Annotated in this window: 50 protein-coding genes, 3 tRNA genes and 1 riboswitch (1 of these 54 cut by a window edge); of the genes, 25 read left to right on the forward strand and 28 right to left on the reverse strand. The window is 35.7% G+C overall.

What is annotated here, in order from left to right:
• Positions 1-375: 375 nt before the first annotated feature.
• The 3 genes from Q0543_RS07735 to mutS all read right to left on the reverse strand — a co-directional run bounded on the left by Q0543_RS07735 (position 376) and on the right by mutS (position 3333).
• Positions 376-461 (reverse strand) — tRNA-Leu (locus Q0543_RS07735).
• A 56-nt stretch (positions 462-517) separates the two neighbouring features.
• Positions 518-590: transfer RNA gene (locus Q0543_RS07740), tRNA-Gly, on the reverse strand.
• A 172-nt stretch (positions 591-762) separates the two neighbouring features.
• Entirely contained in the window at positions 763-3333 is a 2571-nt protein-coding gene (mutS, locus tag Q0543_RS07745) for a DNA mismatch repair protein MutS (RefSeq protein ID WP_299251117.1), read from the reverse strand.
• A 277-nt stretch (positions 3334-3610) separates the two neighbouring features.
• Between mutS and Q0543_RS07750 the strand changes: the two genes are divergently transcribed.
• Complete coding sequence (locus Q0543_RS07750; RefSeq protein WP_299251012.1) at positions 3611-4141, forward strand: RNA methyltransferase; 531 nt, start codon at positions 3611-3613, stop codon at positions 4139-4141.
• A 48-nt stretch (positions 4142-4189) separates the two neighbouring features.
• Here Q0543_RS07750 and Q0543_RS07755 read toward each other — a convergent pair whose 3' ends face one another.
• From Q0543_RS07755 to Q0543_RS07780, 6 genes are all read right to left on the reverse strand, one after another.
• Entirely contained in the window at positions 4190-4774 is a 585-nt protein-coding gene (locus Q0543_RS07755) for a DUF4230 domain-containing protein (protein WP_299251013.1), read from the reverse strand.
• A gap of 122 nt (positions 4775-4896) precedes the next feature.
• Positions 4897-5328: a tetratricopeptide repeat protein gene (locus Q0543_RS07760; protein WP_299251015.1), complete on the reverse strand. Its 432-nt coding sequence runs from the start codon at positions 5326-5328 to the stop codon at positions 4897-4899.
• Between the two features lie 23 nt (positions 5329-5351).
• Positions 5352-7100: a pseudouridine synthase gene (locus tag Q0543_RS07765; RefSeq protein ID WP_299251017.1), complete on the reverse strand. Its 1749-nt coding sequence runs from the start codon at positions 7098-7100 to the stop codon at positions 5352-5354.
• The gene (gene scpB, locus Q0543_RS07770; protein ID WP_366800057.1) at positions 7078-7881 is read right to left on the reverse strand and encodes an SMC-Scp complex subunit ScpB; all 804 of its coding nucleotides are present in this window, start codon (positions 7879-7881) and stop codon (positions 7078-7080) included. Before scpB ends, Q0543_RS07765 begins: the two co-directional genes overlap by 23 nt.
• A gap of 9 nt (positions 7882-7890) precedes the next feature.
• Positions 7891-8280 (reverse strand): TraR/DksA C4-type zinc finger protein, encoded by a 390-nt coding sequence (locus Q0543_RS07775; RefSeq protein WP_299251118.1) that lies wholly within the window; start codon positions 8278-8280, stop codon positions 7891-7893.
• A gap of 594 nt (positions 8281-8874) precedes the next feature.
• Complete coding sequence (locus Q0543_RS07780) at positions 8875-11388, reverse strand: lamin tail domain-containing protein (protein ID WP_299251019.1); 2514 nt, start codon at positions 11386-11388, stop codon at positions 8875-8877.
• Between the two features lie 128 nt (positions 11389-11516).
• Between Q0543_RS07780 and Q0543_RS07785 the strand changes: the two genes are divergently transcribed.
• Positions 11517-12509 (forward strand): aspartate-semialdehyde dehydrogenase, encoded by a 993-nt coding sequence (locus Q0543_RS07785; protein WP_299251021.1) that lies wholly within the window; start codon positions 11517-11519, stop codon positions 12507-12509.
• A 135-nt stretch (positions 12510-12644) separates the two neighbouring features.
• The gene (locus Q0543_RS07790; protein WP_299251023.1) at positions 12645-13523 is read left to right on the forward strand and encodes a YicC/YloC family endoribonuclease; all 879 of its coding nucleotides are present in this window, start codon (positions 12645-12647) and stop codon (positions 13521-13523) included.
• On the opposite strand, the gene Q0543_RS07795 is transcribed toward Q0543_RS07790, so the two are convergent.
• On the reverse strand, positions 13518-13910 hold the full coding sequence (locus Q0543_RS07795) for a hypothetical protein (RefSeq protein ID WP_299251025.1): 393 nt from the start codon (positions 13908-13910) through the stop codon (positions 13518-13520). The two genes, Q0543_RS07790 and Q0543_RS07795, sit on opposite strands and share 6 nt — an antisense overlap.
• 339 nt (positions 13911-14249) lie before the next feature.
• Positions 14250-14359: riboswitch (SAM riboswitch) on the forward strand.
• A gap of 128 nt (positions 14360-14487) precedes the next feature.
• Between Q0543_RS07795 and metX the strand changes: the two genes are divergently transcribed.
• The 5 genes from metX (at position 14488) to Q0543_RS07820 (ending at position 21018) form a co-directional block, all read left to right on the forward strand.
• On the forward strand, positions 14488-15519 hold the full coding sequence (metX, locus tag Q0543_RS07800) for a homoserine O-acetyltransferase (RefSeq protein ID WP_299251027.1): 1032 nt from the start codon (positions 14488-14490) through the stop codon (positions 15517-15519).
• Positions 15520-15637: 118 nt separating this feature from the next.
• Entirely contained in the window at positions 15638-18694 is a 3057-nt protein-coding gene (locus Q0543_RS07805; RefSeq protein ID WP_299251029.1) for an AsmA-like C-terminal region-containing protein, read from the forward strand.
• 148 nt (positions 18695-18842) lie between these two features.
• Entirely contained in the window at positions 18843-20267 is a 1425-nt protein-coding gene (locus Q0543_RS07810; RefSeq protein ID WP_299251030.1) for a thioredoxin-like domain-containing protein, read from the forward strand.
• Positions 20267-20782, forward strand: a complete 516-nt coding sequence (locus Q0543_RS07815) for a DUF1802 family protein (protein WP_299251031.1) — start codon at positions 20267-20269, stop codon at positions 20780-20782. The genes Q0543_RS07810 and Q0543_RS07815 overlap by 1 nt, the downstream gene beginning before the upstream one ends.
• 20 nt (positions 20783-20802) lie before the next feature.
• On the forward strand, positions 20803-21018 hold the full coding sequence (locus Q0543_RS07820; RefSeq protein WP_299251033.1) for a VF530 family protein: 216 nt from the start codon (positions 20803-20805) through the stop codon (positions 21016-21018).
• A 102-nt stretch (positions 21019-21120) separates the two neighbouring features.
• Here the strand turns inward: Q0543_RS07820 and Q0543_RS07825 are convergent, their stop codons facing one another.
• The 9 genes from Q0543_RS07825 to Q0543_RS07865 form a co-directional block, all read right to left on the reverse strand.
• A complete protein-coding gene (locus Q0543_RS07825; protein ID WP_299251035.1) occupies positions 21121-22314 on the reverse strand; it encodes a M20 family metallopeptidase in 1194 nt (397 codons plus the stop codon).
• Between the two features lies 1 nt (position 22315).
• Positions 22316-22798 carry an SPOR domain-containing protein gene (locus tag Q0543_RS07830; RefSeq protein WP_299251037.1) on the reverse strand — a complete coding sequence of 161 codons (483 nt, stop codon included), beginning with the start codon at positions 22796-22798 and terminating at the stop codon, positions 22316-22318.
• Between the two features lie 63 nt (positions 22799-22861).
• On the reverse strand, positions 22862-26218 hold the full coding sequence (secA, locus tag Q0543_RS07835) for a preprotein translocase subunit SecA (RefSeq protein WP_299251039.1): 3357 nt from the start codon (positions 26216-26218) through the stop codon (positions 22862-22864).
• 97 nt (positions 26219-26315) lie between these two features.
• Entirely contained in the window at positions 26316-27104 is a 789-nt protein-coding gene (gene dapF, locus Q0543_RS07840; RefSeq protein ID WP_299251041.1) for a diaminopimelate epimerase, read from the reverse strand.
• Between the two features lie 98 nt (positions 27105-27202).
• Positions 27203-28387, reverse strand: a complete 1185-nt coding sequence (locus tag Q0543_RS07845) for an AIR synthase related protein (RefSeq protein WP_299251043.1) — start codon at positions 28385-28387, stop codon at positions 27203-27205.
• An 83-nt stretch (positions 28388-28470) separates the two neighbouring features.
• Entirely contained in the window at positions 28471-30444 is a 1974-nt protein-coding gene (locus Q0543_RS07850) for an OmpA family protein (protein ID WP_299251045.1), read from the reverse strand.
• A gap of 142 nt (positions 30445-30586) precedes the next feature.
• Positions 30587-31081: a hypothetical protein gene (locus tag Q0543_RS07855; protein WP_299251047.1), complete on the reverse strand. Its 495-nt coding sequence runs from the start codon at positions 31079-31081 to the stop codon at positions 30587-30589.
• A 4-nt stretch (positions 31082-31085) separates the two neighbouring features.
• Positions 31086-31874 (reverse strand): (Fe-S)-binding protein, encoded by a 789-nt coding sequence (locus Q0543_RS07860; RefSeq protein WP_299251049.1) that lies wholly within the window; start codon positions 31872-31874, stop codon positions 31086-31088.
• 81 nt (positions 31875-31955) lie between these two features.
• Positions 31956-33278 (reverse strand): (Fe-S)-binding protein, encoded by a 1323-nt coding sequence (locus tag Q0543_RS07865; protein WP_299251051.1) that lies wholly within the window; start codon positions 33276-33278, stop codon positions 31956-31958.
• Positions 33279-33357: 79 nt separating this feature from the next.
• Between Q0543_RS07865 and Q0543_RS07870 the strand changes: the two genes are divergently transcribed.
• Together Q0543_RS07870 and Q0543_RS07875 are read left to right on the forward strand one after the other, a co-directional pair.
• Positions 33358-33430 (forward strand) — tRNA-Phe (locus tag Q0543_RS07870).
• 62 nt (positions 33431-33492) lie between these two features.
• The gene (locus tag Q0543_RS07875) at positions 33493-34245 is read left to right on the forward strand and encodes a glycosyltransferase family 2 protein (protein ID WP_299251052.1); all 753 of its coding nucleotides are present in this window, start codon (positions 33493-33495) and stop codon (positions 34243-34245) included.
• A gap of 90 nt (positions 34246-34335) precedes the next feature.
• Here the strand turns inward: Q0543_RS07875 and rplS are convergent, their stop codons facing one another.
• The 4 genes from rplS to Q0543_RS07895 all read right to left on the reverse strand — a co-directional run bounded on the left by rplS (position 34336) and on the right by Q0543_RS07895 (position 36611).
• A complete protein-coding gene (rplS, locus tag Q0543_RS07880) occupies positions 34336-34710 on the reverse strand; it encodes a 50S ribosomal protein L19 (protein ID WP_299251054.1) in 375 nt (124 codons plus the stop codon).
• Positions 34711-34808: 98 nt separating this feature from the next.
• Positions 34809-35513, reverse strand: a complete 705-nt coding sequence (trmD, locus tag Q0543_RS07885) for a tRNA (guanosine(37)-N1)-methyltransferase TrmD (RefSeq protein ID WP_299251056.1) — start codon at positions 35511-35513, stop codon at positions 34809-34811.
• Positions 35503-36057 carry a ribosome maturation factor RimM gene (gene rimM / locus Q0543_RS07890; protein WP_299251058.1) on the reverse strand — a complete coding sequence of 185 codons (555 nt, stop codon included), beginning with the start codon at positions 36055-36057 and terminating at the stop codon, positions 35503-35505. The genes trmD and rimM overlap by 11 nt, the downstream gene beginning before the upstream one ends.
• A gap of 17 nt (positions 36058-36074) precedes the next feature.
• Positions 36075-36611: a 30S ribosomal protein S16 gene (locus tag Q0543_RS07895; protein WP_299251060.1), complete on the reverse strand. Its 537-nt coding sequence runs from the start codon at positions 36609-36611 to the stop codon at positions 36075-36077.
• Between the two features lie 218 nt (positions 36612-36829).
• Here Q0543_RS07895 and Q0543_RS07900 point away from each other — a divergent pair, with 218 nt between their 5' ends.
• From Q0543_RS07900 to Q0543_RS07935, 8 genes are all read left to right on the forward strand, one after another.
• Positions 36830-37408, forward strand: coding sequence for a non-canonical purine NTP diphosphatase (locus tag Q0543_RS07900; protein WP_299251062.1), 579 nt, complete (start codon positions 36830-36832; stop codon positions 37406-37408).
• Positions 37405-38016: a uridine-cytidine kinase gene (locus tag Q0543_RS07905; RefSeq protein ID WP_299251063.1), complete on the forward strand. Its 612-nt coding sequence runs from the start codon at positions 37405-37407 to the stop codon at positions 38014-38016. The genes Q0543_RS07900 and Q0543_RS07905 overlap by 4 nt, the downstream gene beginning before the upstream one ends.
• Before the next feature lie 49 nt (positions 38017-38065).
• The gene (locus tag Q0543_RS07910; protein WP_299251064.1) at positions 38066-38428 is read left to right on the forward strand and encodes a hypothetical protein; all 363 of its coding nucleotides are present in this window, start codon (positions 38066-38068) and stop codon (positions 38426-38428) included.
• A gap of 88 nt (positions 38429-38516) precedes the next feature.
• Positions 38517-41495: a protein translocase subunit SecDF gene (gene secDF / locus Q0543_RS07915; RefSeq protein ID WP_299251066.1), complete on the forward strand. Its 2979-nt coding sequence runs from the start codon at positions 38517-38519 to the stop codon at positions 41493-41495.
• Positions 41496-41621: 126 nt separating this feature from the next.
• Positions 41622-42095 (forward strand): RNA polymerase sigma factor, encoded by a 474-nt coding sequence (locus Q0543_RS07920; protein ID WP_299251068.1) that lies wholly within the window; start codon positions 41622-41624, stop codon positions 42093-42095.
• Positions 42096-42097: 2 nt separating this feature from the next.
• Positions 42098-42748, forward strand: coding sequence for a hypothetical protein (locus Q0543_RS07925; protein ID WP_299251070.1), 651 nt, complete (start codon positions 42098-42100; stop codon positions 42746-42748).
• Positions 42738-43790, forward strand: a complete 1053-nt coding sequence (locus tag Q0543_RS07930) for a hypothetical protein (protein ID WP_299251072.1) — start codon at positions 42738-42740, stop codon at positions 43788-43790. Before Q0543_RS07925 ends, Q0543_RS07930 begins: the two co-directional genes overlap by 11 nt.
• A 21-nt stretch (positions 43791-43811) precedes the next feature.
• Positions 43812-44897, forward strand: coding sequence for a hypothetical protein (locus Q0543_RS07935; protein ID WP_299251074.1), 1086 nt, complete (start codon positions 43812-43814; stop codon positions 44895-44897).
• 5 nt (positions 44898-44902) lie between these two features.
• On the opposite strand, the gene Q0543_RS07940 is transcribed toward Q0543_RS07935, so the two are convergent.
• The 3 genes from Q0543_RS07940 to aspS all read right to left on the reverse strand — a co-directional run bounded on the left by Q0543_RS07940 (position 44903) and on the right by aspS (position 49361).
• Entirely contained in the window at positions 44903-47083 is a 2181-nt protein-coding gene (locus tag Q0543_RS07940; RefSeq protein ID WP_299251076.1) for a radical SAM protein, read from the reverse strand.
• A 104-nt stretch (positions 47084-47187) separates the two neighbouring features.
• Positions 47188-47589, reverse strand: a complete 402-nt coding sequence (locus tag Q0543_RS07945; RefSeq protein WP_299251078.1) for a hypothetical protein — start codon at positions 47587-47589, stop codon at positions 47188-47190.
• 5 nt (positions 47590-47594) lie between these two features.
• A complete protein-coding gene (gene aspS, locus Q0543_RS07950; protein ID WP_299251080.1) occupies positions 47595-49361 on the reverse strand; it encodes an aspartate--tRNA ligase in 1767 nt (588 codons plus the stop codon).
• A gap of 258 nt (positions 49362-49619) precedes the next feature.
• Between aspS and Q0543_RS07955 the strand changes: the two genes are divergently transcribed.
• From Q0543_RS07955 to Q0543_RS07965, 3 genes are read left to right on the forward strand one after another with little or no spacing between them, the layout of a single operon-like run.
• Positions 49620-50300, forward strand: coding sequence for a hypothetical protein (locus Q0543_RS07955; RefSeq protein WP_299251081.1), 681 nt, complete (start codon positions 49620-49622; stop codon positions 50298-50300).
• Positions 50301-50302: 2 nt separating this feature from the next.
• Positions 50303-50749, forward strand: a complete 447-nt coding sequence (locus Q0543_RS07960; RefSeq protein ID WP_299251083.1) for a nucleoside deaminase — start codon at positions 50303-50305, stop codon at positions 50747-50749.
• A gap of 54 nt (positions 50750-50803) precedes the next feature.
• Positions 50804-51409 (forward strand): superoxide dismutase, encoded by a 606-nt coding sequence (locus tag Q0543_RS07965; protein ID WP_299251085.1) that lies wholly within the window; start codon positions 50804-50806, stop codon positions 51407-51409.
• 308 nt (positions 51410-51717) lie between these two features.
• On the opposite strand, the gene Q0543_RS07970 is transcribed toward Q0543_RS07965, so the two are convergent.
• A complete protein-coding gene (locus Q0543_RS07970; RefSeq protein WP_299251087.1) occupies positions 51718-52623 on the reverse strand; it encodes a polyphosphate kinase 2 family protein in 906 nt (301 codons plus the stop codon).
• Positions 52624-52890: 267 nt separating this feature from the next.
• On the opposite strand from Q0543_RS07970, the gene Q0543_RS07975 reads away from it, so the two are divergent.
• The 3 genes from Q0543_RS07975 to Q0543_RS07985 all read left to right on the forward strand — a co-directional run bounded on the left by Q0543_RS07975 (position 52891) and on the right by Q0543_RS07985 (position 55857).
• The gene (locus Q0543_RS07975; RefSeq protein ID WP_299251089.1) at positions 52891-54783 is read left to right on the forward strand and encodes a sensor histidine kinase; all 1893 of its coding nucleotides are present in this window, start codon (positions 52891-52893) and stop codon (positions 54781-54783) included.
• A 12-nt stretch (positions 54784-54795) separates the two neighbouring features.
• Positions 54796-55440 carry a response regulator transcription factor gene (locus tag Q0543_RS07980; protein ID WP_299251091.1) on the forward strand — a complete coding sequence of 215 codons (645 nt, stop codon included), beginning with the start codon at positions 54796-54798 and terminating at the stop codon, positions 55438-55440.
• Positions 55441-55557: 117 nt separating this feature from the next.
• A complete protein-coding gene (locus tag Q0543_RS07985) occupies positions 55558-55857 on the forward strand; it encodes a hypothetical protein (RefSeq protein WP_299251093.1) in 300 nt (99 codons plus the stop codon).
• A 125-nt stretch (positions 55858-55982) separates the two neighbouring features.
• On the opposite strand, the gene Q0543_RS07990 is transcribed toward Q0543_RS07985, so the two are convergent.
• Complete coding sequence (locus tag Q0543_RS07990; protein ID WP_299251095.1) at positions 55983-57116, reverse strand: HAMP domain-containing sensor histidine kinase; 1134 nt, start codon at positions 57114-57116, stop codon at positions 55983-55985.
• 406 nt (positions 57117-57522) lie between these two features.
• Here Q0543_RS07990 and Q0543_RS07995 point away from each other — a divergent pair, with 406 nt between their 5' ends.
• Positions 57523-57671, forward strand: the 5' portion of a protein-coding gene (locus Q0543_RS07995) for a hypothetical protein (RefSeq protein WP_299251097.1). The gene runs 556 nt beyond the window's last position; the window shows 149 of its 705 coding nt (coding positions 1-149); the start codon lies at positions 57523-57525; the stop codon falls past the right edge of the window.

Raw genomic sequence — 57671 nt, forward strand, 5'->3', positions numbered from 1 at the left:
GCATTCGTTCAATCTGTTTTTAGTTGGTCAGGAGAATTCGTTATTGCAAGAGGCTTGTAAAAGCAGACCTAGGTGCTTCGGTCTCTATATTCCTCATAACAAAACCGACATTGATCTGAAATCATTCATGAACAGCGAGACCGGTCTCATGTATTGTACAATATTTTGTTAGCGATATGTGTTTTAAAACAAGAGGGATCCAAAAAGGTGTTTTTGATAAAATTGTTCGCCTAAAATAAAACGTTGCTCCAATCTGGATGTGCTACATAAAACGTTTATGTCTCAGGCTTTGAAAAATGCATTTAAAATTATACTTGCCATCAATATTTCAAAAAAAAAAGTCCTTGATAATCAAGGACTTTTTTGCATTACACGTACTCAGAGTGGGACTTGAACCCACACGAACTTTAAGGTTCACAGGATTTTAAGTCCTGCGTGTCTACCGATTCCACCATCCGAGCAATTCTGGACACTTTCAAAAAAAGAACCTCTTCATTAAAGAGGTTCAAATAAGAAGAGCGAAAGACGAGATTCGAACTCGCGACCCCGACCTTGGCAAGGTCGTGCTCTACCAACTGAGCTACTTTCGCATTACAATAATTAATTGTGGATGCAAAGGTAACACTTTGCTTTAATTATGCAACACTTGGATTCCATTTTTTTTGCTTTTTTTAAGCCTAATTGGCAATAAACTTCTTTTACAAGATGTTACAAGCAAAGTTTTTTTTAATAAAAAGGGTTTTTTATTAAAAATCTACCTAGTTATTTAATTAACTGTTTCAATTCGTTCAATTTTAGAAGCGCTTCAACTGGAGAAATAATATTTACATCTGTTTGTGTCAATATTTTCTTTATAGAATCCCATGCCGGATCAGCCGCTTCAAACAAACTCATTTGCAAGGTAGACTTCGGAATCTCTTTAAGCCTATCTTCATGCTGGTTGTTCAGATGGTCTTTTTCTAAATGCTGCATAATTTCATTTGCACGCAACACCAAACTATTCGGCATACCTGCCATCTGTGCCACGTGAATACCAAAACTATGTTCGCTGCCGCCAGGCTTTAAAGTACGCATGAATATGACCTTATTGCCTGCTTCTTTAACGGATACATTATAGTTTTTTACCCGTTTCAAATCATCTGTCATTTGATTTAACTCGTGGTAATGCGTTGCAAATAATGTTTTCGGCCTAAAATCCAAGTGGTTGTGCAAGTGCTCAACAATTGCCCAGGCAATAGAAATTCCATCGTATGTACTCGTTCCACGACCAATTTCATCCATCAACACCAAACTTCTTCCACTCAAGTTATTTAAGATGCTTGCGGTTTCGTTCATCTCAACCATAAAGGTTGATTCGCCTTTAGAAAGATTGTCCGAAGCACCAACGCGCGTAAAAACTTTGTCTACCGTACCTATAATAGCAGAACTTGCGGGTACAAAACAACCCGCTTGCGCCATCAATACGATTAAAGCGGTCTGTCTTAATAAGGCAGACTTACCGGCCATGTTAGGGCCCGTAATGATCATTACTTGTTGCGTTTCATCATCTAAAAAAATATCGTTCGGCACATACGTTTCTCCTAAGGGCAATTGCTTTTCAATTACAGGGTGGCGGCCAGCTTTAATATCAATTAGAGCGCTATCTTCAATAATTGGTTTTACATAATGATTTTGAAGCGCAGCATGCGCAAAAGAACACAAACAATCTATGTGTGCAATTATTTTTGCATTCTGTAAAATGGGGTTTATATATTCTTCGGCTTCAAGCACCAAATCTTGAAACATTTTTTGTTCAATAATATTGATTTTATCTTCGGCCCCTAATATCTTTTCTTCATAGACTTTTAACTCCTCGGTGATGTATCGCTCGGCGCCAGTCAACGTTTGCTTACGTATCCAGTCTGCAGGCACTTTATCCTTATGAGTATTGGTAACTTCTAAATAATAGCCAAATACTTTATTGTAGGAAATCTTTAAAGAGCTAATACCTGTGCGTTCGATTTCACGTTGTTGGATCTGCATCAAAAAATCCTTCCCCTTATACGCTATTGCACGCAGTTCGTCAAGTTCAGCGTTACAGCCATCTTTAATAATTCTGCCCAAATTGGTTAAAACAGGGGCATCCTCTTTCAACATGTTTAATATTCTGCCAGCCAAATACTCACAAGGATTTATTTGCTCTTCCAACTTTAGCAACACATGCTGCCCTTGCTTTTTAAGTGCCTCTTTGATTGGATTCAAGCGCTCTAAGGCACGTTTGAGTTGTACCATTTCTCGTGGATTGACTCTTCTCGCTGCAACCTTAGAAATCAATCGCTCTAAATCTCCAATCGGTTTTAATTCATCATTCAGCGTTGCAGCAAAATCTGCATCTTTTACCAATAGTTCAACCGTATCTAAACGCTCTTGAATAGGGGTAATGTCTTTCAGGGGAAGAATCAGCCATTTCTTCAACATCCGAGCACCCATCGGTGTTTTGGTATGATCTAGAACATCGATCAATGGTACGCCTTCAATTTGTTGCGCATGAATCAACTCTAGATTTCGAATCGTGAACCGATCCAGCCAAACGTAACGCTCTTCTTCGATACGGTTTACACGTGTAATATGACCTACTTCTCTGTGTTCCGTTTCATTTAAATAATGAAGAATCGCACCTGCTGAAGTAACTCCTTCGGTTAACTCTTCAATACCAAACCCTTTAAGGGAAGTTGTTTTAAAATGACGAATTAATAAATCATAGGTAAAATCATAGGTAAACACCCAATCTTCCAGCGTATAAATATTGTACCTGTCACCAAAATATTCAAGAAAGGTTTCTTTTTTGTTTTTGCAAAACAACACTTCCGACGGAGAAAAGCTTTGCAGCAATTTATCGATGTATTGTCTATTGCCTTGTGCCGTTAAAAACTCGCCGGTAGAAATATCTAAAAAAGAAATCCCAATAACGTCTTTTTGAAAATGAACGGAAGCTAAATAATTATTCTTTGTAACATCTAATACGTGATCATTAAAGGAAACCCCAGGAGTGACTAATTCGGTCACTCCTCTTTTAACAATCCCTTTAACCGATTTAGGATCTTCCAATTGATCGCAAATAGCTACACGCAAACCGGAACGCACCAATCGAGGCAAATAGGTATCTAAGGAGTGGTGTGGAAAGCCCGCCAATGCGGTTTCAGAAGCAGTTCCATTACCTCTTTTGGTTAGTGTAATCCCTAGTATCTTCGCTGCTTTGACTGCATCGTCTGAAAATGTTTCATAAAAATCGCCTACTCGAAACAATAACATTGCGCCTGGATATTTGGCCTTGATCGCATTGTATTGCTTCATTAAAGGCGTTTCTGTTGATTCTTTAGTCTTGCTCAAAACAAAATTGGATTTGGATACAGATTATACAATTCGATGTTCGGGGTCAATCAAATAAAATAAACGCATCCGATTTAATTTCTAATTACGTACCTTTGATTCGTTTGTAACAGATGTTTATATGTCACAAATGAAGTTATTGGAACATATAAATTTAGGGATTGAGCCTCGGATTTGCCAATTGAGTTATTCACACCTTTGGTGCTTAACATATAGCGCTGTATTGATTAATTGAAATCGCATGAAAAAGCTATCTATGGATGAATTGAACCGCTTATCGGTTGAAGCATTCAAGGAAATTAAAAAAACGTCTATCATTGTTGTGTTGGATAATGTGCGCAGCCTGCACAATGTGGGCTCTTTTTTTAGAACTGCAGATGCATTTCAGATTGAAAAAATATATTTGTGCGGAATAACAGGCACACCGCCTAATAGAGAAATTCACAAAACAGCCTTAGGTGCTACGGAATCTATTGAATGGGAATATGCTGCATCCGCACTTGATTTTTTACCAGGTTTGAAAACGGAAGGATATGAAATCCTTGCTATTGAACAAACGGATCAAAGTATCTCTTTAGAAAAATTCGACATTGAAAAAGAAGGTAAATTTGTATTGATATTCGGAAACGAAGTATATGGGGTAAGTGAAGCTGTAATTCAGCAAAGCGATCATGCCATTGAGGTGCCTCAGTTTGGCACAAAGCATTCTTTTAACGTTTCTGTTACAGGTGGTATTTTATTGTGGGAGTTTTTCAGAAGAATACATTTATAATAAAAAAATAACATATCAAGGATATGTTATTTTTTTATTCCTTGCATACTATTTAAACACAACCTCTTTATCTGTTATCCCAGACAAAAAAGATTTTAAAATCAATTTTGCATTGTCTGCTGTTTGCTTTTCAATGCCCATTTTTGTCGCAGAGTTTAAAATTTCTTTTTCTGCAATTTTATATGCCTTATCAATGACGACTTTGTCGTCTTCAAAAAAACCTGTTTCTACATCGTAAATATTGGACGTTTGGTGATCAATTTTAAATACGCATATCTCTGCTTTGGGAAGTGTAACAAAAACTTGCGTCTCAGTTATTTTTATGGAAGTAGAATCTATCTTTCTCAAGTCCATGCAGCCAACGGCTTCGCCAGAAATAATCAACACTACTTTTGAATCTTTATCGTACCAAGGCTTAATCTCTTTATGTTCTACAATGTCTTTAATGTAGAATTTACACAACTCAAGCTTGCCTAGCATTTCGACTTTTTCTAAAATAACATTATTTGTAATTTCTGTTTTCCCTGCTTCACTTGAGCTATCAAAAAGTGAAAAGCGTGTAAAATAAATATACAATCCTAGTACACAAATTAAAATCCAAGGAATGGCTTTTAAGATAATTTTGAATCCCATGATGTTCTTTTTTTGTTTCAATTAGAATATACACAATATATGTAAATCAAAAAAACTCTGATTAAAAAAATAAAGCCTGCAGATGACTGACTGCAGGCTTTAAAACTATTTTTCAGAAGATATTATTCGGAAATTTCAATTTTACTTTTCAAGAACTCCAAATATTTCGGATCTTCTTCTTCAAAAATTTCTTCTCCTTCTATCGCATACGCTTCGTGCATGGCATCTTCAGCTTCATCCATTTCGCCTAATTCAAAATGACATTGCCCAATTCTCAATAATAAATATGGGTTTTCTTCGCTATCAACACATCCAATAGCATGCTCAAAATGGCCAAGTGCTTCTTCGTATTTTTCATCAAAGAAGTGTACATCGCCAATAGATGAAATCAACCATGCAGAAGGCTCATACTCTTCAATTGGTTCTGGCAACAACGTTAATGCTTCGTTGTATTTAGCAATTGCTTCTTCACTTTTTTCATCTTCAAAAAGCAAATCTGCTTCTTCGCAAATGGAGTCGATACGATCTAAAATTGCGTCTGATAATTCTTTCATACGAAAATTTTTTATTTATTAAATTAATCTAAATATTTCATTTTATTTACTTCTGTTGCAGTAAGATATCTCCAAGAGCCGCGCGTAACGTTTTTCTTTGTTAAACCTGCATACATTACACGATCCAATTTTTGAACATCATATCCAAGTGATTCGAAAATACGACGTACGATACGGTTTCTACCTTCGTGGATTTCAATCCCAATCATTTTTTTATTCGGAGAAATGATTGCAATTTCATCTACTTTCACTGGACCATCAAACAAATGGATTTTGCCTTCCGCAATTTTATCAAAATCTTCTGCAGTAAGTGGTTTATCCAATTCAACTTCGTAGATTTTTTTAATTTTATTGGAAGGGTGCGTTAACTTTTGAGCCAACTCCCCATCATTCGTAAACAACAAAAGACCTGTGGTATTTCTATCCAATCTCCCTACAGGGTAAATACGCTCCGTGGTAGCATTTGCAATTAGTTGCATTACCGTTTTACGTTCGTTTTCATCATCCATCGTGGTAATGAAATCTTTTGGTTTGTTTAATAATACATAAACCAATTTTTCCGGATTCAGAACCTTGTTGTTGTATTTAACTGAATCACCTACTTTAACTTTATAGCCTAATTCAGTAACTACAACACCGTTAATTTTAACGGTGCCTTCTAAAATTAATTGGTCTGCTTCTCTTCTGGAACAAACTCCAGAATTTGCAATATATTTATTTAAGCGAATTTCAGACGGATCTGAAACACTTATCTTTGCTGCATTCGGTTTATTCTTGCTTAAAATGTCTAATTTATTCGCATAAGATTTACGACCTCTTTTTACACTATCGCCATCAAATTTAGATTTTCCTTTAGATTCGGAATCTGAAAAATCATCTTCAAAATCTTCGTCTTTTTTAGGTTTGGGTCTCGCAGAACGCGAATCCGTACTTTCAAATCTAGTTGGACGCGCATCTGATCTATTTTCTTTGAAAGCATCGCCTCTTGAGCCTGTGCTTTTTTTAACGCCACGAGGTTTACTTTCGTCTGAATCGCTTCTTTTACTTGATTTAAAGTCATCGTCTGATTTCGTAAATGAGCGCTTAGCAGTTGTAGGCCTTTCTCTGTCAGATGATGATCTACTTCTATCTGATGTAGGTCGTTCTCTATCTAAAGAAGGACGCTTTCTATCTGGAGAAGGTCTTTCTCTATCCGAAGAAACTCTTTTTCTATCTGATGCTGGTCTTTCTCTATCAGAAGAAGGGCGTCTTCTATCAGATGAGCCTTCTTTATCTGGAAAAGTCCGATCTCTTGAAGGAGATTTACGCTCTCTACCTGGGCTCGTTCTGTCTCTTGAAGAAGCAGGTTTAGATTCACCTCTAGATCTCGGTTCTTCATTTGAACGATTTCCTCTAGGCGTGTACGGGCTTTTAGTATCATCCGAACGCAAATTGTACGGAATGAATTTTTCTTCTTTATCTGGGTAATTCGTCTTTGCAGGTTTACGTCCTGAAGGACCTCTACCTACTGTTCGTTTCGATGATTCGAATTTCTTAGGTGTTGATCTAGAGGATCGTTTTGCACCATATAAATCTTTTTCTTCTTTCTTATTTCCTTTAGAACTTCCTTCGGAAGAACTCTTTTTTGAATAAGGCCCGCTGCTGCGAGTAGATGATTTTGAATTCGCTGATTTGGACGAACGACCTTCGCTGGTCGAATTGGATCTGCCTTTAGACGAAGTAGGCCTGCTACTAGCCGGCCTCTTGTTGTTATTCGCTCTTTGTTTGGTCATTTTCTGTGCTTGTATCTTCTTCTGAAGAATCCGAATTGTCTGGAGACTCCTCTGGTTGTTCTTCTGATTGATCTTCTGAAATATATACAACTTGTTCTACTAGCTCTTCTTCTACCAACTCTTCATCTGTTGATGCTTCATGAGTTGCGTCGGTAATTTCCAGTTGGTTGTTTGTTTCAGTAATTTCTGAAATAGCCTGATTTGCTAATGCTTCATAATCAGGATCATTCACGTCACCAATCTCGTTCACTTCAGAAGTGAAATCTTTTGGCGAAGGTAAGTCTTTTATGTTGTTTATTCCGAAATATTCTAAAAACTTCTGACTTGTACCATACAGGATTGGTCTCCCTACCCCGTCAGATTTACCCTGAATTTCAACTAATTCCTTTTCCAGCAATTTCTGCATGGCGTAATCACAATTCACGCCTCTTATTTGCTCAATTTGCCCCTTCGTAATCGGCTGTTTATAGGCAACGATTGCCATTGTTTCCAAAGCAGAGGTAGATAATCGCTTCTTTGATTTTTGTTTTAAAAAAATCCCCAAACTAGACTGATATGCTGGCTTAGTCATGAATTGATACCCGCCGCCTATTTGTAATATTTGGAAGGGGTACATTTCATCTTCATATTTCGAAAGCAACTCATCAACGGCATTTAGAATGTCATCTAAGGGAATTTCTGCTTCAAACATCTCCGACATACATTGACGAATTTCGTCAGGCTTTACAGGATCTGTTGCACAGAAAATAATGCTTTCAATATGATTTTGTAAGAAATTCATTTGGTATTATTATTTTCTTTGTTCTTTTGCTTCAATTGTGTGTTGGGTATGTGGCACCAATTTCAATCGTTCTTTTGGTATTAATTTACCTGTAACAATACACACTCCATATGTGCCATTTTGAATGCGTGCATGCGCATTTTCCAACTGAAGTATAAATTTTTGTTGACGTGCTGCAAATGAACTGAAACTTTCTTTTTCAAGAACATCCGCCCCGTCTTCCATCATTTTAACATTCCCAGTAGTATTATCCGTGCCTTCATCGTTTTTGCGATTCAACACATCCTTAGCAAATTGAAATTGTTTACGCGCAAGTTCTAACTTTTCAGATATAATTGCGTCAAATTCCATTAATTCCTCTTTAGAATAATGTGTTCTATCATCCTTTGGCGCATTCATAGTACGTTGAAGATATGCTGGCTCTTGTTTAAGCAAAGGCATATTTTTTTGCGCATTTGGTGTTGCATCTTTAGATGCATTTTCTTTGTCTTCTTTTTTCATTTCTTTCGTTTTTGAGACAGACGTTGAAACGGCTTTTTTGTTAGTAGTTTTTAAAAGGGATTTTTTTTCTACTATTTTTTTCGTTGGCTGAACGATTTTTGTCTTTTTTATTGGTTCTTTTGAAAGCGCAACTTTTTTAGGCACTACTTTTTTTAACGTTTTTTTCGGCACTACTTTTTTAAGCGCTTTTTTCGCAACTACCTTAACTGCACTTTTTATAGTGGGCTTCTTAGTCGTCGCTTTTTTAGAAACGACTTTTTTAACAACCGCCTTTTTAGCAAGGCTTTTTTTAGAAACGACTTTCGTTATTGCTTTTTTTGCTACTACTTTCGTTGCCTTTTTGCTTACTTTTTTTGTAACGGCTTTCTTTTTGTTCGTACCCATAATAAAAGTATTTGAATAGATGCGTGTATTACGTAAAAGATCCTTTACAAAAATACTACAAAAAAGGTTAGATACATGCTTCGTTATCCACAAAATCCGTATATATTTTCAATACTGTGAAGTACTTATGGCAATTTTAGACGTATTCACTTTGCCATCTGAAGTCCACCATTCAGCTACTGCAATGTATATTCCATCCGTTAAGATTTCGCCATTCTGTTTTAAGCCATTCCATTTAAATGTATTTTCAAACCCAAGTAGTTGATTAACAAACAAATCGACTAAAATATGTCCATCTATTCCGTAGATCCGAAGTGTTCCAAATGCAGCTTGCGTATGTGGGTTTAAGTGTAATAAAACAAAATCATCTACACCATTTAAATTTGTTGAAGCATGGCATGGCGCACAGTAAAAATCCTTACTTTCAGGGGAATTGTATCTGACTTGCTGTGAATTTTCATAACCAGGTGTAGCTCTATCTGCAGAACTCGTCCAGTTATCGGGCAAAAAAACAGGATTGATTGTATTTATTTTTTCTAAGGAATACCCTTCAGAATTGCGAAGTAATTTATTGTGAAAGTCGTCACGGTATTCAATGTAATCTAAGGTATCTCTACCATTACTAGCAACTAAAGCTAGGCTCCCTCCTCCATCTGGCAATGAGATCAAATTTTTAACTTGTATGAATGTATGGTCCTTTGCATTTGAATATTGTTGTTTTAACATAAGTGTATCCGGTGTTAAAACAACAAAAGCATACGGAGGAATAACCATGTCACCTAGTAAAAAAGTATGCGAAATTTTATTTGAAGAAGTGTTGAATAAATGGCTTCCTCCCAATTGAACATAGGCATCCGAACTATTATATATCTCAACAAAATCAACTCCTCCAACACTCGGGTTATATAAGATTTCGTTCAAGTACAATTCGTTTTTTTGTGCTTGCTTCGGAAAAATAAGTGGGATTACAATGTCGACCGATTGTTGTTTATTTTTGCAATTAATGATAGAGTCAATAATGCATTCATAGGCTTTCCCTGCTTCAAAGCCATGTGTGCATGTAAATAAATAAGTCGTTTCAAATGCAGTACTTGTGTTTCTCATCGTCAGAATGTCCAGTGGATTGGAAATGAAATTTTGATTCAAAGTAACAGCGCCATTTAAATTCAATCGCACCTCTCTATCCGATATAATTTGAGCCTTAAACATGATTGGTGGCGTATTGGTAAACATGGGTGCGATACCCGGGCTGCCTCCAGTTGCATCATCAGTAAATTTTAATTGTTGTGCAAAGGAACAATTTTCAGATATCGCTTTTCTTTCAATAGAGTAGCCTCCATCTAACTTATATCCTTTCCCTAGCAACGCAATATTATACTGAACATAATCCAACAGCAAAGTATCATTCGCCCAAACAAAAATAGAATCTGAGCTATTATTTAAACTTGGCAATACAGGTACTTCAATACAATTTTCAATATGAAATAATGGGCACATATTTACGGAACATACTATCAATGCTGATTTAGGTTCTAGTATATATGCTGGCAATTTCACACTTGTAGAAGGATCTGAAATGCGAATATTTTTCACATCTATCGCTTTGTTCGAAGCATTTACAAGCTCAATCCACTCTACATCAGGCAAACCAGCACTGGGGCTGGGATCACTCATAAATTCAGAAATTCGTAGTTGACCAACATAATAATACATCTCCTTAACTAATTCTATTTTATCGCTAAATGGTTCGTTTGAGCCAGCTGAAAATACATTTTGAAGTTTCGCTTTATACGTCTTCGCAAGAAGAGGTTTTTCAAAAGTTAATGTCAAAATTTTTAGTCCAAAAGCAACCTTGTAATTGATGCCGAAATCTTCGTCTAGTTGAATTTTATTGCAGGAATCAATCTCTTGATTGAAATAAAAAATAAGTGTCGAATCGTTTTCAAACTCATATCGATCTAAAGAAAAGGGTATCTGTATATGAATGTCATCCCAAAAGAACTTGTCTCTCCTTGTAGATGAATACACACAGCGTAATCCAGAGAAATGATAGCTCTGTGCCTGCCAATGCTGAGCTGTAGATTGCTCAGCAAAATTATACCCTCCTGTATTATCCGTATTCAATGTCCATACACCTTGCGCATTTTTAATTACTTTTATTCTGCAGACGACCTTACTTGCCCCAACTACTCCCGTTAGACTTTCTAATATTTTATATTTAATATTTCCTTGTTGATAATACAACTCAATTTTATCACTATTACCTGCTACACCTCCAATTTTCAAGTAGTAGCTGCAGTTGTTTGCTGAATTAAAGTTTTCATGTGTTGAATAGAGATAGAATAATCCGTAATTAGTTGTAGATGCGGCAAAGTCATAGCGCACTAAAAACTCCCAACTACAATTTGTAGTGCTTAAACTAGGCCACACTACAGTTGATTGTGAAGCACCTACTGGAGCATTCAATTGCAATTGATTTTCAGTGGAGATTTTAAAGGCTACTACATCTCCGGACCAACTGGTTGGAATGCTAGCATTCTCAAAGTCAAACAATTGAGCACATAAAGGACTCGAAACAAGTAGTAATATACTTGTAAAAATTAGGGCGATACGGTTTTGCATTGCGAAAATAAAATTATTGTGCTGAAAACAGCCAAAAAACATAGCTTGAATAAATGAAATTAGGAGAAAAAAAATGGTAAATTGCAACTCTTTTAAAAAAGTGTGCATTAATTAACAAAAGTAAAGAAATGAAAGTAGCTGTAGTTGGCGCTACCGGTTTGGTAGGAACGCAAATGCTTACTGTTCTTAAAGAACGTAACTTCCCTATAACAGAGCTCATACCAGTAGCATCTGAAAAATCCGTTGGTAAAGAAGTTGAATATAATGGTAAGAAGTATAAAATAGTATCTGCAGCAACAGCAATTTCTATGAAGCCAGATATTGCTGTATTCTCAGCAGGTGGTAGTACTTCGTTAGAACTTGCACCCATATTTGCAGCAGCAGGTACAACTGTCATTGACAACTCTTCTGCATGGAGAATGGATCCTACGAAGAAATTGATCGTGCCTGAAGTAAACGCGCACGAATTGACTAAGGATGATAAAATTATTGCAAATCCAAATTGCTCTACTATACAGATGGTAGTAGTATTGGAACCGTTGCATAAAAAATATAAAATCAAGCGCGTAGTTGTTTCTACGTATCAATCAGTAACAGGTACGGGTAAGAAAGCAGTTGATCAATTGTTTGATGAACGTAAGGGAGAAATGAATGGAGAAAAAGCATATCCATATCAAATTGATTTGAATTTGCTTCCTCATATAGATGTATTCCAAGAAAATGGATATACAAAAGAGGAAATGAAAATGATTTTAGAAACAAATAAAATCATGTCTGACGATACTATTAAAGTTACTGCTACTACTGTACGCGTACCTGTAATTGGCGGACACTCTGAATCTGTAAACATCGAATTTGAAAATGATTTTGATGTGAATGAAGTGAAAGAATTGCTTTCAAAATCCCCTGGCATTATCGTTAAAGATAATCCAGCAAAATTAGAATATCCGACGCCGTTAGATGCGCATAATAAAGATGAAGTTTTTGTAGGTCGTATTCGTAGAGATGAATCTCAGCCAAAAACGCTAAACTTGTGGATTGTAGCTGATAACCTTCGGAAAGGAGCTGCGACCAATGCGGTGCAAATTGCAGAGTATTTAGTTTCTAAAAAATTAGTATAAATATCACCCATTAAATTAGGCGTCAGATTTGACGCCTAATTTAATTATTTTCTTACACGCGTTGTAGCGCAGCATTGCCAAGCATACACGTTTCGTTTTTCTTTTCTATATTGCACAAAATACATATCCGCTCCCATGATTAAATCAATGACAGGTTATGGTTCTCACACAGCCGAGAACGATAAAATTTCAGTTTCAGTAGAAATAAAATCATTAAATTCTAAATTTTTAGATTTGAATTTACGCTTGTCGAAAGAATATTCGGATCGTGAACTAGAGGTTCGAAATATTTTAAACAATACGATTGAACGTGGTAAAGTGGGTTTGAACATTGATGTTCAGTCTAAAGGTGGAGTAAAAGCCAAAGTTTTCATTAACAGAGAACTCGTAGCATTATATTACAAAGATTTAAAAGAAACAGCAGATGCAATTGGTGCATCAGACTCTGACCTTTTCAAACTTGCCCTTCAAATGCCTAAGGCTATGGAGTCTGAGGCTGAAACTGAAGATAGTTCAGAAGATTGGGCATTAATCCAAAAAGTACTTGTAGAGGCGATTGCGAAATGTAATGAATTTCGCAAAGATGAAGGAAAGACACTTTCGTTAAAATTTCAAGAGTATATTAAAAATATTGGAGATGCGCTTACTAAAGTTGAAGCGTTTGACCCACAACGCATAGAAGCGATTCGCACACGTATCCGTCAGCATTTTGATGATTACAGTAAGTCTGAGCAACTAGATAATAGTAGATTTGAGCAAGAGCTTATTTTTTATATTGAGAAGCTAGATATCAGCGAAGAAAAAGTTCGCTTACGTAGCCATTTAAGTTATTTTTTAGAAGCAATGGAAGGCGCAGAAGCGAATGGAAAAAAACTTGGCTTTATCGCACAGGAAATTGGAAGAGAAATCAATACAATTGGTTCAAAAGCAAATGATGCAAATATTCAACGTTCGGTTGTGCAAATGAAGGAAGAATTGGAAAAAATAAAAGAGCAGTCGCTGAATATTTTATAAAGATTCCTCTTTATGTTTTAATCCAGTTGATTTTCCATAAACAACACCTATAAAAATGGAAATTACTCCTATATTAGAATGGAGGAAATTGTCATGTTTCGTAAATTGAAAAATGTCTTGAAGTGGTAATTGCAGCCAAGTTGAAACCACAAAGAATACCATCATCCAGCCCGTTGCAATTAAATATCCGCGCATAATGGTAATATTGTTACTAAGCAGAGTCATAATTGCTAATGCAGCGTAGTTTATACGGTACAGTTTTATCCCAACCCCTTCCGTAGCAAAAGGGATTTTATTTGGAATAAAATAAGTCGCCACTACTATTGCCGACATTATAATTATACAAACCAATAAGAACCAATAATTTGGGTTTTTATATTGAATCATTTCCTAATTCTGTTCAACTTAAGAACACTGATTATAACTTGTTGAAGGTATTTCAATCTGCAATAAATGAATAATTTGCTAAAAATCAATCAATTTATTCGCTTTAATACAATTCTTTAGTCTATTACGGCAGATTACTTTTAAAGTTGTTATATATCATCCTTTAGCGCTAGAGGCGAAATTTTCCACCCAACCCCCTAGTTATTAATAATATGAAGGTTGATATAAATGTAAAAGTTTAGTTTTTTTATGACGCAGTATGATTTTTCCGAATAATACTTTGTTTTTCTAATTCGCATACTTATTTTTGTTTACTCAAAATCAGTTACAGTAGTAATTGATTTATAAAGAAGAGGGGAGAGAACGGGCTCTTTGAACCTCTAGCAACCTCTGGGAGCAAATCTAGAAAGGTGCTAATTCCTGACCTGAATAAACAGGGCATATAAATTAATTAGCCAATGATTCGATTAACGACTCTCGACCTTAACCGAGAACCTTTATTTTTATACCAAAATACCTCCTTTAAAGTTACTCCTTACAACTTTAAAATTGAAGTTATAAATGTTAAACCCTTAACGTGTTTGCACTTATAATGGAATATCATATCTACACGCACAAACAACCAATTACTCTTGAGTCAGGCGTAATTTTGCCAGAGGTTCGAATTCAATATTCAACTGCAGGCAACCTTAATAAAGCGGAAGATAACGTTATCTGGGTTTGTCATGCCTTAACTGCAAACTCCGACGTAGAATCTTGGTGGCCGGGTTTGGTAGGTACCGATTATATATACAACCCAGAAGAGCACTTTATTATTTGTGCCAATATATTGTCTTCCTGTTATGGCACAACTGGTCCGACGGAAACAAATCCAGAAACAAACAAACCATATTTTTTATCTTTTCCTATTGTTACCATTCGCGACATGGTGCAAATACATGACATCTTACGTAAGCACCTTGCCATACATACGATTCATACATTAATTGGTGGTTCCCTAGGTGGTCAGCAAGCGATGGAATGGGCGATTCAAGAACCTTCTATCTTTAAGCATTTAGTTTTATTGTCAACGAATGCATTCCATTCTCCATGGGGCATAGCCTTTAATGAATCGCAACGCATGGCTATAGACATGGATCCTACCTGGAAAAATGCGTCCTTAGATGCCGGCAGAGAAGGATTAAAGACAGCCCGCGCAATTGCAATGTTATCTTACAGAAGCTATGAAACCTATGTTCAAACACAAAGCGAAGAAGATAGCAGTAAAGTAGATGACTATAGAGCGACCACCTATCAGCATTACCAAGGTGACAAACTCGTAAAAAGATTTAATTGTCATTCCTATTGGTATCTTTCCAAGGCTATGGATAGTCATCATGTAGGCCGAAATAGAAAAAGCATCCAAGATGCGTTTAACTGTATTCAATCCAAAACGTTGGTTATAGGTATTTCAACAGATATTTTATTCCCAGTTTGCGAACAAGAATTTTTAGCGAATTCGATTCCGAATGCTAAATATGTTTGTATCGATTCCTTATATGGCCACGATGGTTTTTTGACAGAAACCGAAAAAATCACAGATACCTTAACCGAATTTTACAGCAAGTAAAATCTCAAAGAAAGACACATTTTTTTGTTATAAAGAGACGAAATTTATTTAAATTTCGTTAATTGTTATTATACACAAGCGAAATTCAATTCTTTATTACATTTCTTACTCTCAGGACATGAAAAAATTCTTCAAAATCTCTGGTATTACTATCGGGGTTTTATTGCTAGCCATGGTTTTATTGCCATTTTTATTTAAAGACAAAATTAAGGGCATAATAGACGAGCAAATTCAAAAAAATATTAATGGTTCGGTTTGGTATAATTCAGAATCTTTCAGTTTATCCTTATTTTCCCACTTTCCTAATTTAAGTGTGTCTATACAAGACATTGGCTTAATGTCGAACGTGCAAGAATTTAAAGGTGATACTTTATTTGCGGCTAAAGAATTCAGTTTGACGCTTGATATTATGAGTGTAATCTCTGGAGACAAAATAAAAATCAAAGGTGTATTTTTAGACCAACCTAAAATTGTAACCATATTCGACAAGAGTGGAAAAATGAGTTGGGACATTACCTACCCTGATACCACAACACAAACTACTCCTTCTGAAGAATCAAGTCCGTTGAATATTAGTATAGAAAAATGGGAAATTAAAGACGGTTTCATTATTTATGACGACCAGACCATGCCGATGTATGCAGAATTGAAACATTTTGACCATACAGGTAGTGGAGATATTGCCTCCGATATTTATGATTTGAAAACCTATACAAAAACAACAAATGTATTGGTTGAATACGATGGTACAAGATATTTAAGCGGACAAACGTTTACAGCTGATGCTACGGTAAAAATCGACATGGCTAAATCTATTTATACATTTTTAGAAAACGAATTCGCCCTTAATGATTTCAAGTTAGGCTTTGACGGTTCTGTTGAAATGCCTGGTGATGACATCAAAATGAACATTACCTATAAAGCAAAAGAAACAGATTTCAAAAACCTTCTTTCTTTAGTGCCTGCAGTTTATAATAAAGATTTTGAAAAAGTTAAAACAGATGGTTCTATCGGTTTTGATGGCTACGTAAAAGGGATTTATAATGAAAACACCTTGCCAGGTTTTGGATTAAACATGTTGATTAAAAATGGTTTCTTTCAATATCCCGATTTGCCAGATGCCGTTAAAAATATTAATATGGATTTGTCTGTAGATGACAAAGATGGCATCATTGACAATGTAATTGTCAACTTAAAAGCATTTCACATGGAAATGGGCGCAAACCCTATTGACGCGCGTGTATTGATGAATGGCATGAACCCATATGATATTGATGCAAATGTTTTGGCTAAAGTTAAATTAGAAGATGTTAGTAAATTCTATCCGATAGAAGGCACAACACTTAAAGGGTTATTTGGAATGGATGTTAAAGCTAAAGGCAAATACAGTGACAGTTTAAAACTGATGCCTATGGTTACTGCAAACATGAATTTAGCAAATGGATATGTAAAATCATCCGAGTTTCCTGAGCCTATTGAGAATATCAACCTTTCCGCAGTTGCCACAAGCGATGGAAATATGAAAACATCTACATTTTTATTAGACTACTTCAAACTTATTCTTGATGGCGAACCATTTGAAATGAAAGCTTTTGTTAAAAACTTTGATGATCCAAACTATGAAGCAACGATCAAAGGAATTATTGACCTTGCGAAAATGACAAAAATATATCCTATTGAAGGCACAACCCTTACTGGACGTATGAATGCAGATATGACAACCAAAGGTATTTTGTCTGAAGTGCAAGCAGGGAATTATGTGAATACGCAAACAAGCGGCTCTTTAGATATTGATGATTTAATATATAAGAGCACGGATTTGCCACAAGGCTATACAATGAAGAAGGGGTATTTAACATTAACTCCGGAGCGCTTCAATATTTCTACGATGCAGGGTATGCTTGGCAAAAGCGATTATAACATTACTGGTTTCATGTCTAATTATATGGGCTATATGTTTGGTGGTAAAGACACAACTATACACGGTGTAATGACGATGAAATCTAATAAGTTTGATGTGAACGAGTGGATGGCAGATGAGCCAACAAGCACAACAGCAAGTACTCCTCCAGCTGAAGAAGTACCTATGGAAATTGTTGAAGTACCCAAAAACATTGATTTCACCTTCAATGCCGATATGAATCAAGTAATCTATAGCAATATGGATTTGGCAAATATGAAAGGCGCAATCATTGTTAAGAATGGTATTGTAACAATGGATAAATTAAACTTTAATTCATTGGGCGGTTCGTTCTTATTTAGTGGAGATTACAATACACAAGATATGGCGAAACCATCTTTCAAAATGGATATGGTCATGAAAGACGTTGCAGCGAAAGAAGCATACAAAACATTTAACTCCGTTAAAAAGATGGCTCCGATTGCTAATTATGTTGACGGTAATGTTAACCTGTCTCTTGTTATGGGAGGCTTATTAGACAAGGAAATGATGCCTGTTTATGCAACACTTAACGGCAAGGGTTCTCTAGGATCAAGTTCATTAAAAGTATTAAGCAATCCTCTACTTGGTACCATTGCAACCTTGACGAGAATGAAAAATATGGATCCATTAGAGATTAAAGATTTATTATTAAACTTTAAAATCGAAAACGGTTCGTTGGTTGTTGCACCTTTTGACATCAAATCTGGAGAATCGAAAATTGCCATCACCAAAGGCTTGAATAAATTAGATGGCAGTGTAGATTATGACATGCAATTAACAACCCCTTCTGGTGCGCTTGGTGATGAGGCAAACAAAGCCCTGTCTGGACTTATAGGAACATCGGCGATCTCTATGCCAAAAAATATTATCATAGACCTAAACGTTAAAGGGCCTTATGACAATACAAAGGTTTCGATTATTAAGACAAATTTTGGCGAAGTAAATAAAGCAGACATTAAAGATGCTGTTGTATCTGGAATTAAAAATAGTGAGCAAGGAAAACAAGTGCAGGCTGAAATAGATAAAACTAAAGCCCAAGCTGAAGCTGAGGTAGAAAAACAAAAAGCAGCAGCGCAAGCAGAATTGAAAAAGCAAGAAGATGCAGCAAATGCTGAAATTGCCAAACAGAAAGCAGCAGTACAAGCAGAATTACAAAGAAAGCAAAAAGCAGCGGAAGATTCTATTAAGAAATCTGCAGCAGATGCCCTAAAAAATAAATTTAAAATGAAATAATTTAGATGTATTTTAAATGCAAAAAAGGTGGCGATGCTGCCTTTTTTGCATTTAAAATACATTTGGATTGTAATATTGGTATAAAAATTGAAATACATTTCTTAAATTCATACTAAATAATAGCATACAATAAACCCGTACTATAATCATGAATTCAATTAAATCCTATGTATTCATTTGCCTGTCGACTCTCGCTAGTATATACTATTGCAATGCAGCAGGCAAACCTTTAGGCTATGATATTAAAGTGCAAATAAAAGGTTTAAAGCAAGCAGATACTGTTTTCCTTGCTAGATATCAAGCCGACAAGCGCTACTATCAAGATACAGCACTTGTTGATTCGAAAGGAATGGTTTCTTTTGCAGATACAACCCATCTTAAAGAAGGTATGTATTTTTTATTATTACCTGGCCAACGCATATTTGATTTCATTTTAAAGCCCAATACATTAAGCTTTTCTATAGATGAAGCAGATATGGTTAAATCTGCCCAATTCAAAAACTCACCTGACAATACTGCATTTTATGCGTATCAGAATTTCTTCTTAAGCCAAAAAGAATTGGCAGACACCTTGAATGCGCAAATAAAAACTGCAAGTGGTGCAAAAAAAGAAAAACTAACAAAACAATTGTCCGGCATTGATTCGACCATGTTGGTGTACATACAAAGTTATTTAGCATCTAATCCGACGAGTCTATTTACTGCCATTTTAAAAACGTCTAAAGAAGTTGAAGTTCCGCCTGCACCGAAACGCGCAGATGGAACCATTGATTCTACGTGGCAGTATCATTATTACAAAAAACATTATTTTGACAATGTTGACTTTTCGGATGATCGACTCCTGCGCACACCAGTTCTTGTTGCAAAGGTTGACACGTATTTTAAAAATTTAGTGGTACAACGCCCAGACTCTCTCATCAAAGAAATCGACATGATCTTAACGAAGACGAAAGCTTCTAAAGATTTATTCGAATATTTTGTTAGAGACTTTACCTATAAATATGAAACATCTCAAGTAATGGGTATGGATGCCGTATTTGTTCATTTAGGAAAAGAATATTATATGAAGGGCAAATGTTTTTGGGCAACACCAGAAACCGTTACAAAAATTAAAGAGCGCGTAGAATTACTTGACCCTTTATTATTAGGCAAAAAAGCACCGAACTTATACATGACCGACACATCGGGAACGTATCGCTATTTGCATGATGTAAATGCAAATTACACCATCTTATTTTTCTGGGATTCTCAATGTGGTCATTGTCAAAAAGAAACTCCTAAGCTATACGAATGGTGGCTCAAAAATAAATCAAAAGGCATACAAGTATATGCGGCAAGTATAGAACGCAAAGATGAAGATTGGATGAAATTTATCCGCGCAAACAATATTCGTGGATGGTTAAATGTGCGTGATTCTAAAAACCATACCGATTTCAAAATTACCTACGACATCTATGCAACGCCTGTATTGTATGTGCTTGATAAAAATAAAGTAATTATAGCAAAACGCATTGGCTATGAAAACCTAGATGATTTTTTAATTCAATATGAAAAATCATTAAAAACAAAATAATGGCTTTAGCATTTAAAGAATGGGCTTGCATTGTAGATGCTTTGGGCAAAGGCAAGCAAAGTATTATACTTCGCAAAGGAGGTATCGACGAAGATGGCTCTGGAGACTTTGAGTTAAAAGGCAAACAATTCGTCTTGTACCCTACCCTATTTCATCAATCGGATGAAATGATAAAGCCAAGCTGGAAGCCTTTTTTAAGCGATGCGCGTTTTCATACCATACCTGATAAAGTTGAAATAAAATATTATGTACACGTAGCCGATGTACAAGTGATAACGGATTGGGAGCAAGTAAAAAAGCTAGATGCATTTCATGCATGGAATGAAGAAGTGATTAAAGAACGCTTCGAACGCTGGGGTAACAGCATCCATTTAATGATTGTTCAAGTATGCGAATTCGGAGCATCTTTTAGCCTTGATATATTGCCAGAATATGGTGGATGTAAATCTTGGTTGGAGATTGATAAACCTATTGAATTCATTGGCAGGCCAATTGTAAATAAAAGTATTATTTAATCTCCCACCCTTCTGGTTTCATGTCTACACAAGTAAACAATCCGCTGCATGGCAAAACGCTCGAAATGGTTTTAAACGAGCTAGTTGATGAATATGGATGGGAAGAATTGGGGCAAATAATTAATGTAAATTGCTTTAATATTGACCCGAGTATAAAATCAAGTTTGACTTTTTTGCGAAAAACGCCTTGGGCTAGAAAAAAGGTTGAGGATTTGTATGTGAGAATGGTGGGATAATTTCAGACACATTCATCAATAAAACATTGTTGAATATTGAGGATGATTGAATGAAAAGCATCGCACAGATAAAGTAAAATAAGGAATCACCTTCGGTTCAAATTACTTCGCCTTCAACTCCTCCAACGCCAACCAAGCCATCAATCCTGTGCCTGTCTGCAAAGCAGTCTCATCAATATCAAAATTCGCTGTGTGAACCCCGGCAGTAATGCCTTTTGCTTCGTTGCGAATACCTAAACGATAAAACCCTGCATCAATTTTTTGTGAGTAGTATGCAAAATCTTCTGCTGCCATCCACAAGTCAAGATCCAACACATTGTCTTCTCCTAAAAAATCTACAGCTGCAGCACGCATACGTTTTGCTAAAGCTGGAGCATTTTTCAAAAATGGATAACCGTCTTTAATATCAATATCACAGGTTGCCCCCATAGATTCAGCAATACCTACAGCCATTTTACGAATGCGTTGCTTTGCTTCTGCACGCCACTCTTCATTGAGGGTGCGAAAAGTGCCTTCTATATGTACTTCGTCTGGAATAACATTTGTTGCACCCATACCTATGATTTTACCAAAAGATAAAACAGCAGGTATACGTGGATCGCAATTCCGGCTAATAACTTGTTGCAAGGCAATAATGATATGTGATGCTATTAAAATGGGATCTATATTCTTGTCTGGCATGGCTGCATGTCCGCCTTTGCCTTTAACTGTAATGTAAATTTCATCGGCACTTGCCATGTACATGCCTTCTCTAAAACCTACTTTACCAGCAGGAATTAAGTTCATGACATGCTGCCCCATGATATTTACAGGTGCAGGGTTTTCAAGAACACCCGCGTCAATCATAAGTGATGCCCCGCCAGGAAATTTTTCTTCGCCTGGTTGAAAAATGAGTTTTATTGTACCTTCAAATTGATCCGTAACTTGACTTAATATTTTTGCAGTACCTAACAAAGAGGAAGTATGTACATCATGTCCACAAGCATGCATCACCCCAATATTGGTAGACTTATACGGAACGTTATTTTTTTCTTCGATGGGTAATGCGTCCATATCCGCACGCAATGCAATGACTTTTGAAGATGGATTCTTACCTTCAATCAATGCAACAATACCCGTACCTGCAATACCTGTCTCATGCTTTACTCCAAAAGAATGAAGCAATTGTGAAATATATGCACTGGTATTGTACTCTTCAAAAGACAGCTCTGGATTGGCATGTATATGTCTTCTATAACCAATCACATCCGAAGAAATATCTGCTGCTAATTGCTGTATGTGTTTTTTCAATTCCATATTAATGCAGCAAATTGATTTGATCTGGGACAATCATCGCATTTGGAAAACTTTGCTTCAAATCATTTAAGATATAATGCGCTTCTACGCGATTGGTAAAATCGCCTACCTTCACTCTAAAGCTTGGTTGCTTATATTGTGTATACACATTCAAGTCTGAGTTGTAATTATAAACGGATTGCCTATTACGTTGCGCATCGTCACTACTAGCGCCTGTATACACCAAGATTCGATAACCTTGCATCGTTGAGTAAGCCTTATTGATAGTAGCTAACGAATCAATCCGTGCATTCAGTGGCTTGCTCACATCACTTTGAAAAGGTGGCATTACTGTGGGAGTTTTCACTTTCCCTGATTTAGAATCGAGCGTATCTGGATTTATAAATTGTGGACGTACAAGGCTTAAATCTTCATAGTAGGAAACAACATTGGATTTATGTTTTTGAGACATAGCCGCACATGAGCTCAATAATATGATGCTCATTACAAAGCCAGTCTTAATACTATTTTTAATCCAAGGACGCATATTCATACTTCAGTTAAATTCTTATTCTTCAATTAATACACATTTGTTGTTTACGATATCCTCTTCAACAGATTTGTATTTAATATCACGCTTTACGCTTCCATCCACGTATTGTACAGAAACTTTATCGTTTCTATTCGCTACTTTTTGCGAACGAATGGGTTCTAGTTTTGGCGCTTCTTGTTTTTCTTCAGATTGAGTTGAAGTGCCTCCGCCAAACGCAGAACCTGCTTCATCTTTCGTCTCTTTGTATTTAGGTTGTTGTACTTGCTGTTGTTTCACTTCCCTAACAGGGACAGTATTGTCTTGTTTAGGTATATCTGCCTTAAATAAGAAGGAAACAATATCTACGTTAACCGTATAAATAAACTTTTTAAACAATTCAAACCCTTCGAATTTGTAAATTAATAAAGGATCTTTTTGTTCGTATGCAGCATTTTGAACCGATTGCTTCAATTCATCCATTTCACGCAAATGGTCTTTCCAATGCATGTCAATAACAGCAAGTGTTATATAACGTTCAATAGATTGTTCTAACGTATGTGACTCCTTTTTCGCCAATTCTTTTAGAGGTGCGATTACATTCACACTACGTTTACCATCTGTAAATGGAATGACAATATTTTCGATTGCCTCACCACGAGTTAAAAATAAATCGTTGAAAGTGGGTTGCGTTTTCTCTTTAGCAAAAGCAATTTTTTGTTCGTAATGTTTAAATACCTCATCGTATAAGGATTTCACAGAAACGGCAACAGGTTGCTTTTCGAATTGTTCTTTTGTAAGGTCTGGTATCACTCCAAAAATAGTGATGGCACGTAATTTTAGATTGTCATAATCTTTCATTGGGTGTGCGCTGAAAATCATATCTTCACACAAATCATAGATCATGTTTAGAATATCCAATTTTAATCGTTCCCCATACAAGGCATTTTTACGACGCTTATAAATTACAACGCGTTGTGCATTCATTACGTTATCGTATTCAAGCAAACGCTTACGTTGACCAAAGTTGTTTTCTTCAACTTTTTTCTGTGCACGTTCAATTGAATTTGAAATCATAGAATGCTGAATCACTTCACCTTCTTTATAACCCATTCGGTCCATAAATTTAGCGATGCGATCTGATCCAAATAAACGCATTAAGTTGTCTTCCAAACTCACGAAGAATTGAGAAGAGCCTGGATCACCTTGACGACCTGCACGACCACGAAGCTGTCTATCTACACGTCTTGATTCATGTCGCTCTGTACCAATGATTGCTAAACCACCCGAAGCTTTAGACTCAGGAGTTAATTTAATATCTGTACCTCTACCCGCCATGTTTGTTGCAATTGTAACTGTACCTGGCATACCAGCTTCAGCAACAACATCTGCTTCCTTTGCGTGTAGTTTTGCATTCAATACTTGGTGCTTGATATTACGCATCTTAAGCATTCTGCTTAATAATTCTGAAATGTCTACCGAAGTAGTACCAACCAATACAGGTCTACCCTTTTCAGTTAATTCCACAATTTCGTCGGCTACCGCATTGTATTTTTCACGCGTCGTTTTGTATACTTTATCTTGTTCATCCAAACGTGCAAGAGGCCTGTTAGAAGGCACAACAACAACGTCTAATGTATATATCTGATGAAATTCTGCTTCTTCTGTTTCTGCAGTACCGGTCATGCCTGAAAGCTTGTGGTACATTCTGAAATAGTTTTGCAATGTAATCGTAGCATATGTTTGTGTTGCTTCTTCAACACGCACATTTTCTTTTGCTTCAAGTGCTTGGTGTAAACCGTCTGAGTAACGACGACCATCCATGATACGGCCTGTTTGCTCATCTACAATTTTAACTTTGCTGTCCATGATTACATAATCCGTATCCTTTTCAAATAAGGTATAGGCTTTAAGTAATTGCTGTAGTGTATGGATGCGTTCTTGTTTCATAGAGTATTCGCTCAGCAAATGCTCCGTTTTTTCCATGCGCTCTTGATCTGTAATCGACTTATCTTTCTCAATCTTCGCCAATTCAGAACCGATATCTGGTAAAATAAATAGATTGGAATCTTCTTGTTCGCCCGTTATAAAATCAACGCCTTTTTCTGTAAGGTCAACTTGGTTGTGCTTTTCATCAATAACAAAAAACAAAGGAGCATCTGCTTCAGGCATACGCTTATTATTTTCTGCCATGTATTCATTTTCTGCTTTTTGCAAAATAGTCTTCGCACCCAATTCGCTCAATTGCTTAATCAAAGGCTTGTAACCAGGGTATGCACGGTGCGCTCTCAATAATTCTAAACCTGCTTCTTTTTCTTTTCCTGCAGCTATGTATTTTTTTGCTTCAACTAAAAACCCGTTGATTAATTTCTTTTGTTCTTCAAGGATACGCTGAATACGTGGCTTCAATTCAGCAAACTCATGTTGATCGCCTTTTGGTACCGGACCAGAAATAATTAATGGCGTACGTGCATCATCAATCAAGACTGAATCGACCTCATCAATCATAGCATAATGGTACCCACGTTGAACAAGATCGTCTTTATTTGTAGCCATGTTATCGCGAAGATAATCAAAGCCAAATTCGTTATTTGTTCCGTATGTAATATCTGCAGCGTATGCTTTTTTACGTTCATCTGAATTTGGCTGATATTTATCGATACAGTCAACAGTCATGCCATGAAACTCAAGCAAGGGTGCCATCCACTCACTATCTCGTTTCGCTAAGTAATCATTCACTGTAACAATATGAACTCCTCTACGTGCTAATGCATTTAAGTAAGCAGGTAAGGTTGCAACAAGTGTTTTACCTTCCCCTGTTGCCATCTCAGAAATCTTTCCGCTATGCAATACCATACCACCAATCAACTGAACATCGAAGTGCATCATTTCCCATGTCACTTCTGTACCTGCAGCCAACCACTTGCTACTCCATTCAGCTTTATTTCCTATGATTTGAACATTTTGCTTTTTAGAAGCAATTTCAATATCCATAGGTGTTGCAGTAACGGAAAGTTTGCCTTTCTCTTTCCATCTACGTGCTGTTTCTTTAACTACAGCAAATGCTTGAGGCAACACTTTTTCTAATACTTTTTCTAATTCTTTATTGCGATCTAATTCTAATTTATCAATCGTTTGAAAAATAATTTCTTTGTCGTCGATGCTTAAATCAGGATTTGCTGCAACCTTGTCGTGCTCCGCTTTTATTTGGATATCAATCGGACTTAAATCTAAGTCAATGATGTCTTTTATTTTTTTAGTCTGCCCTCTTAATTCATCATCCGACAAAGAAGACATTCTTCTAAATTCGTCATTGATAAGTTCTACTACAGGTTGTAATTTTTTGATATCGCGATCAGACTTTGATCCGAACAGTTTTGCTAAAATTCCTAACATCTTATTTATGAATACGTAATATTGAATATCGTTTATAATGCCCCTGCACGATTAAACAATGCATTCGGGCGTATTAAATGTACAAATTAATCCTGACTTACACGTTAAAATTTGCATCAATTTGTCCTTCGAACACGCGTTTTGCAGGTCCAATCAGATAAATATTTATATACTGGTTTTCGCTCTTTTGGTCAAAAGAAACCTTCAAATTGCCACCTAAGGTTTTTATTGAAACTGGGTTGGAAGCGCCAAGTTTTACCGCTGTAATTGCGGCAGCAGTAACGCCTGTTCCACAAGAATAGGTTTCATCCTCAACGCCACGCTCATAAGTGCGAACAAACAACGTATCTCCTTGCATTTCCATAAAATTGACATTGGTGCCACCTGGCGCAAATGCATCGCTGTAGCGGATTTTTTTTCCTTTTTCAAAAATAGGATACGAATCCAACTGCTCAACACCTTTTACATAATGTGGTGAGCCAGTATTTAAGAAATAGGCGCTCCCTCCTAAATCCTTAACTTCTCCAACATCGCTCATATGTAAGTGCACCAAGCCATCTTTTACTTCTGCGTCATGCCCACCATCAATAGCCAAGAAATGCGTCTTATCTCCGATCACCCCTAGGTCATAAGCGAATTGCACAATACATCTACCACCATTTCCGCACATGGTACTTTCATTTCCATCTGCATTGTAATAAACCATTTCGAAATCATAGCCTTCTTTATTTTGCAATAAAATAAAGCCATCTGCGCCAATGCCAAATCTTCTATGGCACATTTTCTCTACAATATCTCTGCGATTCCGATCAAAAATACATGTACGATTATCAATCAATACGAAATCATTTCCCGTTCCTTGGTATTTATAAAAAGGTATTTTCATGAATTCTAAATTTTAAAATCTACTGAATAAGCTTCACTTTTTAAACAATAACACGTTTTAAGCTTAATTCGTGCATTCTCTAATTAATCGAAATAACATTAAGCATACGTATAAATTGTCCCCTGCGGACCAGTAATAGTAAGTCTTTTACCTTCTACTGGCGCTTCAACACGACCAATTATTTTAGCATTTATATTAAATTTCTTCGCAATTTCAATCATGCCGTTTGCATTGGCAGCATCTGTATAAATTTCAAGACGATGCCCCATATTGAATACTTTATACATCTCTTCCCAAGGCGTATTGCTTTGTGCTTGTATTAATTGAAATAGCGGTGGCACATCAAACAAGTCGTCTTTAATGATGTGTGTGCTCGCATCCGTAAAGTGAAGCACCTTCGTTTGTCCGCCGCCACTGCAATGCACCACTCCATCCATCTTACCTTTGTATTGAGCAATCATTTCTTTCATTAATGGCGCATATGTTCTTGTTGGGGACAATACCAATTTGCCCGCATCTAAAGGTAGATTCAAGTACGAATCCGTTAAATTCATTTCACCTGAATAGACCAAGTCCTCTGGCACATGCGGATCGTAACTTTCAGGATATTTTTTTGCCAAGCTTCTATTAAATACATCATGTCGTGCAGATGTTAAGCCATTGCTTCCCATTCCGCCATTATATTCTGTTTCGTAGCTGGTTTGTCCATCAGAAGCAAAACCTATAATTACATTGCCTGGCTTAATGTGTTCGTTTGAAATTACGTCTTCACGCTTCATACGACAGGTTACCGTACTATCTACAATGATGGTGCGAACTAAGTCGCCTACATCTGCTGTTTCACCGCCAGTGCTATAAATGCCTATGCCATTATCGCGTAACATCTGCAATACTTCTTCTGTACCGTTAATGATCGCTGCAAGTACCTCACCGGGGATTAAATTTTTATTTCTTCCAATTGTTGAAGAAAGTAAAATATTATCTACTGCACCAACACAGATCAAATCATCGATGTTCATGATGACAGCGTCCTGAGCAATTCCTTTCCAAACAGAAATATCTCCTGTTTCTTTCCAATATATATACGCTAATGAGGATTTTGTACCTGCACCATCTGCATGCATGATGTTGCAATATGCAGGATCACCACCTAATATATCTGGTATTATTTTACAAAACGCTCTTGGGTAAATACCTTTATCAATGGACTTTATGGCTTTATGTACATCTTCTTTTTGAGAAGAAACACCGCGCTGCATATAACGATCGCTACTAGTACTCATGAGTATGTTTTGGTTTAATATGTAAAAATAAAAAAGTCTCCCGATTAATCGGGAGACTTTTCATTTTATGTATGAAAATAATTTTATTTTTGTTGAATTTCAACATCGTCACTAAAGTGATTCAACACTTTAAATGTAGTACGACGGTTTGTTTGATGTTCCGCTTCTGTTTTAGCACCTCTAATTGCAGGTTCGTCTTCACCATATCCTTTAGCTATAATTCTGCTTTTCTCAATTCCATGGTTAACCATATAATCTACAGCAGCTTGAGCACGTTTTTGAGCAAGCACTCTATTGTATTCTGCTGCACCACGCTCATCCGTGTGAGAACCTAATTCAATATTGATTTCTGGATTGTCTTTCATCAACATTACCATAGTATCTAATTCTACAGCTGCATCAGGACGGATATTCCATTTATCGTAATCATACAAGATGTTACGTACAATAATAATACGTTCCTTTTTAACCAACAGAACGACAGCGCTTTTCTTAATTTCGTTTTCTCCTATTTCCAGTTTCTTCAATGGAACCGTTGGTATGGTTACTTTAGCCCATTCAGATTTTGGCATTGCAAAATATTTGTCCATTTGTGCTGCAATGTAATAACATGAATCTGGTTTCAATTGAAACTGGAATTTAGCCTCTGAATCAGCAACTACTGTTTTTAGTGTATCCCCTTTGCAGTTTAATAAATAGACAAGTGCGTTTGGAAGAATGTATTGTGGATTCTTTTTGTTCTTTCCAAAAACTGTTCCGTCTACAGTATAAGTAGCCGTTCTATCCCAGTATGTATTCTTAACTTCATAGATATCGTCATCGCCTTGTGCACCATCTGTTACACGGTTTGAAGTAAAATAACCTGTCAAGCTGTCTTTCCAAACCAAACCAAAGTCATCATAACTTGTGTTGATTGGCTGTCCAATATTTTTAATATTCAATTTGCCGCCTTCATTTTTGATATAGAAAACATCTAAAGATCCTAAAGATGGGTGTCCGTCCGAAGAGAAATAAAATGTCCCATCAGAAGCAACATTTGGATACATATCGTTTCCTCTTGTATTGATTGGTGCACCAACGTTTACTGGGTTAGACCATTCGCCATTTTCATCTAATGTAGCTTTGTAAATATCAACGTTACCAAGAGCTCCGTCTGCATCTCTGTTTGATGCAAAAAATAATGTTTTTTCATCCAATGAAAATGCAGGACATGCATCCCAAGCTTTATCATCACTGATAGCAAGCATTACAGGTTCTGTCCATTTACCATCTGCATCTAAGGTAGTTTTGTACAAATCTACATCTTTAGGCCCTTTTTTGGCGCCCGTGTTACCACGTGCAAAAATCATTGTTTTACCATCTTTGGTAAAGATACAAGAAGCCTCGTGTGCACCGTCTGTATTGATATCACCAGCAATTGGCATTGCTTGTCCTGTAAATTGCTCTACATTATCGAAAACAAACTCATAGATATTTGTAAAGCCAGTACCCGTTGCGGAGTGCATTTTCTCAGCATCTCTTGAAGTAGTGAAATACAATTTATCTTTAAAGAAGAATGGTGCATATTCCGCTTCAGAAGTATTTAAAGCGCTTATGTTTGAAACTTTGTAGTAATTTTTCTCTTCAACAATTGCTTGAAGTGCAGTTAAGTTTTCCAGCTCTTTTTTAGCTCTATTGATTAAATCGAAGTTCGATCCATTTTTAATGTATTTTTTATACTCCGCAGCAGCGCCTTCATAGTTGCCAACAGATTGCATTGCTTTTCCATAAAAGAAATATGCCTCTTCGTCTTTAACGCCAGCTTCAACTGCTTTCTTGTAAAAAGGTTCTGCTTCTTGAATACGATTAGATCGTCTGTAACATTCTGCAATACGATAATTACATTGTGCAGGATCTCCACCTTCGCTGAGCGCTTGTTGATAATTTTCAATTGCGTCTTGATACTCAGCCTGAGTATATTGAACTTCTGCTTTAGCAAAATACTTTGCACTTTTAGGGCTACAAGCAGTTGCTACTGCGAGACCCAAGATAAAAATTGCCTTGATGAACCTTGTCATGAATGTTATTCTGATAAGTTTAGTTTATAAACCAATGTATTTAATTTAAGCAATTTAAGGTATTTTTTATATTAAAATGCAACTTTGTAATAGAAAAATATAACTTATTTGCACATTCCTGCCTAATAACCCCTTTGCTCTACTATTTTACTAAGATAAAATATCTATGTAACCATGTATTTTGTGCTTGTTTCATCCACTCTTTTTTATACTTTTCAATAGAAGTGACCGTGTTGTCAAAAACTTGACTTTCAGCCTTTAAATCTCCATTTTGAACAGCATTTGGCACATTATTAATGGACAACGTTTTAATCGAATCTCCCTCTAAGGCATAGACAACCATGCGGTCCATAAGATTTATATTGAACTGAGATTCAATATTTTTAATTACTTGAACAGATTTATCAATGGAACATCCACTTGGTGCATGATGCTGCTCGTCAACCCCAATTATGATAAAATGATTGTGCTTTATTTCAAAAGAAGCCTTCAATTCTACACCATGTGCCTGCCATGTATCTGTAAAATGTGTTAATATTTCTGATATTCCTGATTGTTGATTTTCAGAAAAAGGAGTCTTCGAAGCGTATATCCACACTTTAGAGGATGCCGATAATTGATTAAATGGTATATACATATCTTTATAAACCTTGAGATTGAGCAATTAGTTCTGCTAGATCAAACACTTTTACGGAGTGTTCCTTCTCTTTGTTCTTAACCCCATCCGATAGCATCGTCATACAGAAAGGGCAGTTTGATGCAATAATCGTTGCGCCAGTATTGATCGCCTCTTCTGCACGTTCAACATTTATTTCTTTATTTCCCTTTTCAGCTTCCTTAAACATTTGTGCACCACCCGCACCGCAACATAAGCCCGTAGTCTTACAACGTTTCATTTCAACCAACTCCGCATCTAATATTTCCAACACGCTACGAGGCGCCTCATAAATATTATTCGCTCTGCCAATATAACAAGAGTCGTGATAAGTAATTTTCTTCCCTTTAAACTCTCCTCCTTCAATCATTTTGATTTTGCCGTCATTGATAAATTCTTGCAGCAATTGAGAATGGTGAATGACGTCATAATTACCACCTAGTTCAGGATATTCATTTTTCAATGTATTGAAACAATGCGGACACGTAGTAACAATCTTTTGAATGCCATATCCATTTAAAACTTGAATATTTGACATTGCTTGCATTTGAAACAAAAATTCATTCCCCGCGCGTTTTGCAGGATCTCCCGTACAAGATTCTTCTGTACCTAATACTGCAAAATTTATCTTCAAATGATTCAATATTTTAACAAATGCTACCGTAACAGACTTTGCACGTTCATCAAATGATCCTGCACATCCTATCCAGAATACGATTTCGGGGCTAAGGCCTTGTGCTTTTAATTCAGCAACTGTGGGTACTTTATATTCCATATTTTTATAGCTTAAAGCAGAAGGCATAATGCCTAAGGCGCGTTTTTCTAGGTTTAATTTTAATTTATTTTGAAAAGCATTTTAGTTTTTTAGCTTTTCAACCCAATTGAATCGATCGGCAGGTGAAAATTTCCAAGGCGCCATATTGTTTTCAATATTAGATAACATTGCATTCCATGCTGCAGGTGCTTGAGACTCTTCCATCAATCTAAATCTGCGTAATTGTAAAATAATACTCACAGGGTCAATCATTACTGGGCAAGCTTCGACGCAGGCATTACATGTAGTACAAGCCAGTATTTCTTCATCCGTAATATAATCACCTAATAATGATTTTCCATCATCATATGCATCTCCCTGTTTTTTAATATTCTTACCAACTTCTTCTAATCGGTCGCGTGTGTCCATCATGACTTTGCGCGGACTTAACTTCTTGCCTGTAAGATTTGCAGGACATTGTTGTGTGCATCTACCGCACTCAGTGCAACTATATGCGTCCAATAAATTTTTCCAACTTAAATCACGTACATCCTTTGCTCCAAATCTACTTGGTGCTGCATCGGTTGCACTTTCCTCTACAGGTAAATTTAACATTAATTTAACTTCCTTTGTTACCTCTGGCATGTTTGTAAATTTACCTGGGGCGCTTAATCGTGCATAATAGGTATTTATAAATGCCATAAATATATGTAAGTGCTTTGAATTATAGAAAACATAATTTGCAAAGAACATAACACCAATAATGTGAAACCACCAACACGAGCGTTCTAATGTGATTAAAAAGCTTTCTGAAGATCCAATATAAAGCCCTTTTAAGAATGAACTAAAGAAAAATGGCTCCAACACTGCATAATGTGTACTACCCATGCCCTGCAATACTTGATCTAAGGCATTCATATTTAAGAATGCCAGCATTAATAAAATTTCAATCACCAAAATAATATTCGCATCTAAGGATGGCCATTTAGTCATTTCAAGACCCGATAAACGTTTGACATGAATAAAATTTCTTCTGATTAAGAATACAACACACGCAACAATTACCGTCAAAGCAAAAAATTCAAATACATTGATTAGTATCGGATATAAGCTCCCAAGATAGGGTGCAAATAATCTGTGCGTTCCCAATATACCATCGAGTACAATTTCTAACATTTCGATATTGACGATTAAAAAGCCAACATATACGAAAAAGTGGAGGATAGCAGGAAGTGGCTTTTTAAACATTTTCTTTTGACCAAGAGCCAAAAGAACCATATTTTTAATTCTAAGCATTTTATTGTCTGAGCGATCTTCATCCCTTCCCAATAAAATATTTTTTCGGATTCTACTGATACTCAAATAAATTCCCACTGCTGCAATACCAAGTAAGATTGCAAAAACGATTTGTGCGACTAGGTGCATAATTAATATTTAATTTTTTAATGAACTTATTTGCAAATAAACGAAATTTTTAGCTACATTTGCACTCCTAATAACGGAAGGTGATGTAGCTCAGTCGGTAGAGCAAAGGACTGAAAATCCTTGTGTCGGTGGTTCGATCCCACTCATCACCACTCGAGTAAAGCCTTCGGTAACAACCGGAGGCTTTTTTATTTGAACTAATTGTAACTGTACCATGATCGATAACAAGAAGATTATTATTGTTATGCCTGCTTACAACGCAGCAAAAACAGTAGAGCAGACTTTTAAAGAAATCCCTTTTAATATTGTTGACGAAGTTATCTTGGTAGATGACCATTCTAAGGATGAAACGTATGATGTTGCAAAAAAGTTAGGCATCCATACAGTTATTAGACATGATAAAAATAAAGGGTACGGTGGAAATCAAAAAACCTGTTACGAGGCAGCGCTTAAAAATGGCGCTGACATCGTAGTAATGCTTCACCCCGATTATCAATATACTCCATTATTATTAGAGGCAATGATTTACCCAATAGCACGCGGATTGTTTCCTGTTATGTTGGGTTCTAGGATACTTGGTAAAGGCGCACTTCGTGGCGGCATGCCTATGTATAAATATATTGCAAATCGTTTTTTAACCTTATTTCAAAATATTATGATGGGGCAAAAGCTTGCCGAATATCATACTGGTTACAGAGCGTTCAGTAAAGAAATTTTAGAGCGATTGCCATTGGAAAAAAATTCAGACGATTTTGTTTTTGATAATGAAATGCTCGGACAAATAGCTTTCGCAGGATACGAAATCGGAGAGGTTACATGCCCTACGAAGTATTTTGATGACGCTAGTAGCATTAATTTCAAACGTAGCGTTCAATATGGCCTAGGCGTTTTGCGTGTATCTGTTTGCTTCAGATTACAACGTTGGGGCATCGCTAAATTTAAGATATTTGAAGGAATGGGGAATTAGTAAAAATATCCCTCCTTTTAAAATTATACAAATAAAAAAGTCTCGTAAAATTTACGAGACTTTTTTATTTGTATATCAATCTGAGTTGAACTACTTAGCAATTTGCTCAACTGGTTTTTTCTTTTCTTTGATACGTGCATTTTTACCCGTCTTATCACGTAGGTAAAATAAACGTGCTCTACGAACTGCTCCAGAACGCAATACTTCAATTTTATCAATGAATGGAGACATTGTAGGGAAGATACGCTCTACTGCAATACCTGCAGAAATTTTACGTACTGTAAAAGAAGCTCCGTTGCCAGTATTTCTTTTTTGGATTACAAGTCCTTGGTATTGCTGAATACGCTCTTTAGCACCTTCTTTAATCTTCACGTGTACATTCACTGTATCACCTGCCTTGAATACAGGAAGCGCTTTCTGTACCGCTAAATATTCCTGTTCAACTATTTTAAGTAAATTACTCATATATGTAAGTAGTTAATGTCTTTATATCTTTTCCAATAAAGGACTGCAAAGTTAGCAATTAAAATCTATTTATCTATATCTAGAACGAATAAGTTTTATTAATCCTTCAGATCTGGATCTGAGGTAAATTTATCGTAAAGATCTGGCCTTCTTTCTTTTGTACGTTTTAGGGCATTTTCGATGCGCCATTTTTCAATTTCTTTTTCATTTCCTGACAATAAAACTTCCGGAACTTTCAAGCCTTTGTACTCAGCAGGTCGCGTATAAACAGCTGGCGCCAAAAGATTGTCCTGAAAAGAGTCGGTTAAAGCAGAAGTCTCATCGGATAGAACACCTGGCAATAATCGAATCAACGCATCGGAAACAACAGCAGCGGCGAGCTCGCCTCCTGATAATACGTAATCCCCAATACTTATTTCGTGTGTTATAAACGCTTCTCGTGCACGCTCATCTACGCCTTTGTAGTGTCCACACAAAATAATGATGTTTTTAAATAACGAAAAGTGGTTTGCTGTTTGTTGATTAAATGTTTTGCCATCCGGACTCATATACATTACAGCATCGTAGTCGCGTTCTGCTTTTAATGCTGTAATACAACGATCAATCGGCTCAATCATTAAGACCATACCCGCACTTCCACCATATGAATAGTCGTCGATTTGCTTGTGTTTAAACAAGGTGTAATCTCTAATATCATGCACATGCACTTCTACCAGTCCTTTGTCTTGCGCACGCTTTAAAATAGAATGTGCAAAAAAACTATCTAATAATTTGGGTAAACAGGTAATGATATCAATTCTCATCCGACTCAGATACGTCTTCGTTCAGGTATATTTCGATTAAGCCATCGGGTAATGTTGTAAATATTTGCTTGGTAGTAATATCAACCGATGTAACAACTTCATCCGTTACAGGTATTAATATTTCAGCCTCTTTATAATCCATCATCAACAAGTCTTGACCTGTTTTTTGAAAGAAGTTAGAGATTATTCCCAGTTCGCCTTGTATTGAATCAACAACTGTAAAGCCCATCAATACTTGATAGGAGAATCTACTTTCGTCTGCTTCTGCCATTTCAGAAATAGGGATATAAATATCAGCACCAACTATACTTTTGGCTGCTTCAACAGATTCAATATCTTCAAAGGAAAGTATGCAACGCTTTTGGGTAGCGAAGTTAAAAGAAGTTAAAAAAAAAGGAATCTGTTTTTGTTTAATTTCAACAAAAACAGATTCCAATGTTTCGTAATCGGTTAAGTCGTCAGAAAATACCTGAACCAATACTGCCCCTTTTACACCATGAGTCTTAATAATATTACCCCAAAGGATGTTATTTTCTGAACTCATAATTTAAATGTACTTAATTATTCTGCTGCTGGTTCTTCTGCTGCTGGTGCTTCAGCTGCTTCTGCAAGATCCGCTGCTGCTACTGGATTTTCAGCAACGATTTTTTTAGCGCGAACTTGTTCTGCTTTTGCTTCTTTAACTTTAACCTCTGCTGCTAAACGAGCTTTTTTATCTGCTTCTTTTTTGCCAGCCAATGCATCGCTAGAACTTGTCTTAGCTGCATGTTTTTGGTTAACCCAAGCTGAATATTTTTGATCTGCTGCTTCTTGAGTAATTGCTCCTTTGTCAACACCTATTTGTAAGTGTTTTTTGAACATAACACCACGCTCAGATAATATTGTGCGAGCTGTATCAGTTGGCAAAGCGCCTTTCATAACCCAGTCAAATGTCAATTCATCATTTAATACCACAGTAGCAGGGTTGGTATTAGGGTTGTAAGTACCCAATTTTTGGATGAATTTACCATCACGTGGAGATCTTGAATCTGAAACCACGATGTCATAAAGAGCTAATTTTCTTCTACCTCTTTTGCTTAAACGAATTCTAACTGCCATAGAACATTATATTTTTTGTTGTGAAACAAGTCGATGGAACACGTCCATCTTTTTTAACGAACTGCAAACTTACACATAAATTTGACGCCAGCCAAGTTTATCAACAACTATAATATACTTGCTCACTTATTGGAAAAATGGATTTCAATTAAAGGATTTCACTGTAATTTTGGGAATTTGGTGAAAGAATGTAGAATTTAGCAAAAAAGCCCGAATTTATGATTTCAATCTGTTTTGCAACAAATAATAAGAACAAAATAGCCGAAGTACGCTCAAAAGTTGGAGAGGAGATATCCATTTTAAGCCTTGAAGATATTGGTTGCTTTGAGGAATTGCCAGAAACATCTCCCACTCTTGAAGGAAATTCAGCTCAAAAAGCACGTTTTGTAGCAGATAAATACAAGGTGAACTGTTTTGCAGACGATACCGGACTTGAGGTAGATGCCTTGAATGGTGCGCCTGGTGTTTATTCTGCACGTTATGCCGGACCAGCATGCAATCCAGAAGACAATATGAATAAATTACTTTTAAGCATGGAAGGTCAAAATAACCGCTCTGCTCAATTTAAAACATGCATTACACTTATTATAGACGGAAAAGAAACGGTATTTCATGGTGCGGTAAAAGGTACAATCCTTACTGAACGGCATGGGAAGGAAGGATTTGGATATGACCCTATTTTTCAACCAGAAGGGTATTTAGTTTCATTTGCTGAGATGCCCTTATCAGAAAAAAATACTATAAGTCACAGAGCATTAGCAGTAGAAAAACTGATCGACTATTTAAAAACAATATGAAACCGCCATTAGTCATCGGTATTTGTGGAGGGAGCGGCTCAGGAAAAACGTATTTGTCCCAAAAGCTCATTGAAAATAGCCCAACAGCCAAAGTATGCTCGTTTCCACTAGATAGCTATTATTTACCAAGAGATTGGCAAAAGGAAGATTCTTTAGGCTATTTAAACTTTGACCTGCCGGAAGCTTTTAACACGCAAAAAATGCTGTACGACTTCCTAGACCTCAGTTCTGGATTTTCGATTGAACAACCTATATATAAGTATAATATTTCTCCGCCAAGTATTGACTTTACAATAATTGAACCCCGCCCCGTCATTATTGTGGAAGGCATCTTTGTATTCCATTACAAAGAAATTTTTAATCGATTAGATATTAAGGTTTTAATAGATGCGCCAACAGATTTGAAACGTCAACGAAGAATTGAACGGGATATAAAAGAGCGTGGATATGAATTGGACCAAATCCTCTATCGGTTTGATAATCATGCTGAAGATTCTTTTAAAAAATATGTATTGCCCTATAAAAAAGATGCAGATTTTTTAATCGAGACACCTTTGAAGTTTGAATCTGCATACAATATACTCCTTGATCAAATTCGTGAACATTAAATTAAATTTGTGTTCTACAATGATTTATTTAGCTTTGCAAGCTAGTAACATGAAAAAAAATAGTTCTACATATAGATGTCTCATACTTTTCGCATTGGTTTTTACCATGCTCGGAGCGCTATGCTATTCGCCCATTCTTAAAGCGCATTCAAAAACTATTGTCTCAAATACTAAGGAAAATGACAAATCAAATAAGAATGTTGCATCTGAACATTTCATTACAATTGATCATCACTTAGCAAATTCAATCTCTTTTTCATTTGATGCGAATGGAAGTTGGTTACTTACACCCTTTAAAAAAATTCTCTTTGCATTGCCTTTTGAATTTGAACATGTTGTAACATCTGCAACGTTTCAAAGCTCCTATTTAAAAAATATTTTCCCTTTTGCAATTTCAGCACAGGCTCCATAATTTTTTTTATACTTCTTTAATTCCCCCTGCGTAGCATTTTGCCTTCGCTTTAAATTGTTTACCAAAAAATTACCTATTTATAAAACCAATGAGAAATAAGAATTTAATTATCGTACTCACGGCAATTGTAACAGCGCTGTGTTTCTTTTACATCTCGTTTACCTTTGTTGCCAGAGGAATTGAGAAAGATGCGCTAGAGTTTGCATCTAAAGAAGATGGCAAAGTCAATCCAAACTTAAAACAACTTTATATTGACTCCATTTATAATGAGCCAGTATACAACTTTTTAGGTGCAGAATTTACCTACAAAAAGGTAAAAGAACTTGAATTGGCTTTAGGCTTAGATTTACAAGGTGGTATGCACGTTGTGCTTGAAGTTTCACCCGTTGAAATCTTACAAGCAATGGCAGCATCTAACGCAAGTGATGCAAATTTCAAACAAGCAATTGAAAATGCAAAATTAAAGCAACGTAGTAGTCAAAAAGCTTTTCAAGAAACGTTCTTTGAAGAATACATTGCTTTGGCTGGCAAAGATCAATTAAGCAAAATTTTTGCTAATGCATCGAATAAAGCAAGCATTGACATCCGTTCAACAGATAGCGAAGTTGAAAAAGTAATCAATGAAGAAATTAATTTATCAGTAGATCGTTCATTCAACATTCTTCGTAATCGTATTGATAAATTTGGTGTATTGCAACCAAACATTCAACGTGTAAGAGGTACGGGCCGCATTGTGGTTGAATTGCCAGGCGTTGAAAATACACAACGTGTACGTAACCTATTACAAGGTACAGCAAAACTTGAATTCCTTGAAGTATACCAAACGTATGAAATTTTTGATAAGACAAACCGCATCAATGATTATTTAGTTAGCCTTGACAAAGAAAAAACATCTTCTGATGTTGATGCAGTTGTTGCTCCAAAAGCTGCTGCAAATTCACTATTGGTAGATGACGGCGACTCAAGTAAGGTAGCTGCGGCAGATACATCTGCCGCAAAACAAGATACAACTAATGTATCTGCATTCTACCGTTTGCTACGTGCACAAGGCACGTTGATGTATGAAACAAAAGATACAGCAACGATCAATGCTATTTTACACATGGATCGCGTTAAAACGATCATTGGTTCTGACTTACGTTTTGTATGGGAAAGAAAAGCAAACGAACTTGACAACGGAATTTCATTGATTGAATTGGTTCCATTAAAAGTAGGTAGAGATGGCAAGCCTGCGTTAAGTGGCGATGTAATCACTAATGTAAGTTATGGCTTATCTCCAGGTGGCAAAGGCTATGAAGTGTCTATGCAAATGAACGCTTCTGGTGCTAAAGAGTGGAGAAAAATTACAAAAATTGCAGCCGACGCAACAGCAAGAAATCCAAATGATGTTAGAAGAATTGCAATTGTATTAGACAATGCAGTATATTCTGCACCACAAGTTAGAAATGAAATACCAAATGGTAGTTCTTCTATTTCTGGCAATTTCTCCTTAGAAGAATCAAAAGATTTATCCAATATTCTGAAAGCGGGTAAATTACCTGCTCCAGTTCGTATTGTTGAAGAAGTTGTAATTGGGCCAACCTTAGGTTTTGAAGCAATCATGGATGGTATGATTTCATTGGCTGCGGGTGTTGTAGTGGTAATGTTATTAATTATTATGTACTACAATAAAGGTGGTTTAATTGCTGATATTGCATTGTTATTCAACATCATCTTTACATTAGGGATTTTAGCTTCGTTCAACTCTGTATTGACATTGCCTGGCATTGCAGGTATCGTATTGACAATTGGTATGTCAGTCGATGCGAACGTTTTGATTTTTGAACGTATCAAAGAAGAATTGGCAAATGGCAAATCATTATCGGCTGCAATTGTTACAGGTTATGACAAAGCATTTAGTTCTATATTTGATGCCAACGTAACAACCGTATTAACAGGTGTGATTCTATTTGTTTTGGGTGAGGGTCCAATTAAAGGATTCGCTACAACCTTAATTATTGGTGTACTTTGTTCGTTCTTTACAGCTATTTATATCTCTAAAGTTATTTTGCTTTGGATGACTGAAGGCAAGGATGAAAAATCTGTTTCGTTCTCTACAAGACTTTCTAGAAATCTTTTCCAGAACATGAATTTTGATTTCATCGCTAAACGTAAAATTGCTTACGTTGTCTCTTCAGCAATCATAATAATTGGATTTGTCTCAATATTTATTCAAGGAGGATTAAACTTAGGTGTTGATTTTAAAGGTGGTCGTTCATATATCATCCAATTCGAAAACCCAGTTGCTGCAAGTGAATTGAAAAACACATTGGCGGAAGCATTCAATGGTGAAGGTACTGAAGTTAAAACGTACGGTTCAGATCTGAAAATGAAAGTAACGACTAGTTACTTAGTAGAAGATGAATCAGCGAATGGAGATAAAATAGTAACTACAGCATTGAATAAAGGGTTAACAACTTTTGCTCCTGACAATAAACACGAAATTTTGAGTTCTTCAAAAGTTGGTGCTACCGTTGCAGATGATATCAAAGACTCATCTTGGAAATCAATGATTGCATCTTTAATAGGAATCTTTATTTATGTATTGATTCGATTTAAGAAATGGCAATTCTCTTTAGGAAGTGTTGTTGCTTTGTTCCATGATACCTTAATCATTGTTGCAATCTTTGCAATTTTACGCTTCTTTAATATCGACTTTGAAATTGATCAAGTAATTATTGCAGCCTTGTTAACAATAATTGGTTTCTCTATTAACGATACAGTTATTGTATTTGACCGTGTTCGTGAATTTGATGGGGAGTTTTCTAAATTAGACACGAAGACAATGCTTAATAAGTCAATTAATAGCACATTGAGCAGAACAATCATGACAACAGTAACCGTATTGGTTACGGTATTGATCTTGTTCATCTTTGGTGGTGAAACATTAAGAGGCTTCTCCTTTGCCTTATTGATTGGTGTTGTATTTGGCTCTTACTCTACTATCTTCATAGCAGTACCAATGGTATTAGATTTAAGATCTAGAGATGACAAAGAAAAAGACGATAAAATTTTAGCTGGGAAATAATACTTCTCAAATATTTAAAGAAAGCCTCTTTGTTGTTTTAACAGAGAGGCTTTCTTTTTTTGAAATTATTTTTCTTAGCCTGTAACTTTTAATTCATTCGCTTCGTCTCACGTAAAATTCCAAAGATTGAAAGAAAAGGAGTTTAATATAGTAGTAGAACAAACCTCACAAAGAATATATAGGTTTGTATTTAAAAATTTAAAAAGCGACGCTGATACAAAAGACGTGGTACAGGAAACCTATATCAAATTTTGGACAAAGAAAGATGACCTCGAAAAAGAGAAGGTTACAGCTTGGTTGTTTACGACAGCATACCGAACTATGATTGACTTTATTCGCAAACGTAAACCTCAATTTAATATTGATGAAGAAGTTGTTGCTGAATATACGGACACGCGAGTTGACACAACCAACATGGTGCATCAGTATTTGGATCTGCTTTCGCCCGTTTTTAAATCTACAATTTTACTGAGAGATATAGAAGGTTATAACTACGCGGAAATAGGTAACATCTTAAACTTATCTGAAAGTCAAGTGAAGGTGTATTTATTCAGAGCACGAAAAAAATTAAAATCCATCATTGAATTGAACGAGATATAATCATGAACATAACTACGGATAATATAGAAGAGTGGTGTTTTCGATATCTTGAAAAAGATCTTGATTCAACTGAGCAAAAGTTTTTTGAGAGCGAATTAACTTCTAATAAAGCCTTGCAAAAAGAATATGCCTTATGGAAAAAAACGAAGATTACAGATTTAGTTATTGATTTTCCAACACAATTAAACACTCCGCTATTACGATATAATATGCAATTGTTGTGGTTGTGCATTGAATTATCCATCGTTGTTGGCTTGTCCTTGTTAAGTGTATGCTTTCCTTCAACAACACCTATTGTAAAAGATGTACTGCCAACAAAAACGTATATCACAATCGATACCATCAAAAAGGATATTCAACAAGAGTATGTTACTTATAGCAAACATGAAGTAGTCAAAGAGGCCAACGTATCTACATCAGAAACGCCACTTAATGCCCCCATTATTCAACCTTATATTGATTCAACAAACAGTGTAACTGCATTTCCTAAATCTGAAGAGCCGATTTTGCCAACGACAAATCCAACATCTATTGACAGCATAAAAACACCAAAGGATTCAACAGTGAAAATTGCTACTCCCAAAAAAATAAAACCGACCAATAGAAAACGCAGAACAGGATCAAGCTTAATCCCCATAAACAATGATTTATAAATTTTTATCCTTCCTATTTTTCTGTGGTGTTTGCATTTCTACCTTCGGGCAGGAATTGCAATCGCCGCAAATCAGTCAAAATGCAATCTTTGCTAATCCAGGATTGGCGGGATCTAAGGGACAGACGCGAATTTGCGCTTCAGCGGGTGTGATAACTAAGCGTATTGGCGAACGTTCTTTCCAAAGTCCTTTCCACTCAAATACGCATTCCAATCTTACTCTTAGTGCAGATGGCGCCATTTTAAAGAAAAGTATTGGAATTGGTGGCTATATTACTAATACTAGCTATACAGTATTAAGTGAAGCAAATTCTACTCACTCCTTTTCAACTTCAAGCTTATTGAAAGCAAAAAATTTATCTCAATATAATTCACTCGGATTGGGATTTATAGTAGCACCAAAATTTTATTTAAACTCTACTGTCGATCCTGAGAAAAGCCATTGTCTTTCTCCAAGTATCAGTATTGGCATGAGAGAATCTAGCTATAAGATATCTTCTGATTCGAATCTTAGAAATTATCAAGGACAACTCAATGATGTCTCACATTCCGAAAAAAACTCTTATGTTACATTTGATCATATTTCTGCTGGTTTATTATACAATACAACCACGGGGTATTATGGCTTAAAAATAAATTATTTAAAAAGTGCATTGTATAGACATGATATTAGTTTTGGCTTTGTAGGTGCACATTCGTTTTATAATAAAAAAATAACCAATCCAAAATTTTCATTTAACCCACAAATATATGTGGCCTTTTACTTAAAAACTTTTCAAAAAAATGTTGACCTACTACAAGCACCTTATTTTGTTAATCAAGGTGCTACATGCAATATTAATTTAGATTTTAAATATAGAAAGTTTGTTTTTGGGGGCTTTTTGTATGCCACAAAATATATAGAAACTTCAATGGGCATAACAGCTGGCATTCAATATAATTCTACAAGAATTGTATTGAATTATATGGCTGCTCTTTTAAATACACCGGGCGGAATTTATTTGTCTGTTAATTTTTTATTAAAAAACAAAAAAGACGCTTAAACACCTTTTTTAGCTATTACTATGACTTATAAAAATTCAATAATTATCTTATTTTGTTTTATTTGCATTTCTACCTTCGGGCAGGAATTGCAATCGCCGCAAATCAGTCAAAATGCAATCTTTGCTAATCCAGGATTGGCGGGATCTAAGGGAGAAACTCGAATTAGTACGGCATTGTTGGCATATAAGTGGAAGCGTCAATATTCTGATAATGCTGACAATAATGGCTATAATTACACATCCATTTCAAAGAGAAATGTATATAATGGTTTAATTAGCATAGATGGGCTCATTCTAAAAAACAAACTTGGTATTGCAGGATATTTAAAAAATGAATCATTGAATTGTACAGACATTTACAATTCTTATCAATACAATTCGTTAACCAATGCGCGTCACATTACCTATCAATACACTAATATAAATATGGGGTTCATGATAGCTCCTAAATTTCAAATAACTGCACGCAATAATAAGAAGCAAGACCATGTTTTATCACCCGCGTTTTCAATTGGCTTTAAAGAGACTCAATCTGAATACACAGGGCCAACTATATACACCTACCACCATCAAGACAGCACAGTAAGTGGCAAACAAAAAAGCTCCTTTGGGCTTGACTACGTGTCCGCAAGCTTATTGTATAGTTCGCCCAATAGTTATACTGGCATAAAGTTAAATTTTGGAAATTATGCAAATAACTTTATTCTTTATGATGTTAGTTTTCTGTATGCTAAAACATATTCAAATAAAAAAATAGCAGAACCCAAATTCTCATTTACCCATCAATTTCAATTCACGTTCCCTACATTTGCATTACATGAAAATGCAGTATACTATAGCTATTATGACAGAATAAACAGAGACGTTTTAACGAATTATTTCAACGCCAATCTAGACTTCAGGTACGATAAATTTATTTTAGGAACCTTCGCTGGTTTCAATGGATATTATGGTGTTTATGGTGGATTCACAGGTGGGATTCAACTAGAAAAAATGAAAATAATTGTAAATTATTCCCCTAGATTTTCTCCAAAAGATCATGGCAGTAGTGGACTCTTCCTTTCAGCCAATTTTTATTTAAAAGGAAAGAAAGAGCGATATAAATAAGCGTATTAGAAACGAATCAACAACAAACCAGCATCACGAATTGCACTCCACGTTTCGGAATGCAATAGATGTTCTTGCGGAAAATTTGTTTCGTTCGTAAACTCCGTTAAAAAATCTGAAAGCTTGGGTAATGACTTAGGCGCATTGGTTAAGGATATTATTTTGCGTTCTAAAAATTGCGCCGACTTTACATCCAGTTTTGTTTGGATAATCCCATGCGGTGTTTCAATACCTACCTTTATATTTTTACCATGTGGTGTAAACGAAGGCATATTCCCTAGCCAACAAATCTTATAGGCTAATTTTGCTTCATCGTCTAGTAAATCTTCTTGAATATAGGATTGTATCAGATTGGGAGGCAACAACGTTTTTGGAGTTTTGAAATCAAACCAATCTTGCACTGGCCAATCCAAACAATTCTCCATCATAAAATTATATAATGATTTACGAAGACCTTCCGAAAACAAATCGTGATCGCAGCCTTTTGGGTCTTCATGAATCAAATCGTTATACGCAAATGGACCTTGATCGGGACCAATTTTTACAACTTCATATTTAGCAGGATTCAATCCAATCGGGCTATGTGCAGTCATAGAGAAGCGATGCCAAAAACCCGATTGCAATACACGCGCTTCAAAAAGTTGTCGCACTACTTCTAACGAGTCCATCGTTTCTTGTATTGTTTGTGTAGGGAATCCATACATCAGATATGCGTGTACCATAATGCCCGCTTGGGTGAAATTAGATGCAACTTGAGAAACTTGCCCAACACTCACACCCTTTTCCATCAGTTTCAACAAGCGGTCTGATGCTACCTCTAAACCGCCCGTCACTGCGATGCATCCAGATGCAGCGAGTAACTTACATAAATCATCTGAAAATGTTTTTTCAAAACGAATATTTGCCCACCAAGTAATATCGAGTTTGCGCTCTAAAATCTCTAAAGCTAAATCGCGCATCACTAAAGGCGGTGCGGCTTCATCCACAAAATGAAAACCTGTTGTGCCCGTTTGTTCAATAATGGTTTCAATTTTATCTACTAAGATGCTTGCAGCTGCAGGTTCATAGCGACCAATATAATCCAAAGAGATATCGCAAAAAGAACATTTCTTCCAATAGCATCCATGGGCTATCGTCATTTTATTCCATCTACCATCGCCCCACAAGCGATGCATCGGGTTTGCCATTTCCAACATAGAAATGTAACTATCCAATAACAAGCCTCTATAATCTGGCGTACCTGTTTTGCTATGTGCTACTTCTGGTTCTTTGCTACCATTGATATAGACCACTTCACCTTCTTCTCTTACAAAAGTTCTTTTTAGTAGCGACTTGTCACGTTTGCCTTGCAGAAATTCCAACATATTTAATACCGGCCGTTCTCCGTCGTCTAACGAAATAAAATCGGTAAAATCAAACACGCGAGAGTCTGACAAACCTCTTAATTCCGTATTCGGAAATCCACCACCCATTGCAATTTTAATGTGCGGGTACATTGCTTTAATATGTTGTCCAGCCTTAAATGCACCATACACATTGCCTGGGAACGGAATGGTTAAAAGTACAAAGTCAGGCTTTTCTTCAGCAATGTGTCTATCTATAACAGAAATCAGTATGGTATCTATGCTGCTGTTCTTTTGTTGAAGTAATTTCAACAAAGGGTCGAAGGTTGTTGCAGAGCGTGCGATGTCTTCCGCATAGCGACTGAATCCGAAGTAGGGGGAAATACATTCAATAATTAAATCACCAATGTCTTCGATAAATAAGGTGCAAAGCATTTTTGCTTTATCAAAAATACCCATGCTTCCAAAAAGCCAATCTACTTCTTCATTCAGCGCATCAAAACGAGAGGCTTGAGGAAGATAATCGCCTGCACAAATTTTATGCGCGAGTGTTGTGTTTTTATTTTGCAGAAAACGAATCACGGCATCAACACAAAACTCATAGCGATGACGTTGACTTAAAATATGTGAAACATTTTCTGAAACATTCTTCTTTAAAGATGCTTCGTCAAATAATTGTGCGAGTGTTTTTTTATTGAAAATCCCCAATATTAATTCCAAACCCAAATCTGCTTGAGAACAATCTGTATAACCTACTTCATTCAGAAACCCTTTCAGGTATGCTGTTGCTGGGTACGGCGTATTTATCTGCGTAAGTGGTGGTATGAATAAGGAGATTTTCAAATGATTTAACTTAAAGAACGCTAAGTGGAACTAATTTAACTTTTGTAAAATTGACGGGAATTCTCAAAAGCATGAAAGCCCCGTTTTCACGAGGCTTTCATGCTTTACAATTCAATATTATTCTCAATCTCTTTGTTTTTAAATTGCCATTCTTTGAAGCCTAGTACTAATGCATAAGCAGTAACAGCAATTCCAAGGAATAAATAATTATCAAGCAAATCAAATGTAGATCTATCCATCTCTTTATATAACATTATTGTTAAACAGATTATGATAATCAACCCTAACAAAACAGGATAAAATGGATGAAAGAAAGTCCAAACCATAATGCCAATTAAAACCAATCCAGTTATAAGCAAGTAAACGCCTAGTTCAATTTCACTACTGTCGACACTTTCAAAACATCCTACAGCCCATATTATGGAAACTATTGCAGCAAATAAAAAGATTGTTGAAGCAAATCTAAATGCTCGCTCTTTATCTTTTTTAGGGCTTAATTTTCCCATGCTATTTAAGCCTTAACTGCAACCTTCACATCAATGCTTAATTCTTTCAATTGCTTTTCATCAATTACAGATGGCGAATCAATCATAACATCTCTACCTGAATTATTTTTAGGGAACGCAATGAAATCGCGAATTGAATCTACACCACCAAATATAGAACACAAGCGATCGAAACCAAATGCAAGACCAGCATGTGGTGGTGCACCATATTCAAATGCCTCCAATAAGAAACCAAATTGCGCTTTCGCTTCTTCTTCCGTAAAGCCTAACACTTCAAACATTTTATTTTGTACGGTTCTATCGTAAATACGAATAGATCCACCACCTACTTCAACACCATTGATTACTAAATCGTATGCATTTGCATTTACACTACCCAATTGATCGAAAGGCAGTTTCATAAATGCATCAATATCTTTAGGAGAAGTAAACGGATGGTGCATCGCAAACCAACGTTGATCTTCTTCTCCAAACTCTAATAATGGAAAATCAATTACCCAAAGTGCGGCAAATTGATCTTTAGGACGTAAGCCTAAACGGTTACCTATCTCAAGACGCAAGTCGTTTAATTGTCCGCGCACTTTATTTCCGTTACCCGAAAGCACCAACATTAAATCGCCAGGTTTTGCATTAAAACGTTCTGCGATTTTTTTCAAATCATCTGCAGAATAAAATTTATCAACCGAAGATTTCAATGTCCCATCCGCTGCATAGCGAATCCAAATCATACCTTTCGCTCCTACCTGCGGACGTTTAACAAACTCCGTTAAAGCATCAATTTCTTTACGTGTATATTCAGCACAGCCTTCTGCATTGATACCAACAACTAAATTTGCTTCATCAAAAATAGCAAAACCTTGTGATTGTACGATGTCTGTCAATTCAACAAACTTCATCCCAAAACGAATATCTGGTTTGTCACTGCCATAAAATTTCATTGCATCAGAAAATAACATACGCGGTACTTCTGGCAAATCAAATTCTTTCACTGTTTTAAACAAGTGGCGCACCAAGCCTTCAAACATATTCAAAATATCTTCTTGTTCAACAAAAGACATTTCGCAATCTATTTGCGTAAACTCAGGCTGACGATCTGCGCGTAAATCTTCATCGCGGAAACATTTTACGATTTGATAATAGCGATCAAAGCCTGCAACCATCAACAATTGCTTGAAGGTTTGCGGCGATTGTGGCAATGCGTAAAATTGACCCGGATTCATTCTTGAAGGCACAACAAAGTCGCGTGCACCTTCCGGTGTAGACTTTATTAATACAGGCGTCTCAACTTCAAGAAAATTATTTGTATCTAAATAGGTTCTTGTTTCCTTTGAAACCTTATGACGTAATTCTAAATTTTTACGTACGATATCTCTTCTTAAATCTAAGTAGCGATACTTCATACGTGTTTCGTCACCACCATCTGTTTCGTCTTCGATTAAGAATGGAGGTGTTTTGGATTCGTTTAAAATGGTAAGTGCAGAAATTTTAACTTCAACATCACCCGTTGCCATTTTAGGATTTTTTGCTAAGCGTTCGATAACAACACCTGTAGCTTTAATCACAAATTCACGACCAAGCGTACGAGATGTTTCTAACAATTCGGAAGAAGATTTTCCTTCTTCAAGCATTAATTGTGTCATGCCGTAGCGATCGCGCAAATCAACCCAAATCATGCCGCCCTTATCGCGTACACGTGCAACCCAACCACAAAGAGTTACCTCTTTATTTACATCCGATATTCTTAATTCACCACACGTTTGAGAACGTAACATAGCTTCTCTTAATTTAGTATTTTAAACAGGCTTACAATTTAGTCGTTTTTTATAAAATTTCCGTGATTATTTAATTTTAAAGAATGAACCTTTTTTACCAGACGAACTTCAATAACTAAAAAAAGCTGCTTATTTACAGCCATTTAAGAGTTATTTTAAACATAAAGGATGCCAGAGGATAAATAAGCATATTTTTATATCCTTCAAATTACCTCCGACAAGGCTATTTTCGTACCTTGCTTACTTAATTGAATTCACATGAAAAATATTGTATTCGTTGCTTTGGCTTTTGTTTTCTTGTCTGCAAGTGGCCCAAAATTGAAAGTTCAGAAAATGGTTGATGGCATAACAGTGGCTATGCCTAAGGATTATACGCAAATGTCGGATGAAGATGTTGCAAGCAAATACCCTTCAACCAAAAAGCCCGTTTCGATGTTTACGAATTTAGACCGTACGGTTGATTTTGGACTCAACATTAGTAAATCGCGTTGGGGAGGCTTGGATCTAAAAATTCTAAAAGACGTATTCCGTTCAACCATTATCCAATCCTATGATACGGTCATGTTTATTCAAGAGGATATTATATCCATCAATGGCAGACCTTATGTTCGCTACGAATACAACTCTTTGTTTGACAATACACAGGGCTACCACTATTTATTGATTTCAATATTAGCAAAAACAGTTGGTGAAGCTGAAGTGAACACGGAGAAATTAGCTCCTGATAATGCGAACCACTTATTGATATTTAATTTCTATTGTGCTAAAGCATTCCAAGCTGCCAATCAACCAATTGCGCGTGCAATGATGGAAACGATTCACGTAAACACAAATCAGGCGTGTAAAGCAATACCCGTTGCTGAAAGGCCTGCTGCCAAAGGATTGGTAAGTCCGCAACAAGTTTTGGAAGATCAGAAAAAGCGCGCTAACAAAAAATAAGTATGCTTTCCATTCATAGCGACGAGCATTTTATGCGGGAAGCATTAAAGGAGGCAAAAAAGGCTTTTGATTTAGGAGAAATCCCTGTTGGTGCAGTAGTTGTGTGTAACAATCAAATCATTTCAAGAGCATACAATCAAACGGAATTGTTAAAGGATGTAACGGCACATGCAGAAATGCTTGCCATTACCGCTGCTTCCAACTTCTTAGGAGGTAAATACCTGATTGATTGCACGCTTTACGTAACGTTAGAGCCCTGTGTAATGTGTGCTGGCGCCTTAACATGGTCTCAAATAAGCAATGTCGTCTACGCAGCTAAAGATATCAAACGTGGATATAGTTCAATACCTAACTTGAAAATGCACCCAAAAACCTCTGTGAAGCAAGGAGCCTTTTCTGAAGAAAGTGAAAAGCTATTACTCGATTTCTTTCGTAAACTCAGAAATTAATTTTATCTTATATATTATTAGAACAATTTATCCATTTTAAACACATATACAATTATGGCATTTGAATTACCTGCATTACCGTATGCAACCAACGCATTAGAACCAAATATCGATCAAGCTACTATGGAAATTCACCATGGTAAGCATCACAATGCATATGTCACCAATTTGAATAACGCAATTAAAGGAACAGATGCAGAATCATTAACAATCGAAGAGATTTGTAAAAACATCAGCAAATATACTCCTGCAATCCGCAATAATGGTGGTGGCCATTTCAACCATTCTCTATTCTGGACAATCATGGCACCAAACGCTGGTGGAAAACCATCAGGTGATTTAGCAACTGCGATTGATAAAGCATTTGGATCATTCGATTCATTCAAAGAACAATTTGCGGCTGCTGGCGCAACGCGTTTTGGCTCTGGTTGGGCTTGGTTGATTGTTGCAAATGGCGAATTAAAAATCACATCTACTCCAAATCAAGACAACCCTTTAATGGACATCGCTGAAGTAAAAGGCACTCCAATTTTAGGACTTGATGTTTGGGAACATGCTTACTATTTGAAATATCAAAACAAAAGACCAGACTACATCTCTGCATTCTGGAATGTTATTGACTGGAATAAAGTTGCTGCATTATACAGTTCAGCAAAATAATTTCATTCAAATATCGAAAATAAAAAAAGCTACATATTCATGTAGCTTTTTTTATGAAATCATACTATTTAATTCTTCAGATAAGGGAGACAGTAGCCAAATTAAATGTTACAACATGGTTTATTAGATTATCTTATGTTAATAAAAACATTCACGCGCAGTATTTGGTGTACTATAATTTGCCAGATCATATATTTAGCCGTATCCTTGTGAACTATTCGACGGGGATTTTTTTCGAAAAGAATTTTTAAATCAATCTTTCAAACAGCAAAAGCGGAGGAGCAATCCTCCGCTTTTTTATTACAGTATTATTCTGAATCAAGCTCTTTTTTTGCCGTTGCAAGCTTTTCCTTTTGTTCATCAGAGACAACAGGATATTTAAGGTTTAACTTTTCAAATTCATTGCATATCACACCTGCAATGCACAATCGGGTAAACCATTTATCATCCGCTGGCACTACAAACCACGGAGCGCATTTTGTTGAGGTATTTGAAAGCATGTCTTCATAAGCTTTTTGATAGTCTTTCCAGCAACTTCTTTCCTTTAAATCTGCTGTTGAAAATTTCCAATTCTTTGTATCGTTCTCAATACGTTCAATAAACCGTTTCTTTTGCTCCTTTTTAGAAACATGTAAGAAGAACTTTAAAACGAGTGTACCATTATCAGAGATGTGTTCTTCAAAATTATTTATCTGTTTAAACCGGGTGTCCCAAAACTGTTGATCAATATCTTTTACACTAGTCACATTGGGAATGTGCTCATTTAAGATATACTCTGGATGCACACGAGTAACCAATACATTTTCATAATGCGAGCGGTTAAAAATTGCTATTTCTCCCGCTGCAGGTAGGGCAATATAATGCCTCCACAAATAATCGTGCGCCAACTCATTACTACTAGGCACTTTAAAACTTGTAACTTTAACGCCTTGGGGATTTAAGCCCGTCATAATATTTTTAATGGCACTATCTTTCCCAGCAGCATCCATGGCTTGCAAAATTATCAATACACTATGTTTTCCACTTGCGTACAATTTATCTTGCATCTCTGACAAAAGATCGATTCCGGTTTGAAGCAAGGCTTCCCCTTCTTCTTTACTTAAGATTTTATCGTCATAGTCTGTTTTAAAATCATCTTTCAAATCAACTGACTTGTTTGGCTTTACCCTAAGGGTTTCCAAGTAGGGTTGTAGTTTAGAATATTCAGGATGCATAACTATAAAATCTTTTTTTTATTTACGGTATTACATAAATCTACAAAATTTAAATAAGCCATTTTTTAAATACCTTATTTAATTATCAGGGTCCATTGAGTCCGATTTCTTTTAAATGAAATACTCTTACTACCTAATTGATTGGCTATTAATTAAAATCTAAGGGAAATGTGTGCATAAATCTATAGTTATTATTTATATTTAATAAAGTTGATGCATTTTTTAGATGCATAGTTTTAAACGGAACGTATTAAAAAGATTGGAGCTTTGAGATCAAAAAAACATTTTCGTTTTGTAAATACCTTAACCATTTCTACAAAACTTTCTATTTCTTATTTACTCATTGGGGTTGTAACCCTGCTTACTGTTTCCAGTATATTGTATCTGATTTTTAAAAATACAATAATTGAGAAAACCACCAATCAACTTGTTGCAGTAAATGTAATTAAGAAAAAATCCATAGAAGATTTTTTATCAGGTATTGTTAGAGATGTGCGCGACGATGAATTTCAATTGAATGCATTACATAGCATGCATGATTTGCACATATTAGACAATACCTATAAAATCAATAGTAATGATTCCTTATTTAATCCATCGATACGGTCTTCCTATAAAGACATTGTGTTTATGGATTCACTTGGGAAGATTATTCAGCATGAAGCGTTCAACAATATACTCCCAGATTCAACATTGCATATACTTCATAAAGAATTGAGAAGTACTCACACATCGCATAATAATGAAATCTTCTTTGTTGATATTACCTATTTGTTTGCCGAGGCGCATGCGCAATTACTTTGTGTTTTCAAACTAAAGAATGCTTCCGTTTGGGGCTTATATTTTATTGACCATACTTATCTGGAAGATATTTTAGAAATACGCTCTGGAATGGGCTCTACAGGGGAGTCTTATTTGGTGGGTACTGATTATTATATGCGTAGTAAATCGCGCTTCTTACAAAATACTAGACCCAATAGTATCTTAGTAAAAACCGACGCAACCTTAAACCCAAACAAAGGCGATATATATTCCGAGAGCAAATTGATTAAAGATTACAGAGGGGTTGATGTAATTAGTGTGCAAAGCGAAATTGGTTATGCAGGAATTCAATGGTTATTGATTTCTGAAATCGATTTAGAGGAAGCCATGGCCACCGTCAATACAATTCGAAATTATATGATAGGTATTGCATTGCTCATTTCTGTTGCATTAATGATTGTTACGCTCATACTTGTTAAAAGAATTATTAATCCCATTGAAAATTTAACCCGGCTTATTGATACTATTTCAATAGGGAAATTCAATCAGCCTTTTAGAAAACAAAATTTTTCAAAAGATGAGATTGGAAAGATTGAAGATGCAATTATAAATTTACAACAACGTATTTCTGCTACCGCTTCTTTTGCCAACGCAATAGGCCAGGGCGATTATACTTCTGAATATAAAACACTGAGCCCCGAAGACACGCTAGGCAGCGCATTATTAAAGATGAGAGCGGATATAGTAACTGGTAAGCAAAAAGAAAAAGTGCTAACCAAGCAGAAAACAAGTGCATTAATAGAAGGTCAAGAAAAAGAACGAGAGCGACTAGCCAGAGAGCTTCACGACGGATTAGGCCAAATGTTAACTGCAATAAGACTTCGTATAGGATTGCTTAAAGAAGATACCCAAAGTAAAAAAGATATTCAGAAAATTATTGACGATACGATCAGTGAATTAAGAAGGATTTCGAACAATGTTATGCCTGCAGTATTGATTGATTTTGGACTTGAAGCTGGATTAAAATCCTTAGTAGATTACTCTGGTAAATTATATCAATTACCGATACAATTAAGCTATATCTCATACCCATACAAATCCATTGCAAAAAATAAATTTGACATTACAATAAGTTTGTATCGTATTGCACAAGAAGCAATAAATAATGCGGTAAAATATTCAAATATGACACGCATTGATATTTATGTAGAAGAAACAGAAGATGAATTAATAATGTCTATTGAGGATGATGGTGTTGGTTTTGACATAAATAAAAAAAATACGGGGAAAGGGCTTGGAAATATGAGTGAGCGTGCCAAATTAATTGATGGCAAATTTCAAATAGAATCAAATAGTGATGGCACGTCTATAACAATTTGCGTACCTTTAACTTTTTAATGAATAGTTGTTATGAAAAAGATACAAATTGTAATAGCGGATGACCATGTACTAATTAGAGATGGCATTAAGGCTCTGTTGCAATCTATAGAGGAGTTTGAGGTTGTTGGTGAGGCAGCTGATGGCGAAGAGCTTATTAAACTCATTGATACACTAAATCCTGAGATTGTATTGCTAGATATAACGATGCCTAAAAAAACAGGCATTGAAGTTATAAGTGAAGTAAAACAATATAATCATACCGTTAAATTTATCATGTTATCCATGCATGATAATCCTGAATATGTATTAAAAAGTGTTCAAGCAGGGGCGCTTTCCTATTTACTTAAAAATACAGATCACGAAGAAATTATTAAAGCGGTAAAGGCTGTAAGCATAGGTCAAAAATATTTTTCACCGGATATTTACTCCATAATTTTAAATGGACTTGCAAACCCGGATATTATTAAAGGCTCTCAACTAAGTGACTCATTAACAAAACGTGAAAAAGAGATTTTGAAAGAAGTTTCAATGGGCCTTAGCACAAAATTAATAGCAGATAAGCTTCATATTAGCGTTCGGACAGTCGAAACGCATCGTATAAACCTTATGAAGAAAATGCAAGTCCACAATTCAGCCGAACTGATTAAAAAGGCGATGGACTTGAACATAATCTAAGTGTTTTAACGGATATTTTAATGTTTAAATACTGTTAAATCACTAAGGAAATAACGGTATTCCCAATACTTATAATAAAACGTATACTTGTATAGTTCGTTATAAAACTATACAGATATGAAAAATATAATGGTTTTCGTAGTGGTTACCTTATTAGGTTTAAGTGTTGCTTTTGCTCAAAATAACAGCAATGATCCGCAAGTTTCTATAAACAATTATAAGCACGCAAATAAAAGATTAGCTGCTAAGAGTGTTGATATGCACCAAAATTTAACTGGGCAGGAGATTTCCTTAAGATCTCAACGAACAAATAAAACTGTAAAAAGAGATTATGTAATTGCTCCATCCAATACATCATCTTCTGCAAATGTTCAAGGACGTAAGACTAAAGCAAACTATAAAAATCAATTTAATTAATACTATTTCAAACGAATTAAAAGCCTTACAGAATATGTAAGGCTTTTTTTTAATGTCATTTTTAAATTAATTCCGCTCTTGTAATTTTAACACTAATTTGCGCATATCTAAATTGATGTTAATTATTAAAAGATAACTTTAAACGTCGAGCCTGCATTTACGGTGCTTTCCACCTCTATTTTACCTCCTTTGCTTTCAATTAATTTATGAATAATATACAATCCAATTCCGGACCCTTCAATATGTTCATGAAATCGTTTGAATAGATTAAATATTTTGTCTCTGTACAGATTCAAGTCTATACCCAATCCATTATCTTTGACTTTAATTTCATTTCGTTTTGTGAATGCGTTGTAGTTGGAATGTACTTCAATCATAGGGTCGCGATCAGGTGATCTATATTTTATAGCATTGATTATTAAATTGTACAAAATACTTTTTAGCGCTTGCTTACTATACGCTATCCTTTCAATATTTAAAGTAAATATTATAATCGCTTTATTTTCTCTAACGAGTATTTCGTTTTCAAATAAAATTTCTTTTATTATTTCTCGGATTTCCACTTCTTCAATATCCTGGTAAGGATTGGATTGTAATTTCACGATATCCGTTAAACTTACTATTGTGGTTTTTGCTTTTGTTGTAGATGCATATATTCGATCTATTAAATCATTAATATCTTCCTTATTGCTATCGTTATTTATTTCTGTTTTTAATAAATTCATTAGCCCCTCTATGTTATTTAGTGGCGACTTTAAATCATGCGATGCAGAATAAATAAAATTATCCATGTCTTTGTTAAGACGGGTGAGATTATCATTAGCAACCGCTAATTGTTTTGTCCGTTCCGTAACAATTGCATCTAATTGATTCGGGGATTTTAATGTTAACGCTTCCGGTATAACTTTAAACAAAGCAATTACGGTGATCCATGATATGATTGATGTAAAAAAAAGAGCAAGCGCACTAATCCGATAAATGGGGTGCCAAAAAATAATAGCATCAATTAGGTGTGTTGATCCGCAACTTAAAATGAATAAAATAAATAGCCCAAATACTCTCTGAAAAGGTATTGAATCTTTACGCTTATACAATAGGCATATTAATATGAGTGGAATTGCGAAATAGGCAGCCCAAATTGCGATACTCGATGAAATATAAAGCCAACCATGAAAATCGCTCCATTGACCGCAAAACCATCTAGCAGGCCAAGATTCTGTGCCAAAAAGTTGCGTTATAAATTCTTTTACTTGTTCCATATAGCTGTAAAAATGAAAATGATGAAAATTACTTCTGTATTAATATACTATAATTACTATGAAAAAGTTGTTTGAAACCTTTCAGCATCCAATAATATTTTATTAAAAAATGCAGTTATTTCAATAAAAAGTAAGAATTTTTATTTGAAAGTCGTTTGAAAGCTCGAAAACAAAAAGAATTTATTACACAAAAAAATTGCATTTTTTTTACTTAAAGAGGATTTTTTCAATATTTATGGATTTTTTATGGAAAACACCTACATTTACGTACGTGAAAATAAGTATGTTAAAATGATTTTTATCATTTGTTTTATAGAATTGAATATTTGGCTGTAGTAATAATTTGACGCATCATGTACAATAGCATATCCTCGACGTGTTAATTAATTATAATAAATAAAATCTAATGACTAAACGTCTAACTTGGCTTGTTGGCTATTGCATAATTTTAGGTGCCCTTTTTTCTTGTTTTGAAATTAAAGAGAATATTGTTCTAAAAAATGATGGTTCTGGAACCTACTCCTTTTTAATGGACCTTTCGCAAATAAAGCCACT

Origin of the sequence: uncultured Cytophaga sp., assembly GCF_937863595.1 — a bacterium.
Taxonomy (GTDB): domain Bacteria; phylum Bacteroidota; class Bacteroidia; order Cytophagales; family Cytophagaceae; genus Cytophaga.

Excerpts from the sequence above, each read along its gene's own strand:
- Q0543_RS07795 (WP_299251025.1), bottom strand. The coding sequence starts at position 13,910 with ATGATTCAATATAAAAACCCAAATTATTGGTTCTTATTGGTTTGTATA.
- Q0543_RS07775 (WP_299251118.1), bottom strand. The coding sequence starts at position 8,280 with ATGAATGCGCCAAAGGATGATAGAACACATTATTCTAAAGAGGAATTA.
- Q0543_RS07925 (WP_299251070.1), top strand. The coding sequence starts at position 42,098 with ATGAACATAACTACGGATAATATAGAAGAGTGGTGTTTTCGATATCTT.
- Q0543_RS07765 (WP_299251017.1), bottom strand. The coding sequence starts at position 7,100 with ATGACCAAACAAAGAGCGAATAACAACAAGAGGCCGGCTAGTAGCAGG.
- Q0543_RS07905 (WP_299251063.1), top strand. The coding sequence starts at position 37,405 with ATGAAACCGCCATTAGTCATCGGTATTTGTGGAGGGAGCGGCTCAGGA.
- Q0543_RS07935 (WP_299251074.1), top strand. The coding sequence starts at position 43,812 with ATGACTTATAAAAATTCAATAATTATCTTATTTTGTTTTATTTGCATT.
- dapF (WP_299251041.1), bottom strand. The coding sequence starts at position 27,104 with ATGAAAATACCTTTTTATAAATACCAAGGAACGGGAAATGATTTCGTA.
- rplS (WP_299251054.1), bottom strand. The coding sequence starts at position 34,710 with ATGAGTAATTTACTTAAAATAGTTGAACAGGAATATTTAGCGGTACAG.
- Q0543_RS07780 (WP_299251019.1), bottom strand. The coding sequence starts at position 11,388 with ATGCAAAACCGTATCGCCCTAATTTTTACAAGTATATTACTACTTGTT.
- Q0543_RS07900 (WP_299251062.1), top strand. The coding sequence starts at position 36,830 with ATGATTTCAATCTGTTTTGCAACAAATAATAAGAACAAAATAGCCGAA.
- secDF (WP_299251066.1), top strand. The coding sequence starts at position 38,517 with ATGAGAAATAAGAATTTAATTATCGTACTCACGGCAATTGTAACAGCG.
- mutS (WP_299251117.1), bottom strand. The coding sequence starts at position 3,333 with ATGAAGCAATACAATGCGATCAAGGCCAAATATCCAGGCGCAATGTTA.
- Q0543_RS07865 (WP_299251051.1), bottom strand. The coding sequence starts at position 33,278 with ATGCACCTAGTCGCACAAATCGTTTTTGCAATCTTACTTGGTATTGCA.
- trmD (WP_299251056.1), bottom strand. The coding sequence starts at position 35,513 with ATGAGAATTGATATCATTACCTGTTTACCCAAATTATTAGATAGTTTT.
- Q0543_RS07990 (WP_299251095.1), bottom strand. The coding sequence starts at position 57,116 with ATGGAACAAGTAAAAGAATTTATAACGCAACTTTTTGGCACAGAATCT.
- Q0543_RS07945 (WP_299251078.1), bottom strand. The coding sequence starts at position 47,589 with ATGGGAAAATTAAGCCCTAAAAAAGATAAAGAGCGAGCATTTAGATTT.
- Q0543_RS07790 (WP_299251023.1), top strand. The coding sequence starts at position 12,645 with ATGATTAAATCAATGACAGGTTATGGTTCTCACACAGCCGAGAACGAT.
- Q0543_RS07875 (WP_299251052.1), top strand. The coding sequence starts at position 33,493 with ATGATCGATAACAAGAAGATTATTATTGTTATGCCTGCTTACAACGCA.
- Q0543_RS07955 (WP_299251081.1), top strand. The coding sequence starts at position 49,620 with ATGAAAAATATTGTATTCGTTGCTTTGGCTTTTGTTTTCTTGTCTGCA.
- scpB (WP_366800057.1), bottom strand. The coding sequence starts at position 7,881 with ATGAATTTCTTACAAAATCATATTGAAAGCATTATTTTCTGTGCAACA.
- Q0543_RS07785 (WP_299251021.1), top strand. The coding sequence starts at position 11,517 with ATGAAAGTAGCTGTAGTTGGCGCTACCGGTTTGGTAGGAACGCAAATG.
- Q0543_RS07750 (WP_299251012.1), top strand. The coding sequence starts at position 3,611 with ATGAAAAAGCTATCTATGGATGAATTGAACCGCTTATCGGTTGAAGCA.
- secA (WP_299251039.1), bottom strand. The coding sequence starts at position 26,218 with ATGTTAGGAATTTTAGCAAAACTGTTCGGATCAAAGTCTGATCGCGAT.
- Q0543_RS07805 (WP_299251029.1), top strand. The coding sequence starts at position 15,638 with ATGAAAAAATTCTTCAAAATCTCTGGTATTACTATCGGGGTTTTATTG.
- Q0543_RS07810 (WP_299251030.1), top strand. The coding sequence starts at position 18,843 with ATGAATTCAATTAAATCCTATGTATTCATTTGCCTGTCGACTCTCGCT.
- Q0543_RS07830 (WP_299251037.1), bottom strand. The coding sequence starts at position 22,798 with ATGAGCATCATATTATTGAGCTCATGTGCGGCTATGTCTCAAAAACAT.
- Q0543_RS07815 (WP_299251031.1), top strand. The coding sequence starts at position 20,267 with ATGGCTTTAGCATTTAAAGAATGGGCTTGCATTGTAGATGCTTTGGGC.
- aspS (WP_299251080.1), bottom strand. The coding sequence starts at position 49,361 with ATGTTACGTTCTCAAACGTGTGGTGAATTAAGAATATCGGATGTAAAT.
- Q0543_RS07910 (WP_299251064.1), top strand. The coding sequence starts at position 38,066 with ATGAAAAAAAATAGTTCTACATATAGATGTCTCATACTTTTCGCATTG.
- Q0543_RS07895 (WP_299251060.1), bottom strand. The coding sequence starts at position 36,611 with ATGGCAGTTAGAATTCGTTTAAGCAAAAGAGGTAGAAGAAAATTAGCT.
- Q0543_RS07755 (WP_299251013.1), bottom strand. The coding sequence starts at position 4,774 with ATGGGATTCAAAATTATCTTAAAAGCCATTCCTTGGATTTTAATTTGT.
- Q0543_RS07825 (WP_299251035.1), bottom strand. The coding sequence starts at position 22,314 with ATGGAATTGAAAAAACACATACAGCAATTAGCAGCAGATATTTCTTCG.
- rimM (WP_299251058.1), bottom strand. The coding sequence starts at position 36,057 with ATGAGTTCAGAAAATAACATCCTTTGGGGTAATATTATTAAGACTCAT.
- Q0543_RS07855 (WP_299251047.1), bottom strand. The coding sequence starts at position 31,081 with ATGTATATACCATTTAATCAATTATCGGCATCCTCTAAAGTGTGGATA.
- Q0543_RS07970 (WP_299251087.1), bottom strand. The coding sequence starts at position 52,623 with ATGCATCCTGAATATTCTAAACTACAACCCTACTTGGAAACCCTTAGG.
- Q0543_RS07860 (WP_299251049.1), bottom strand. The coding sequence starts at position 31,874 with ATGGAATATAAAGTACCCACAGTTGCTGAATTAAAAGCACAAGGCCTT.
- Q0543_RS07960 (WP_299251083.1), top strand. The coding sequence starts at position 50,303 with ATGCTTTCCATTCATAGCGACGAGCATTTTATGCGGGAAGCATTAAAG.
- Q0543_RS07965 (WP_299251085.1), top strand. The coding sequence starts at position 50,804 with ATGGCATTTGAATTACCTGCATTACCGTATGCAACCAACGCATTAGAA.
- Q0543_RS07820 (WP_299251033.1), top strand. The coding sequence starts at position 20,803 with ATGTCTACACAAGTAAACAATCCGCTGCATGGCAAAACGCTCGAAATG.
- Q0543_RS07845 (WP_299251043.1), bottom strand. The coding sequence starts at position 28,387 with ATGAGTACTAGTAGCGATCGTTATATGCAGCGCGGTGTTTCTTCTCAA.
- Q0543_RS07850 (WP_299251045.1), bottom strand. The coding sequence starts at position 30,444 with ATGACAAGGTTCATCAAGGCAATTTTTATCTTGGGTCTCGCAGTAGCA.
- Q0543_RS07980 (WP_299251091.1), top strand. The coding sequence starts at position 54,796 with ATGAAAAAGATACAAATTGTAATAGCGGATGACCATGTACTAATTAGA.
- Q0543_RS07760 (WP_299251015.1), bottom strand. The coding sequence starts at position 5,328 with ATGAAAGAATTATCAGACGCAATTTTAGATCGTATCGACTCCATTTGC.
- Q0543_RS07930 (WP_299251072.1), top strand. The coding sequence starts at position 42,738 with ATGATTTATAAATTTTTATCCTTCCTATTTTTCTGTGGTGTTTGCATT.
- Q0543_RS07985 (WP_299251093.1), top strand. The coding sequence starts at position 55,558 with ATGAAAAATATAATGGTTTTCGTAGTGGTTACCTTATTAGGTTTAAGT.